The sequence below is a fragment of the Flavobacterium suaedae genome (assembly GCF_014642915.1).
In the GTDB taxonomy this organism is placed as follows: Bacteria; Bacteroidota; Bacteroidia; order Flavobacteriales; family Flavobacteriaceae; genus Flavobacterium; species Flavobacterium suaedae.
Map to the genome: position 1 here is coordinate 288,358 of NZ_BMJE01000002.1, position 57,671 is coordinate 346,028.

General features: G+C 35.5%; 55 protein-coding genes (2 of these 55 only partly in view). 30 read left to right on the forward strand and 25 right to left on the reverse strand.

Features of this window, described 5'->3' with window-relative positions; all coding sequences use genetic code 11:
- Positions 1-1,326: the 3' portion of a sodium-translocating pyrophosphatase gene (locus IEW45_RS04270; protein WP_188619992.1), read on the forward strand. The gene continues 1,101 nt to the left of window position 1, outside the view; 1,326 of the gene's 2,427 nt are visible here — the last part of the coding sequence; the start codon falls outside the window, past its left edge; it ends in the stop codon at positions 1,324-1,326.
- Positions 1,327-1,468: 142 nt separating this feature from the next.
- Complete coding sequence (locus tag IEW45_RS04275; RefSeq protein ID WP_188619993.1) at positions 1,469-1,921, forward strand: hypothetical protein; 453 nt, start codon at positions 1,469-1,471, stop codon at positions 1,919-1,921.
- A gap of 74 nt (positions 1,922-1,995) precedes the next feature.
- Here IEW45_RS04275 and IEW45_RS04280 read toward each other — a convergent pair whose 3' ends face one another.
- From IEW45_RS04280 to metK, 3 genes are all read right to left on the reverse strand, one after another.
- Positions 1,996-2,610, reverse strand: a complete 615-nt coding sequence (locus IEW45_RS04280) for a deoxynucleoside kinase (protein WP_188619994.1) — start codon at positions 2,608-2,610, stop codon at positions 1,996-1,998.
- Positions 2,610-3,404, reverse strand: a complete 795-nt coding sequence (locus IEW45_RS04285; RefSeq protein ID WP_188619995.1) for a hypothetical protein — start codon at positions 3,402-3,404, stop codon at positions 2,610-2,612. Before IEW45_RS04285 ends, IEW45_RS04280 begins: the two co-directional genes overlap by 1 nt.
- Before the next feature lie 105 nt (positions 3,405-3,509).
- Complete coding sequence (metK, locus tag IEW45_RS04290) at positions 3,510-4,760, reverse strand: methionine adenosyltransferase (RefSeq protein ID WP_188619996.1); 1,251 nt, start codon at positions 4,758-4,760, stop codon at positions 3,510-3,512.
- Between the two features lie 365 nt (positions 4,761-5,125).
- Between metK and IEW45_RS04295 the strand changes: the two genes are divergently transcribed.
- From IEW45_RS04295 to IEW45_RS04305, 3 genes are all read left to right on the forward strand, one after another.
- Positions 5,126-6,355 carry a tail fiber domain-containing protein gene (locus tag IEW45_RS04295; protein ID WP_188619997.1) on the forward strand — a complete coding sequence of 410 codons (1,230 nt, stop codon included), beginning with the start codon at positions 5,126-5,128 and terminating at the stop codon, positions 6,353-6,355.
- Between the two features lie 562 nt (positions 6,356-6,917).
- Positions 6,918-7,361 (forward strand): OsmC family protein, encoded by a 444-nt coding sequence (locus IEW45_RS04300; protein ID WP_188619998.1) that lies wholly within the window; start codon positions 6,918-6,920, stop codon positions 7,359-7,361.
- A gap of 99 nt (positions 7,362-7,460) precedes the next feature.
- Positions 7,461-7,988 carry a hypothetical protein gene (locus IEW45_RS04305; RefSeq protein WP_188619999.1) on the forward strand — a complete coding sequence of 176 codons (528 nt, stop codon included), beginning with the start codon at positions 7,461-7,463 and terminating at the stop codon, positions 7,986-7,988.
- On the opposite strand, the gene IEW45_RS04310 is transcribed toward IEW45_RS04305, so the two are convergent.
- Positions 7,983-8,435: a hypothetical protein gene (locus IEW45_RS04310; RefSeq protein WP_188620000.1), complete on the reverse strand. Its 453-nt coding sequence runs from the start codon at positions 8,433-8,435 to the stop codon at positions 7,983-7,985. The genes IEW45_RS04305 and IEW45_RS04310 overlap by 6 nt on opposite strands.
- 217 nt (positions 8,436-8,652) lie before the next feature.
- On the opposite strand from IEW45_RS04310, the gene IEW45_RS04315 reads away from it, so the two are divergent.
- Positions 8,653-9,750 carry an acyloxyacyl hydrolase gene (locus tag IEW45_RS04315; RefSeq protein ID WP_188620001.1) on the forward strand — a complete coding sequence of 366 codons (1,098 nt, stop codon included), beginning with the start codon at positions 8,653-8,655 and terminating at the stop codon, positions 9,748-9,750.
- Complete coding sequence (locus IEW45_RS04320) at positions 9,747-10,502, forward strand: head GIN domain-containing protein (protein WP_188620002.1); 756 nt, start codon at positions 9,747-9,749, stop codon at positions 10,500-10,502. Before IEW45_RS04315 ends, IEW45_RS04320 begins: the two co-directional genes overlap by 4 nt.
- A gap of 11 nt (positions 10,503-10,513) precedes the next feature.
- On the opposite strand, the gene gldA is transcribed toward IEW45_RS04320, so the two are convergent.
- On the reverse strand, positions 10,514-11,422 hold the full coding sequence (gldA, locus tag IEW45_RS04325; protein WP_188620003.1) for a gliding motility-associated ABC transporter ATP-binding subunit GldA: 909 nt from the start codon (positions 11,420-11,422) through the stop codon (positions 10,514-10,516).
- A 61-nt stretch (positions 11,423-11,483) separates the two neighbouring features.
- Between gldA and IEW45_RS04330 the strand changes: the two genes are divergently transcribed.
- The 8 genes from IEW45_RS04330 (at position 11,484) to queA (ending at position 20,888) form a co-directional block, all read left to right on the forward strand.
- On the forward strand, positions 11,484-12,575 hold the full coding sequence (locus IEW45_RS04330) for a bifunctional 3-deoxy-7-phosphoheptulonate synthase/chorismate mutase type II (RefSeq protein WP_188620004.1): 1,092 nt from the start codon (positions 11,484-11,486) through the stop codon (positions 12,573-12,575).
- A 126-nt stretch (positions 12,576-12,701) separates the two neighbouring features.
- On the forward strand, positions 12,702-13,658 hold the full coding sequence (gene rsgA, locus IEW45_RS04335) for a ribosome small subunit-dependent GTPase A (RefSeq protein ID WP_188620005.1): 957 nt from the start codon (positions 12,702-12,704) through the stop codon (positions 13,656-13,658).
- Positions 13,658-14,110 (forward strand): D-aminoacyl-tRNA deacylase, encoded by a 453-nt coding sequence (dtd, locus tag IEW45_RS04340; protein ID WP_188620006.1) that lies wholly within the window; start codon positions 13,658-13,660, stop codon positions 14,108-14,110. Before rsgA ends, dtd begins: the two co-directional genes overlap by 1 nt.
- Positions 14,111-14,159: 49 nt before the next feature.
- Positions 14,160-16,061 carry a DUF3858 domain-containing protein gene (locus IEW45_RS04345; RefSeq protein ID WP_188620007.1) on the forward strand — a complete coding sequence of 634 codons (1,902 nt, stop codon included), beginning with the start codon at positions 14,160-14,162 and terminating at the stop codon, positions 16,059-16,061.
- Positions 16,062-16,097: 36 nt separating this feature from the next.
- Complete coding sequence (locus tag IEW45_RS04350) at positions 16,098-18,125, forward strand: transglutaminase family protein (RefSeq protein ID WP_188620008.1); 2,028 nt, start codon at positions 16,098-16,100, stop codon at positions 18,123-18,125.
- Positions 18,126-18,127: 2 nt separating this feature from the next.
- A complete protein-coding gene (locus IEW45_RS04355; protein WP_188620009.1) occupies positions 18,128-18,454 on the forward strand; it encodes a nucleotide pyrophosphohydrolase in 327 nt (108 codons plus the stop codon).
- A 13-nt stretch (positions 18,455-18,467) separates the two neighbouring features.
- Positions 18,468-19,700 (forward strand): 3-phosphoshikimate 1-carboxyvinyltransferase, encoded by a 1,233-nt coding sequence (aroA, locus tag IEW45_RS04360; protein WP_188620010.1) that lies wholly within the window; start codon positions 18,468-18,470, stop codon positions 19,698-19,700.
- Between the two features lie 138 nt (positions 19,701-19,838).
- Positions 19,839-20,888 carry a tRNA preQ1(34) S-adenosylmethionine ribosyltransferase-isomerase QueA gene (gene queA / locus IEW45_RS04365; RefSeq protein ID WP_188620011.1) on the forward strand — a complete coding sequence of 350 codons (1,050 nt, stop codon included), beginning with the start codon at positions 19,839-19,841 and terminating at the stop codon, positions 20,886-20,888.
- 55 nt (positions 20,889-20,943) lie between these two features.
- Here queA and IEW45_RS04370 read toward each other — a convergent pair whose 3' ends face one another.
- Positions 20,944-21,804 (reverse strand): hypothetical protein, encoded by an 861-nt coding sequence (locus IEW45_RS04370; protein ID WP_188620012.1) that lies wholly within the window; start codon positions 21,802-21,804, stop codon positions 20,944-20,946.
- 136 nt (positions 21,805-21,940) lie between these two features.
- Here IEW45_RS04370 and kynU point away from each other — a divergent pair, with 136 nt between their 5' ends.
- Genes kynU through IEW45_RS04385 form a run of 3 tightly spaced genes read left to right on the forward strand, consistent with a single transcriptional unit; the run spans position 21,941 to position 24,568 of the window.
- On the forward strand, positions 21,941-23,221 hold the full coding sequence (gene kynU, locus IEW45_RS04375) for a kynureninase (protein WP_188620013.1): 1,281 nt from the start codon (positions 21,941-21,943) through the stop codon (positions 23,219-23,221).
- Positions 23,222-23,262: 41 nt separating this feature from the next.
- Entirely contained in the window at positions 23,263-23,685 is a 423-nt protein-coding gene (locus IEW45_RS04380) for a hypothetical protein (RefSeq protein ID WP_188620014.1), read from the forward strand.
- 58 nt (positions 23,686-23,743) lie between these two features.
- Positions 23,744-24,568: a zinc-dependent peptidase gene (locus tag IEW45_RS04385; protein WP_188620015.1), complete on the forward strand. Its 825-nt coding sequence runs from the start codon at positions 23,744-23,746 to the stop codon at positions 24,566-24,568.
- 12 nt (positions 24,569-24,580) lie between these two features.
- Here IEW45_RS04385 and IEW45_RS04390 read toward each other — a convergent pair whose 3' ends face one another.
- From IEW45_RS04390 to IEW45_RS04410, 5 genes are all read right to left on the reverse strand, one after another.
- Complete coding sequence (locus IEW45_RS04390; protein ID WP_188620016.1) at positions 24,581-25,087, reverse strand: thioredoxin family protein; 507 nt, start codon at positions 25,085-25,087, stop codon at positions 24,581-24,583.
- 20 nt (positions 25,088-25,107) lie between these two features.
- Positions 25,108-27,345 (reverse strand): TonB-dependent receptor, encoded by a 2,238-nt coding sequence (locus IEW45_RS04395; RefSeq protein WP_188620017.1) that lies wholly within the window; start codon positions 27,343-27,345, stop codon positions 25,108-25,110.
- A gap of 173 nt (positions 27,346-27,518) precedes the next feature.
- The gene (gene rpe / locus IEW45_RS04400; protein ID WP_188620018.1) at positions 27,519-28,181 is read right to left on the reverse strand and encodes a ribulose-phosphate 3-epimerase; all 663 of its coding nucleotides are present in this window, start codon (positions 28,179-28,181) and stop codon (positions 27,519-27,521) included.
- 315 nt (positions 28,182-28,496) lie between these two features.
- Positions 28,497-29,360, reverse strand: coding sequence for a sigma-70 family RNA polymerase sigma factor (locus IEW45_RS04405; RefSeq protein WP_114677033.1), 864 nt, complete (start codon positions 29,358-29,360; stop codon positions 28,497-28,499).
- Between the two features lie 112 nt (positions 29,361-29,472).
- Entirely contained in the window at positions 29,473-30,450 is a 978-nt protein-coding gene (locus tag IEW45_RS04410; RefSeq protein WP_229665890.1) for a hypothetical protein, read from the reverse strand.
- 84 nt (positions 30,451-30,534) lie between these two features.
- Here IEW45_RS04410 and IEW45_RS04415 point away from each other — a divergent pair, with 84 nt between their 5' ends.
- The gene (locus tag IEW45_RS04415) at positions 30,535-31,236 is read left to right on the forward strand and encodes an LA_2272 family surface repeat-containing protein (protein WP_188620019.1); all 702 of its coding nucleotides are present in this window, start codon (positions 30,535-30,537) and stop codon (positions 31,234-31,236) included.
- A 12-nt stretch (positions 31,237-31,248) separates the two neighbouring features.
- Positions 31,249-31,848 carry a CDP-alcohol phosphatidyltransferase family protein gene (locus IEW45_RS04420; RefSeq protein ID WP_188620020.1) on the forward strand — a complete coding sequence of 200 codons (600 nt, stop codon included), beginning with the start codon at positions 31,249-31,251 and terminating at the stop codon, positions 31,846-31,848.
- A gap of 259 nt (positions 31,849-32,107) precedes the next feature.
- On the opposite strand, the gene IEW45_RS04425 is transcribed toward IEW45_RS04420, so the two are convergent.
- From IEW45_RS04425 to IEW45_RS04440, 4 genes are all read right to left on the reverse strand, one after another.
- The gene (locus IEW45_RS04425) at positions 32,108-32,401 is read right to left on the reverse strand and encodes a Bor family protein (protein WP_188620021.1); all 294 of its coding nucleotides are present in this window, start codon (positions 32,399-32,401) and stop codon (positions 32,108-32,110) included.
- Between the two features lie 154 nt (positions 32,402-32,555).
- Positions 32,556-34,817: a polyribonucleotide nucleotidyltransferase gene (locus IEW45_RS04430; RefSeq protein WP_188620022.1), complete on the reverse strand. Its 2,262-nt coding sequence runs from the start codon at positions 34,815-34,817 to the stop codon at positions 32,556-32,558.
- 149 nt (positions 34,818-34,966) lie between these two features.
- Entirely contained in the window at positions 34,967-35,236 is a 270-nt protein-coding gene (gene rpsO / locus IEW45_RS04435) for a 30S ribosomal protein S15 (RefSeq protein WP_188620023.1), read from the reverse strand.
- A gap of 138 nt (positions 35,237-35,374) precedes the next feature.
- Complete coding sequence (locus IEW45_RS04440) at positions 35,375-35,830, reverse strand: XrtF-associated fRMsr-like GAF protein (protein WP_188620024.1); 456 nt, start codon at positions 35,828-35,830, stop codon at positions 35,375-35,377.
- Positions 35,831-35,907: 77 nt separating this feature from the next.
- Here IEW45_RS04440 and xrtF point away from each other — a divergent pair, with 77 nt between their 5' ends.
- The 6 genes from xrtF (at position 35,908) to IEW45_RS04470 (ending at position 41,475) form a co-directional block, all read left to right on the forward strand.
- Positions 35,908-36,459: an exosortase family protein XrtF gene (gene xrtF, locus IEW45_RS04445; RefSeq protein WP_188620025.1), complete on the forward strand. Its 552-nt coding sequence runs from the start codon at positions 35,908-35,910 to the stop codon at positions 36,457-36,459.
- Complete coding sequence (locus tag IEW45_RS04450) at positions 36,437-36,874, forward strand: exosortase F system-associated membrane protein (protein WP_188620026.1); 438 nt, start codon at positions 36,437-36,439, stop codon at positions 36,872-36,874. The genes xrtF and IEW45_RS04450 overlap by 23 nt, the downstream gene beginning before the upstream one ends.
- A gap of 47 nt (positions 36,875-36,921) precedes the next feature.
- On the forward strand, positions 36,922-37,347 hold the full coding sequence (locus IEW45_RS04455; protein WP_188620027.1) for an HYC_CC_PP family protein: 426 nt from the start codon (positions 36,922-36,924) through the stop codon (positions 37,345-37,347).
- A gap of 80 nt (positions 37,348-37,427) precedes the next feature.
- Entirely contained in the window at positions 37,428-39,665 is a 2,238-nt protein-coding gene (locus IEW45_RS04460) for a TonB-dependent receptor (RefSeq protein WP_188620028.1), read from the forward strand.
- Between the two features lie 37 nt (positions 39,666-39,702).
- Positions 39,703-40,044, forward strand: a complete 342-nt coding sequence (locus IEW45_RS04465; protein WP_188620029.1) for a heavy-metal-associated domain-containing protein — start codon at positions 39,703-39,705, stop codon at positions 40,042-40,044.
- A 117-nt stretch (positions 40,045-40,161) separates the two neighbouring features.
- Positions 40,162-41,475 carry a hypothetical protein gene (locus IEW45_RS04470; protein WP_188620030.1) on the forward strand — a complete coding sequence of 438 codons (1,314 nt, stop codon included), beginning with the start codon at positions 40,162-40,164 and terminating at the stop codon, positions 41,473-41,475.
- A 41-nt stretch (positions 41,476-41,516) separates the two neighbouring features.
- Here the strand turns inward: IEW45_RS04470 and IEW45_RS04475 are convergent, their stop codons facing one another.
- The 10 genes from IEW45_RS04475 to IEW45_RS04520 all read right to left on the reverse strand — a co-directional run bounded on the left by IEW45_RS04475 (position 41,517) and on the right by IEW45_RS04520 (position 51,939).
- A complete protein-coding gene (locus tag IEW45_RS04475; protein WP_188620031.1) occupies positions 41,517-43,886 on the reverse strand; it encodes a hypothetical protein in 2,370 nt (789 codons plus the stop codon).
- A gap of 134 nt (positions 43,887-44,020) precedes the next feature.
- Positions 44,021-45,655 (reverse strand): chaperonin GroEL, encoded by a 1,635-nt coding sequence (gene groL / locus IEW45_RS04480; RefSeq protein WP_188620032.1) that lies wholly within the window; start codon positions 45,653-45,655, stop codon positions 44,021-44,023.
- A 38-nt stretch (positions 45,656-45,693) separates the two neighbouring features.
- A complete protein-coding gene (locus IEW45_RS04485) occupies positions 45,694-45,969 on the reverse strand; it encodes a co-chaperone GroES (RefSeq protein WP_188620033.1) in 276 nt (91 codons plus the stop codon).
- A 143-nt stretch (positions 45,970-46,112) separates the two neighbouring features.
- The gene (gene secG, locus IEW45_RS04490; RefSeq protein ID WP_373283160.1) at positions 46,113-46,472 is read right to left on the reverse strand and encodes a preprotein translocase subunit SecG; all 360 of its coding nucleotides are present in this window, start codon (positions 46,470-46,472) and stop codon (positions 46,113-46,115) included.
- 5 nt (positions 46,473-46,477) lie between these two features.
- Complete coding sequence (locus IEW45_RS04495) at positions 46,478-47,398, reverse strand: tetratricopeptide repeat protein (RefSeq protein WP_188620034.1); 921 nt, start codon at positions 47,396-47,398, stop codon at positions 46,478-46,480.
- Positions 47,399-47,425: 27 nt separating this feature from the next.
- Positions 47,426-47,929, reverse strand: coding sequence for an LptE family protein (locus tag IEW45_RS04500; RefSeq protein WP_188620035.1), 504 nt, complete (start codon positions 47,927-47,929; stop codon positions 47,426-47,428).
- Between the two features lie 15 nt (positions 47,930-47,944).
- A complete protein-coding gene (locus IEW45_RS04505; RefSeq protein ID WP_188620036.1) occupies positions 47,945-49,237 on the reverse strand; it encodes a sigma-54 interaction domain-containing protein in 1,293 nt (430 codons plus the stop codon).
- 62 nt (positions 49,238-49,299) lie between these two features.
- Entirely contained in the window at positions 49,300-49,671 is a 372-nt protein-coding gene (locus tag IEW45_RS04510) for a GxxExxY protein (RefSeq protein ID WP_188620037.1), read from the reverse strand.
- A gap of 44 nt (positions 49,672-49,715) precedes the next feature.
- On the reverse strand, positions 49,716-51,161 hold the full coding sequence (miaB, locus tag IEW45_RS04515) for a tRNA (N6-isopentenyl adenosine(37)-C2)-methylthiotransferase MiaB (protein ID WP_188620038.1): 1,446 nt from the start codon (positions 51,159-51,161) through the stop codon (positions 49,716-49,718).
- Between the two features lie 82 nt (positions 51,162-51,243).
- A complete protein-coding gene (locus tag IEW45_RS04520; protein WP_188620039.1) occupies positions 51,244-51,939 on the reverse strand; it encodes a hypothetical protein in 696 nt (231 codons plus the stop codon).
- 187 nt (positions 51,940-52,126) lie between these two features.
- Here IEW45_RS04520 and topA point away from each other — a divergent pair, with 187 nt between their 5' ends.
- From topA to porL, 4 genes are all read left to right on the forward strand, one after another.
- Positions 52,127-54,643: a type I DNA topoisomerase gene (gene topA / locus IEW45_RS04525; protein WP_188620040.1), complete on the forward strand. Its 2,517-nt coding sequence runs from the start codon at positions 52,127-52,129 to the stop codon at positions 54,641-54,643.
- Positions 54,644-54,646: 3 nt separating this feature from the next.
- Complete coding sequence (locus tag IEW45_RS04530; protein WP_188620041.1) at positions 54,647-55,801, forward strand: formimidoylglutamase; 1,155 nt, start codon at positions 54,647-54,649, stop codon at positions 55,799-55,801.
- Between the two features lie 149 nt (positions 55,802-55,950).
- A complete protein-coding gene (gene porK / locus IEW45_RS04535; RefSeq protein WP_188620042.1) occupies positions 55,951-57,336 on the forward strand; it encodes a T9SS ring complex lipoprotein PorK/GldK in 1,386 nt (461 codons plus the stop codon).
- Positions 57,337-57,403: 67 nt separating this feature from the next.
- A protein-coding gene (porL, locus tag IEW45_RS04540) for a type IX secretion system motor protein PorL/GldL (protein ID WP_373283161.1) crosses the window boundary here: on the forward strand, positions 57,404-57,671 show its 5' portion. It continues 362 nt past the right edge of the window; only the first 268 of its 630 coding nucleotides appear in the window; its start codon is at positions 57,404-57,406; the stop codon falls past the right edge of the window.

Consider the following 57,671-nt stretch of genomic DNA (forward strand, 5'->3'; position numbering starts at 1 on the left):
GCTATAGTGGGGCTTGTAGTTGGTGGTGTAATATCATCCGTTACCGAATATTATACAGGGCTTGGCAAAAAACCGATTTTAGCTATTGTACAAAAATCAAGTACAGGAGCAGGAACTAATATTATTGCCGGACTGGCAACGGGTATGATTTCTACTTTCCCTACTATATTACTTTTTGCAGGTGCTATTTGGGCATCGTATGCTTTTGCAGGTTTTTACGGGGTAGCACTGGCTGCCTCGGCTATGATGGCAACTACTGCAATGCAGTTAGCTATTGATGCTTTCGGACCTATTGCCGATAATGCAGGTGGTATTGCTGAGATGAGCGAATTACCTAATGAAGTACGTACCCGTACTGATATATTAGACTCTGTAGGGAATACAACTGCAGCAACAGGTAAAGGTTTTGCCATTGCATCTGCTGCGCTTACCTCACTGGCGCTGTTCGCTGCCTATGTAACCTTTACAGGTATTGACGGTATTAATATTTTCCGTGCCCCGGTATTAGCTATGCTTTTTGTAGGGGGAATGGTTCCTGTGGTATTCTCGGCACTTGCCATGAATTCGGTGGGTAAAGCTGCTATGGATATGGTTTATGAAGTGCGCAGGCAGTTTAAAGAAATACCGGGCATTATGGAAGGTACAGGCAAGCCGGAATATGGTAAATGTGTACAGATATCTACTAAAGCAGCACTTCGTGAAATGATGCTTCCGGGATTACTTACTATAGGTTTCCCTATTGCAATAGTATTATTGGGAATGCTTATTTATCCTGATAATAACGAGTTGGTAGCAGAAATGCTCGGAGGTTATATGGCAGGTGTAACGGTATCTGGTGTGTTATGGGCAGTGTTTCAAAATAATGCAGGTGGTGCTTGGGATAACGCTAAAAAATCATTTGAAGCAGGGGTTATGATTAACGGAGAAATGACCTACAAAGGCTCTGATGCACATAAAGCTGCGGTAACGGGAGATACGGTAGGGGATCCATTTAAAGATACTTCAGGACCATCTATGAATATTTTAATTAAGCTTACCTGCCTTATCGGTTTAGTAATTGCTCCGATATTAGGCGAACATGAGGCTTCAGAGCATGGCTTAGCTACACCAAGTGCTACAGTTATAGAGCAACCTGCAGTAACAGGTTTAGAACAGCGAGAGGAAGTAACTATAGACCGACAGATTGATGCTGATGGGAATGTTATAGCTACCGTAACGGTTTCTACTATAACAGAAAAAGAGACAATAAAAACAACAGAAGAAATATTTGAAGGAACACCTGAAGAGGTTAATCAAAAAATTGCAGAATTTAAAGAGAACAGGTAATAGTTTGTAATCAATAAAAAGCCCTGCAATTTATTTTGCAGGGCTTTTTTGTTAATATATAATAATTAATTATTTTTCCGGCTATGTTTTAATTTAAAATAAAAAAGTAGATTTGCGCAAATCTTTTAAAAAAATTTAACCAATGAAAAAAATTTATCTATTTGTTGCTGTTGCCTGTGCAACAGTTTTTAGTTCTTGCTCTAGTGATGACGATTCTAACGATTCAGCTAACTCTAATGCACCGGTAGTAGTTACTATTGATGGTCAGAAGAAATATTTTGAAGAAGTAGATGTAGAAGTAAACGGGTCAAGAATTTATGTTACTGCTTTAACTAAAGACCATGCTGATGTTTTATCATTTGAAGCTCAAGTCCCTTATACAGGAGAGGAATCAATATACGATTTAGAGTATAAAAAAGGTAACAATACTTATTATGAGTCGTATGAAAATAATGATGAAGGTATTATAGATAATGTAGAGATATGTACTGAGCACAAACTTAAAGGAACATTTCATGGTAATGTAGTGTCTTACCAAGGAGAAACTCTAGATTTCATTACAATGACTAATGGTTCTTTCGATTTAGTATATTAGTATAAAGTTTACAAATTGATATAAAAAAGCCCTGCATTTATTTTGCAGGGCTTTTTTTATTTAGACAGACTGTTTTAAAATAGTCCGTTTAACTCCGCGTTAATTTTATCTACTATAATTCCTAAGTCCTCTGGTTTATCTACAAAGTCCAGTTTGTCCACATCCAGTACTAAAAGTTTTCCTTTGTCGTACCCTTGTATCCATGCCTCGTAACGCTCGTTAAGTCGGTTCAGGTAATCTATAGAAATAGAGTTTTCATAATCACGTCCGCGCTTTTGTATTTGCTTTACCAAATTAGGCACAGAACTGCGTAGGTAAATAAGCAAATCAGGAGCAGCTACAAAGCTCTCCATCATTTCAAAAAGCGACAGGTAGTTATTAAAATCCCTGTTTGTCATTAGCCCCATAGCATGGAGGTTGGGTGCGAATATGTGGGAATCCTCGTATATCGTCCTGTCCTGTATTATTTTTTTACCACTTTCACGTATTTGCAGTATCTGTTTAAAACGGCTGTTTAAAAAGTATATCTGCAAGTTGAAAGACCATCGTTCCATTTGGTGGTAAAAATCATCTAAATATGGGTTGTCCACTACATCTTCATAGTGAGGTTCCCATTTAAATTGTTTTGCCAAAAGTCCGGTAAGTGTGGTTTTTCCGGCTCCTATATTTCCAGCTACGGCTATATGCATTACTTAGGGAGTATTATATTGTATTGAATAATTTTATTGTTTGTAAAAATAGATAAAATTTGTGCGGTATAGTGAAAGCTTAAAAAGCTTTTTTCTGCAATTTCTATCTTGTTATATGTTGCTTCCTGTAGGTTATACAGGTAGAGGACGTTATCTTTTTTCAGTAAAACTTTTTTAGCAGAAATCAATTCCAGTTGGTCATAAGCAGGTAACGTTCCTAGAAACGATACTTTACCAAACAGGTTAACTGCATAAAGGTTATTTGTTTCGTCTGCCCAATAGAAATAGTTGTAGTCAGACTGGTAGTATTTCAATTTTTTGTTGAAAGGCGGTGTTAACGTTTTAAAAGTATTAGGTGTTAGTGAGTATAAACCAACCTGTTGCGTGTTAGTATCGTATACCCAAAGACGGTTTTGCGAAGCCAGTCCTACACCTTCGGCTACTACAGGCTGGTTTAATTGTGAGAAATTAATACGGATAGTTTCGTTCAGTTGATTATCTAATAGCACTACAGTATTAAAATCTTTATAAAACAGCACTATTTGTAATGGGTTTTGCAAATCAACACTATACAAGTCGCCCAAGGCTACTGCTTTAAAGTGTATTGTATTGCCATCTTTATATTTACGAAATTCATTATTGCCAATAGTGTACTTATACCCGAAATTATCTGTACCTACATATCGGTCAGTTCCGGCATTAAAGCTATGTAATAACTCCGCAGGTAAACTGGTTTCCTGTGCTTGAGTAATAATTACGCTTGCTGTAAATAAAAGATACAGAATAAATTTCATACTCTGTAAAAATAATAATTTATAAGGTGATATGTGTGTAATGCTTATTTAAAATAAAAAAGCCCCTGAATATTCAAGGGCTTAGTGTTGTATGTACATTTTGCTTTATAGGCTAAATGCTTCTTTTACTTTATCCACATAATCCAGTTTCTCCCAAGTGAAAAGCTCCACTTCAAGCTCTTTTTGTTCACCATTAGGAGCGGTAAATTTTTTAGTTACCGTTTGTGGCTTACGCCCCATGTGCCCATAAGCAGCAGTTTCGCTGTAAATAGGGTTTCTTAGTTTTAAACGTTGCTCTATAAAGTAAGGACGCATATCAAATAATTGCTCTACTTTTTTAGCGATTTCGCCATCGGTAAGATTTACATTATTTGTACCATAGGTATGTATGTATATCCCCATTGGTTTTGCTACCCCAATAGCGTATGACACCTGTACCAGTATTTCATCGGCTACGCCTGCGGCTACTAGGTTTTTAGCAATATGGCGTGTGGCATAGGCAGCACTACGGTCTACCTTACTAGGGTCTTTCCCGGAGAATGCACCACCACCGTGAGCACCTTTACCACCGTAAGTATCTACTATAATTTTACGACCTGTAAGCCCTGCATCGCCATGAGGACCACCAATAACAAACTTACCGGTTGGGTTAATGTGGTAGTTTATTTTGTCGTTAAACAAATGCGCATATTGCGGATTGTTTTTTATAACACGCGGAATTAAAATTTCTTTAATATCCTTTTCAATTTTTGCCAGCATAGTAGGCTCGTCAGCAAACTCATCATGCTGTGTAGAAATTACTATAGCATCAATTCTTACAGGCTTATTGTCATTATCATATTCCAGTGTTACCTGGCTTTTTGCATCAGGGCGTAAATAAGTAATTTCTTTACTCTCTCTTCTTAATGCAGCTAGTTCCTGTAGTAATTTGTGCGACAGGTTTAATGCTAACGGCATGTAGTCCTCCGTTTCATTAGTAGCATAACCAAACATCATACCCTGGTCACCCGCTCCCTGATCTTCTTTACTTTGGCGGTCTACCCCTTGGTTTATATCCTGAGATTGTTCGTGTATTGCCGAAAGTACCCCACAAGAGTTTGCATCAAACATATATTCGCCCTTAGTGTAGCCTATTTTCTTTATAACGTCACGTGCTATTTGTTGTACATCTAAATATATTTTAGATTTTACTTCGCCTGCCAGTACTACCTGTCCTGTAGTAACTAAAGTTTCGCAAGCTACTTTTGATTCCGGATCGAAAGCCAGAAAATTATCTATTAATGCATCAGATATTTGGTCAGCAATCTTGTCAGGGTGCCCCTCACTTACTGATTCTGAAGTGAATAAATATGCCATTTTTTAAACCTTTATTTTTAAGTAGAGAAGAGTGTAAAGTGCAACAAAAGCGCGCTAAAGATGTGGAGAGATACCCTGCTTTAGCATTTTTTATTGAGGTTGCAATCAGTACAAATCTTTCCTCGAAATTAATAGTGCAAATGTATAAAACCTATTTTAAATAGAGAAATTTTAATACTTATTATGTCATGAGATAAAAAATGAGATGCCCTACTGTAAATAGTTAAAATTTAAATATAAGATACTGATTAACAGTGGTTTTACTTTCCTAAACATCAGTTATTTTTTTGTTAAATTTTATTCTGTAAAAATTTTTGTGACGCTAAGCTAATTAATTTTAACATAACCTTAAATAATTATATATCATGAAAAAAATTATCATTCCGGCTTTCCTACTAATTAGTATGGTAAGCTTTTCACAAAACAGTTCTCAAGGAGCAGTGTCAACAACAATTCCAACTTCAAGCCTGGGAACACAGGAAATTTTTAGATTTAAGCCAGGGATTATTACACAATTACAAAACGGTACAGATTTCTCATTTGATGCCACAGCTCGTTGGCTGTCATTAGGCGAGTTAGTAACACCTCCATCAGGTCAACGCTTGCATGGACTTAGAATTCAGGATGAAGGAAAAGCTTTGGTAATGGGTTATAGCTCGGCTGAGACAAACGCGTTTATACAATATATAAGTCCCAATGCAGTTGGGAGGGGTTTGGATATAAAATTTGCTGATAGCTTTACCTCCACACAGTCCACTCTTGCAGCATCATTTAGGTCAAACGGTTCTACAGATTTTGGGTTTGCTGACAGTTTTTCTATAAGAAAGGAACTTTATCAAGTAGGTATCAGGTCAAGATTTTATAAAGGATTACTCATAACAAAGGGAGATAGTCAAATATCTCCGGCTAACTTTACAGCAGCCGATTTTAAAGGGCCAATTATCGCTACAAGTGCAACCTTTACCTCTGATGAGCAATTTAAACAGGATATAGAGGCGGAGGGTTCGGTTTTAGAGCTTATAAAAGCTCTTAATCCGGTAACCTATACCTTCAAAACAGATAATAAATTTGATATTTCATTTCCGGATGCGGTACAGCATGGCTTTATAGCCCAAGAGTTAGAGAAGTTGCTGCCCGAACTTGTTGTTAATCATAATGAAGAGGGTGTAGGTACATACAAAAGCGTAAATTACAATGGTATCATATCTGTTTTAACTAAAGGTATACAGGAATTATCAGAAGAGGTCGAATATCTTAAAAAGCAATTAGCCGATGCTAAAACATATGTAGTTTCTAAAGATAACTTTACTGCTACCGAAATGGACAAAATTGCTGAAAGTGGTTTTTATTTAGGACAAAACACACCAAATCCGTTTGATAACAGTACAGAAATTGCCTATTCTTTTCCTAAAGGTGCACAGAATGTAGTGCTTATGGTGTTTAATTTAAGCGGAGAGAGTTTAAAAGAATTTACTTTAAAAGAAGAAAAAGGTACAGTTACACTTGATGCCAGTGAATTTAAACCGGGTCTGTATTTATACAGCCTGATTAGTAATAACAGCGAGATTATAACTAAAAAGATGTTAATTAAATAATCTGATTAGCTATACTGCTTGTCTAAAAACTAATAGTATTCTAAAACGTTTGAGTGTTAAATTTTAATTTTTATTTGTTTTATTGAAAAATACTGTAGAAGTTTGTTGAGCAATAATCAAGCAAATAAAATGAATTTTATAACCTGTCAATATCGCAATCATACTATGTGGAATATGTCCGCCAGGGTTGCTGTTGATTTTGTTATAGAAAATATTTAAAGATATAACATACATAAAATATAAACAGCAGCCCTTGCCCAACAAAGCAAGGGCTTTTTTATTATAACAATTTTAAATTTCGGTATAGCATTTAGTAACTAACAGTAATAAGAAAATGAAAACGTTTTTCGCACATACAACATCCGATTACAATCATTCAACCTGTATTTATAACAATACTACATGGATGTGGATGCGCTATATGTATATGCGACTACCAAAGCGAAAGACTTAAAGATTTATTATACAATAATCAAGTTTCAGCCCTTTTGGTAACCGCTCCAAAAGGGCTTTTTGTTTAAACACAATTTTTATAAAACTACAATACATAAAAAATAAAACCATGAATGCTAATTTAATAAATGTACTGGGCTATACCGGAAACAACAAACAGTTTGTTGTTAAAACACTAAATACTGATTTAAGAGTAAGTGAAAACTCAAAATACCCTGAGCTGGAAGGTCCAAACCCTTACGAGTACTTACTGGCAGGCTTTGCAGGCTGTATTAATGCCCTTGGGCAAAGCATTGCAAAGGAACAGGGCATAGTGTTACGCTCATTACAAATAGAAATAACGGGCGATTTAACCGCATTATCAGCGGAAGCGAAAGAAGCAAAACCGGGCTTTAGTAGTATTGAAATTAAGCTGAAGCCTGCTACTACAGTATCCAGAGAAGTGCTGGAAAAGTGGATGAATGAGGTGCAATTAAGGAGTCCTGCTTACAATATGTTGGTAAACAACATTCCCGTTTCATTAGTCCTGAATAAGGACTATTTATATAATTAATACAATGATTAAAGTTGTGATATAAGTTGTTTTTTGTTTGTTTCATGAAGTGGCTGCCTTCGGCATCCCGAAGGCAGTTCTCTTCTTTAATTAAAAATTATGATCAGTAGAATAAACATAGTACTTTTTGGTATAGGTAATGCCGGGAGTGCCTTAATAGATAAAGTAGTAAAGAATAATAAAACCCTTGTTTTAGAGCGCAAGCTGGATATAAGATTCCCAATAATAACTAACTCAACTGTGGCATTTTATGAAAAAGAAGGTGTCAATTACTCATGGGAAGCTAATTTTATACAATTCGGAATACCTTTTAAAATGGAAGACGTACTAAACTTTGTGCGTGCCTATGGTATGGAGAACCTTATAGCAATAGATGCTACCGCAAGCAACAGCCTGCCCGGTGACTATTTAGAGCTCGTAAAACAAGGGTTTACTATTATAAGTATAAATAAGGAAGTAGAGAAACTACCCGATAGTTTTGGTAAGGGAGTAAAGTTTTTAGCTGAAAGCAGAGACCTGGAATATGAGTTTGTAAAAACTGAACCAAATGATAAAGTAAAAATAGCTGAAAAGCTATATGAAACTGTATTGAAAGTAGCGGAGAGGCAAAAGTCTCTTACGTTATAAAACTTTAAAGTACTCAAGTAATTTTATTATAGATAGTATTATAGCAAGTGTACTACCTAATTTTATAATATACCCCCATGTTTTCTCTCTAATGATTTTTCTTCTATAATATTTTTGCCAGTAATTAAAATATGCCCAATTTTCACCAACAGCTTCAAAATCTATAAATCTGTGGCTTCTAGTTTCATCAAGTCCGAATAATGCTGGTAAAAGACCACCAGTAAACATTTTTCTGACCTTTCCTTCCATAAGGTAGTAATATTGTTTCTTTTTCTTTTTGTTTAGTTTTAATTCATTTTTATAGGAGTTGTAGCTATTATGTATTTGATTAATTTCCTGTTCATTATAGTTTTCATCTTTGATGTTTTGTTTCAAAAAAAATTCAAAGTCAAGTTCAGAAAGTAATTTTTTAGTATCTAGGTTTTCAAAATTTAAACTTGTTCTCATAATAAAAAGTAAGTAATTATTCTAGTATATGTGTTATAAAAATAGAGGAAAAACAACATTTGCAATATAAAATTTTTTCTATTACAGATATATAAATAATTGGTTTTGAAATTTATAGTGGTGCTTTATTACTGCTCTATATAAAAAGAAGGTAATATTAAGGAAGTGGCAAAAGCTGTTTTCTAAATTCTTTTATATTTGCCTCTCAATCTGTAAGATGAAGCACGTATTACTTCTTTTGCTATTATTTCCCGTTTTACTTTTTGCTCAAAACAAAGCAGAAGGTAACTATACAGTTGATGCCAGTTACTTTTATGGTAATATAATTCCGCACCGTAAGTCGATACAACACCTTATTACAGGACATCCTGAGGGAGTAATCATAAGTTTTAACCGAAAAACTTTTGGTAAAAAAGAATGGGAACGGGTATATAACTATCCTGATTGGGGCTTTTCATTTCAGTATGAGGATATGAAAAACCAGTCTTTAGGAGAAATGTATGGTTTGTACGGTCATTATAACTTTTATTTTTTTAAAAGGCATTTATTATTTCGAATAGGGCAGGGGGTAGCGTATAACACCAACCCTTATGACAAAGAAACTAATTTCAGGAACTACGCTTATGGTGCCAGTGTAATGCCTTCTACTTACTTTATGCTTAATTATAACCATGCTGATATATGGCAAGGAATAGGGATTCAGGCAGGACTTTCGTTTATTCATCATAGTAATGCCAGCATGAAAGCACCAAATACCAGCACCAATACTTTTGCGGTGAATGTAGGTTTGAATTATACATTCAGCAGAGATGAAAGTATAGCATACATCCCCTTACAAAAAGATACTGTTGATTATAAAGAGCCTGTTAGGTATAACATAGCCTTTAGAGGAGGAGTCAACGAAAGTGATGTTATAGGCAGCGGTCAATACCCATACTATGCACTTTCGGTATATGCTGATAAACGTTTTACCAGAAAAAGTGCTTTTCAGTTAGGGGTTGATTTTTTCTGGCCGAAATATTTAGAGGAATATATAAAGTATAAAGCTGTAGCGTACCCCGAAGAAAATGTTGATGGTACTACCGATTATAGAAAAATAGGGGCTTTTGTGGGCTATGAATTATTTATAAATAAACTGTCGGTAGAGGCTCAGGCAGGTGTTTATGTGTACGAACCTTTTAAATATACAGGTAGTCTATATCAGCGTGTAGGCATGAAATATTACATAAGCAAACCTATATTTACAGGTGTTGCACTTAAAACACACGGAGCAAAAGCAGAAGTACTTGAGTTTACTATAGGAGCAAGGTTATGAGTTTTAAAAAGGTATATTTACCCATAGTAGTTATTGTATTATTGCAGCTTTTTACGGGCTGTAATAGTGAATCGTCGCCGGAATGTTATAGGAAAGCCGGCGATACTCTACTATATGATGTTGAGGTAGCATCGTTTAATAAAATTCATATATCTCCCGGTATAGAACTGATTATAGCACAAGGCGAGGAGCAAAAAGTAACCGTACAAACAGGTGAAAATCTAAAAGAATATATTACTGCTGAGGTTAGAGAAGACGGTGAGTTATTTATCACAAACAGTAATAATTGTAACTGGACTAGAGATTACAATAGTACTACTGTAACGGTAACAACACCTGTTTTAGAACGCATATATTCGGCTTCGCAGTTTGCTGTAAAATCAAATAGAATTTTGAGTTTTCCGTCTCTCACATTGGAATCAGGTTTACATAGTGAAACAGCTTCAGGTATATTTGATTTACAATTAAATGCAGAGAGCTTACTGGTACAGGATAACCAGTCGTGCTATTACAAAATATCAGGGCAGGTAACTAATTTGAATGTGAGTTTTTATTCAGGCGATGCTCGTTTTGATGGAGCTAACCTTGTTGCTGAAAGTGTATATGTATTCCACCGAAGTTCTAATGATATTATAGTAAACCCGCAACAGCAAGTGTCAGGAACTATATATTCTACCGGTAATTTAGTACTTAAAAACGAACCTCCTGTTGTAGATGTAGAACAGTTATACACCGGTCATATAGTTTACTAATAATAGTTAGATTATTCTTCTTTTTGCTTATTTGTCATTTCTCTGAAAATAGCTTCCAGATTTTTATTCTTTTGGTTTAATCGAAGTGTTTTTAAACCATTGTCATGTGCAAAATCAAATATAGTTGGGCGCATATCCTCTTTAGTGTCAAAAGTCAGTTCCCATGTAAAATCAAATACATTTACGTAGTTTTTAAGGTGTGGAATGCTCTGTAGTAATTGCTCTTCTACTCTGTAATCAAACTCAACCTCTATAATTTGCTCACTGTCACCGGAAAGACTGTTTAATTTTTTATCAGTAACAATTTCTCCTTTATTGATGATGATCACCCTGTCGCATATTGCTTCTACTTCCTGCATAATATGGGTTGACAGAAACACCGTTTTATCCTTGCCAATATTCTTTATTAGCTCTCTTATTTCAACAAGTTGGTTAGGGTCTAGTCCCGTTGTAGGTTCATCAAGAATTAATACTTCAGGATCATGCAGTAATGCTGTTGCAAGCCCCACACGCTGGCGATATCCTTTAGAAAGTTGTCCTATCTTTTTATTAGCCTCAGGGGTAAGCCCTGTAAGTTGTATAACCTCATCAATTCGGCTCTTGTCTACTTTATAAACATCAGCATTAAAAGCAAGATATTCCCTAACGTATAAATCAAGGTAAAGCGGGTTGTGTTCAGGCAGGTAGCCTATAGATTGTTGTACCGCTTTTTGCTGTGCTGCTACATCACTGCCGTTTACTAAAGCTGTTCCGCTATCAGCACTCAGGTAGGTGGTAAGTATTTTCATAAGGGTTGATTTTCCTGCACCGTTAGGACCAAGAAAACCTACAACTTCGCCTTTGTTTACCGAGAAAGAAACATTGTTAAGTGCTTTTTGGGCACCATACATTTTAGAAATAGCTTTAACTTCTATAGACATAGCATGTTTGTTTTAAACAAAAGTAGTAAGAATTCCATAATTTTGTGTCATAATAAAGAAGATGGAAAATAATAGTGAAATGCACCAATGGTTAAATGATTTAAAAGTATCGCATCCATTGGTTATAGCCGGGCCTTGCAGTGCAGAGACAGAAGAACAGGTTTTAGATATAGCAAGGCAGTTAAAAGATTCTGATGTTACAATATATCGTGCAGGCGTATGGAAGCCGCGCACAAGACCCGGAGGATTTGAAGGTGTAGGAGCAATAGGTTTAGAGTGGTTGCAAAAAGCAAAAGCCGAAACAGGTTTACTTATGGCTGTTGAGGTGGCTAATGCCAACCATGTAAAACTGGCACTGGAACATGATATTGATGTACTTTGGATAGGGGCGCGTACTACAGTGAACCCTTTTGCTGTTCAGGAAATTGCCGATGCTTTACAAGGGACTGATAAAATAGTACTGGTTAAAAACCCTGTAAACCCTGATTTAGCTTTATGGCTGGGCGGACTTGAGCGTATATATAATGCAGGTATCAGAAAACTAGGTGTTGTACATCGAGGGTTTTCGACTTACGAAAAAACTAAATATAGAAATATACCGGAGTGGCAAATTCCTATTGAACTACAAGACAGGTTCCCTGATTTACCTATTATTTGTGACCCTTCGCATATTACGGGTAAACGTGATATGATTCAGCAGGTTTCACAGCAGGCACTCGATCTTAATTTTGACGGCTTAATGATTGAAACACATTGCAACCCTGACAAGGCTTGGAGTGATGCAGCACAGCAGGTAACTCCTGAAAGACTAAAGCAAATTCTGGGTAACTTGGTTATTCGTAAACAAACCAATGAAACAGAAAGTTTTAAATGCTTACTGGAAAAGTACAGGATGCAAATTAATGAGCTTGATGATAAAATGATTGATGCTTTAGGTAAACGTATGCAAATTGCTCAGGAAATAGGCGGGCTTAAAAAAGAAAACAATGTAGTAGTACTACAAAACAAACGCTGGAAAGAGGTTTTAGAGCGCATGATGGCATTAGGTAAAGAGCAGGGACTAAGTGAAGATTTTATTAATAATATGTTCAGAGCAATTCATCAGGAAAGTATAAACCATCAGGAAAAAGTTTTAAATAAAGACGTACCCTAGTTTTTAGTTTGCACTTTAAATAGCCAAGGTAGAATATGCAAAAGCTGTTTCATAAAAAGAAGCAGCTTTTTTAATGTGTTATATTTTAATAGCGTTGTAGCATAGGTATTTATTATCTTTGCCATTATGACAGGACTTGTTTATAAATCTACAGGAAGCTGGTATACCGTAAAAGCCGAAGACGGAACTTTTTATGAGTGCCGTATAAAAGGAAAATTCAGGATTAAAGGTATTAAAAGTACTAACCCTGTTGCGGTGGGCGATGTTGTAGATTTTAAACTTGAAGAAAGTGGCAACGGAGTTATTAATAAAATACACGAGCGTAAAAACTACATAATACGCAAATCCGTAAACCTGTCTAAACAAGTGCACATAATAGCATCTAATGTAGATAAGCTGTTTCTTTTAGTTACTATAAATAACCCAACCACTACTACCAGTTTTATAGACCGTTTTTTAGTTACTGCCGAAGCCTATGGCATTGAAGCGGTAATAGTTTTTAATAAAATAGATACTCTTGACCGAGAAGCTGAAGATGAACAACTTTATCTGCAATACATATACAGTAAAATAGGTTATAAATGCCTTAGAGTTTCTGCAACGGAAAATAAAGGTATTGAAAAGCTTAAAGAAGAAATGAAAGATAGTATTAGTATCTTTTCAGGACATTCAGGGGTAGGAAAGTCTACTTTGGTGAATGCACTGCAACCTTCTTTAAACCTTAAAACCAAAGAAATCTCCGAACAGCACAGCCAGGGGCAGCACACCACAACATTTGCAGAAATGTTCGACCTTGATTTCGGTGCTAAAATTATAGATACCCCCGGTATTCGCGGTTTTGGTGTGGTAGATATGGAGCCTGATGAGGTAGGTGATTATTTTCCTGAATTTTTTGCTTTAAAAGAAGAATGTAAGTTTAATAACTGCCTGCATAAAGAAGAGCCTTATTGTGCTGTAAAAGATGCTTTGGATGCCGATGAAGTAGCATGGTCGCGCTACCGTAGTTATATTCAGATACTGGAAGGAGATGATGAAGCCTACAGGACAGATATTTATGGTGAAGGAAAAAATAATGAGGAGTAATGAGAGTAGTATTACAAAGGGTTAGTGAAGCCTCGGTAACAATAGAAGGAGAAAAAGTTTCAGCAATAAATAAAGGTTTACTTGTATTGCTGGGTATAGAAGACGCCGATTCTACAGAAGATATAGAATGGTTAACAGGTAAAATAACAAAGCTCAGAATATTTGGTGATGAAGAAGGTGTTATGAACCTTTCCATACAAGATGTTTCGGGCGATGTTATTGTAGTAAGCCAGTTTACCCTGCATGCAGCTACTAAAAAAGGTAATCGTCCATCATATATTAAAGCAGCAAAACCAGATGTAGCTATACCGTTATATGAAAGTTTTATAAATAGTATGGAAACCGTTTTAGGTAAGAAAATACAAACAGGTCGTTTTGGTGCAGATATGAAAGTCACTTTGGTTAATGACGGACCTGTTACAATATTAATAGATAGTAAAAACAGAGAATAAAATTTTCATTTGGGGTAAATTATCCTATTTTTGACGAAATTTTTTTAACATGTTTTTAAGAATTTCCATCCTTTACCTATTATTACTCATACCTCAAGCTATTTTTTCACAAAAAGAATACTCTATAACTGCTATTCCGGATGACTTACTGGATAATGCCAATGCGGTAGTAAGGTATAATGAAACTGATGTAACAATCAACTCCCGAAAATCTATGAAGATTAAAAAGAAAAGGGTTGTTACGGTTTTAAATGAGAGCGGCAGCAAATTTATAAAAGCCCGAGAGTTCTTTACTAAATCATCTAAAGTTAAAGATATAGAAGCCTATATTTATGATGCATCGGGTAAGGAAATAAAAAGAATAAAAGAGAAAGACTTCAGAGAAGCATCTGTTTCCGAAGGTTCTGTTATAAGTGATGACAGAGTACTTTATTTAGATTATTTACCATCTCAATATCCTTTTACCGTAGTATATACCAGCGAAACAGAAACACCTAATACTGCTTTTATACCGGGGTGGGCACCAATGGAGGGCACTTCTGTAAGTGTAGAAAAAAATATCTTTACTATATCATGTAAAGACGATTTAGGCTTTAAGTATAAGACCTACAACTTTGATGATACTATAGAAATTACTAAAGAAAGTAATACTAAACTTGGCTTAAAGGTAGAGCGTATGCCTGCTTTAGAAAGAGAGGATTATGCTCCTTCTTTTGAAAAAATAGTACCTGTTGTACTTTTTGGTCTGGATAAGTTTAGTTTAGAAGGTGTAGAAGGAGAAGCTACAAGTTGGGAAGTATTTGGAGCCTGGATGTATAATAACCTTTTAACAGGTACAGATGAATTACCTAAAAGTACCATTGAAGAAATACAACAACGCACAAAAGGTATAGAAGACCCTTTACAGAAAGCAAAAATAGTATATAAGTACATGCAGGATAAAACCCGCTATATAAGTATACAGCTTGGTATAGGTGGCTGGAAACCTATGCAAGCTGAGGATGTAGATCGTTTAGGTTATGGTGATTGTAAAGCACTTACCAACTACACCAGAGCTTTACTGGAAGCTGTAGGGGTAGAATCTTATTACACAGTTATAAATGCAGGCTCTGAGCAGGAAAGCCTTCATGAAGATATGGTTTCTACTCAGGGAAATCATGTAATATTAGCAATTCCTCATAACGATGATTATGTTTGGCTGGAATGTACCAGTCAGAATGCGCCCTTTGGTTTTCAGGGTAACTTTACTGATAACAGATTAGCACTTGTAGTAAAACCGGAGGGAAGTGAGCTGGTACGTACACACCAGTATAAAGTTGAAGAAAATACACAACATTCAAAAGGGCAATATACCCTTAACGGAAGTGGTGGTATTTCAGGAAATGTAAATTTCGTTTCTAAAGGACTTCAATATGACTATAAATATAGAATAGAAGGATATTCTGATGATGAATTGGAGGAGCGATATAAAAATATGTTTGACAACATAGGCAACCTTACCCTGAAAGAAACAAAAATTAAAAATGACTCTGATAAAACAGAACTTATTGAAAATATTACTCTTGAAGGGAAAAGATACGGTACTGTAAGCGGTAATCGTGTAATATTTGCCGTAAATGCATTCAATCCATATAACGGTATTCCTAAAAGATACCGAAACAGGAAAACAGATTTTGAAAGAACGTTTGGTTTTTATGATACTGATGAAATTGAAATTAGTATGCCGGAAGGGTACAGTATTGAAGCAAAACCTGACGATATAGTAATAACAAGTAAGTTTGGAGAATATGAAGCAAAATTTACTGTTACTGAAACAGGAAAACTAAAATATGAACGTTCTTTAATAGTAAATGAAGGCTATTATAAAAAAGAGGAGTACAATGACTTCAGACAGTTTTTTAAAGAAGTTTCTCAGGCAGATAATGCGAAAGCTGTAATTATAAAACAATAATAACCCCTATACCTAAATTATTAAACCAGAATCAGAATGAAAAAAAGTTTATTACTACTCTTAGTATTTGTTTCAACTACAATTACAGCCATTGCTCAGGAATTTGAGTTGGGAGAGGTAACAATAGAAGAGTTAAAAGAAGAGTCAAATGAAATTGACCCCTCGGCTTCAGCTGCAATTTTATATAAAACAGGTACTACTTATTTTGATATAGATAAAAACGGAAATTGGCTTATTGTAACAGATGTTTCTGTAAGGCTCAAGATATATAATAAAGATGGGTATGACTATGCAACTGTTGAAGTGCCTTTTTATACAGGAAGCAGCCGTAGCCAAAGAGAAAGCGTTATTTTTAAAGAAGCCTGGACCTATAATTTAGAGAATGGTAAAGCAGAAAAGTCAAAACTTAAAAAAGAAGGTAAATTTACAGAAGAAATTAACGATATATGGAGCGTTGAAAAGATTACATTACCGGCAGTAAAAGAGGGTTCTGTAATTGAATACAGATACATAAAAACATCTCCATATATACGCACCATTCCTACATGGTATTTTCAGGAGGAAATCCCTATAAACAGTATACAGTATACATTAGAAATTCCGCAGTACTTTGTATACAATAGGATACTTAGTCCCTATATGCCTGTTGAAGAAGATGTAAATACCGAAAGAATAACTAAGGAATATAGCAGTAATGGGCGTAAAGCCGGTTACGGACAGGTTAATACCACTATTCGCAGCCAAATGGGTAGTGTAAGTTATTATATACACAGAAAAACATATACGGTACGAAATGTATCACCCCTTAAAGATGAAAGCTTTGTAGATAATATAGATAACTACCGTTCGTATGTAAAGCATGAGTTAGCAAAGACAAGTTTTCCTAACGAATTTGAAAAAAATTATGCAACCGATTGGACTACCGTTGTTAAGTCAATATACAATGATGAAAATTTTGGTAGGGAGTTAAATAAGTCAGACTATTTTGAAGATGACATTAAAAACGTATTAAAAAATAATAAGTCCGGAGATGATGCAGTTACTGCAATATATAATTATGTAAGGGACAGAATGACTTATAACGATAAATACGGTTATGAGTGTAGAAAAGGAGTTGAAGAAGCTTACGAAGATAAAACAGGTAATGCAGCTGAAATTAACCTGATGCTGGTAGCAATGCTTCGTTATGCAGGCTTTAATGCAAACCCTGTATTGTTAAGTACTCGTGATAACGGGCATGTAGCTTTTGTAAACAGAAATGAGTTTAACTATGTAGTAGCAGGATTAGAATCTCAGGATAATGTATTATTTCTTGATGCTACTACAAAGCAGGGAGCACCGGGACTTTTACCTGTAAGAGCACTAAATATAATTGGTAGGGTAATAAGAGATAATCTTTCATCAGAACAAGTTAGCCTTATACCTTCTATAATTTCTATAAAAAATAATACCATACTGGCTACTATAGATGAACAAGGTAATATTGAAGGACAGGTAAGAAGGCAGTATTTTGATTATAATGCTTTTATGTTTAGAATGGCATATGGAAATATTGACGAAGAAGAATATTTAATTAAGCAGGAAAAAAGATTAGATGATATAGAAATATCTGATTATACAGTTGAAAACCGTAAAGAAAATTACAACGAGCCTGTTGTAGAGAAGTTTTCATTTGTAGGAGATGGTCTGGCAGATGTTGTGGCAGATAAAATATATATATCGCCAATGCTGTTTTTCTCTATGACAGAAAACCCTTTTAAACTAGAAGAGCGTAATTATCCTGTTGATTTTGTTTTCCCTTCTCAGGATAAACATACTATAAACTTAAACATACCTGAAGGGTATGTAATAGAATCAATACCCAGCCCAATGGATGTTATGATAGAAGGAAATGTTTGTACCTTTACGTTTAAAATTGGTTCGAGAGGTAATATGATTCAGGTTTTAGTAAGCGAAAATGTAAATGTTAGCCGTATAAATCCTGAATATTACAGTCAGTTAAAAGACTTTTACTCTACCATAGTTAAGAAGCAGGGAGAAAAAATTGTATTGAAGAAAGCATAATTATGGATATTAAAAATGCCCAACTGGCAGTAGATAACTGGATAAAAGAGCATGGGGTTCGTTATTTTAACGAACTTACAAACATGGCACAACTTACAGAAGAAGTTGGTGAAGTGGCTCGTATAATAGCGCGTCGTTATGGTGAGCAAAGTGAAAAAGAAAGCGATAAAAATAAAGATTTAGGCGAAGAACTTGCCGATGTAGTTTTTGTTGTACTTTGCCTGGCTAACCAAACAGGTATAAACTTACAGGAATCCTTTGATAAAAAAATGGATTTAAAAAGTAAGCGCGACCATGACAGGCACCATAATAACGAAAAATTAAAGTAATAACTTTATTATAATGAATATACGGTTAGATCAGATTAATACTATTACCGAAACTCATATTGAACTTTCAGGTAGTAAGTCTGAAACTAACCGTATATTACTTTTACAGACATTATTTCCTGCTGTATCGTTACATAATATATCGAATGCGGATGATACCCAAATCATGCAGCAGGCACTTCAAAGCAAAGAAAGTATTATAAATATACACCACGCCGGTACTGCTATGCGTTTTCTTACCGCGTATTTTGCAATGCAAGATGGTAGAGAGGTTGTACTCACAGGTTCGGAGAGGATGAAGGAACGACCTGTAAAAATACTGGTAGATGCACTTAGAAAACTGGGAGCTACTATCGAATATACAGAAAATGAAGGCTACCCACCACTATGTATAAAAGGGAAAAGTCTTAAAGAAAGCAATGTTACCATTAAAGCAGATGTTAGCAGCCAGTATATTACTGCTTTGTTATTGATAGGTGCTAAATTGCCCAAAGGCATCACTATAACATTGGCAGGAGGAATAACATCATTACCCTACATTGAAATGACGCTGGGTTTACTTAATAGTGTGGGTATACAGGCTTCTCTAAACAATAATATACTTACAGTAGCGCCTGTAAAAGAACTAAAACCAATAACACTTACAGCCGAAAGCGATTGGAGTTCGGCATCATACTATTATGCTGTAATAGCACTTTCGCCAGTAGATAGTAAGATTAGTTTGTCTTCTTTTAAACAAAGTAGCTTACAGGGAGACTCTGCACTTGTAGCTATCTATAAAAACTTTGGAGTAGAAACAGCGTTTAGAAATGGTACTATAATACTTACTAAAGTTCACCAAGATTATTCTAATACTTTAGAGCTGGACTTAAAAAATACTCCTGATATAGCGCAAACTATAGCAGTTACTTGTTTCGGTTTAAATATAAAATGTAAATTAACAGGTTTACATACACTAAAAATAAAGGAAACAGACAGACTTGAGGCGTTGAAAACAGAACTGGAAAAATTTGGAGCTACAGTTACTATAACAGAAGACAGCTTGTCAGTAAACGGGCAAAAAGCTAATCATACTTCTCAGGAAGTCGCTATAGATACTTATAATGACCACCGTATGGCTATGGCATTTGCACCTTTAGCATTAAAATATTCGTTTACTGTAAATGATGCTGAAGTAGTTAGCAAATCGTACCCAGACTTTTGGGAAGACCTAAAAAAGGCAGGTTTTTCAGTTGCCAAGGTTTAAAATCACTGTTTTAACCCATTTAAAATTGCGTATTCCTGTAAATAGTTGTCAAAACACTTGACAACGCCTGTTTCATGATAGTATATTTGCAGTCTGTAAAAATAGCGCCTCTATTGCGCTGAAATTAAAGAGAAAAAAATGAAATTATCAAACTTCAATTTCAACCTGCCGGAAGAATTACTTGCTGAGTTCCCTGCTGAAAACCGTGATGAGTCACGCTTAATGGTGGTAGACAGAAAAACCGGAACTATAGAACACAAACTTTTTAAAGATGTGTTGGATTATTTTGATGAAGGTGACGTAATGGTGCTTAATAACACTAAGGTTTTCCCTGCAAGATTATATGGTAATAAAGAAAAAACCGGAGCGAGAATAGAAGTTTTCCTTTTAAGAGAACTTAATTCAGAACAACGCCTTTGGGATGTGCTGGTAGACCCTGCAAGAAAAATAAGGATAGGTAATAAACTTTATTTTGGTGATGATGATTCATTAGTAGCAGAAGTTATAGATAATACAACTTCTCGCGGAAGAACACTACGTTTTTTATATGATGGTTCTTATGAAGAGTTTAGAAGAAAACTTACAGAACTTGGTGAAACACCAATACCAAAATACATAAACCGTGATGTAACTCCTGAAGATGCAGACCGTTACCAAACAATATATGCAAAAGAAGAAGGAGCTGTAGCAGCACCAACTGCCGGTCTTCACTTCTCTAAGCATCTGTTAAAAAGACTGGAAATAAAAGGAATTGACTTTGCTGAAATTACACTTCACGTTGGTTTAGGTACATTTAACCCTGTTGAGGTAGAAGATCTTTCTAAACACAAAATGGACTCTGAGGAATTAATGATTACTCAGGAGGCTTGTGATATTGTAAACAAAGCAAAAGCACAGAAAAGAAAAGTTTGTGCAGTAGGTACAACCAGTATGAGAGCTATGGAAAGTTCTGTTTCATCGCAGCAAACACTTAACCCATATGTAGGGTGGACAAATAAATTTATTTTCCCTCCTTATGATTTTAGTGTTGCCGATTGTATGATAACAAACTTCCACACACCAAAGTCTACACTGCTTATGATGATATCTGCCTTTATGGGGCACGATCTAATGCGTAAGGCTTATGACGAAGCGGTTAAAGAAAAATATCGTTTCTACACGTATGGTGATGCAATGCTGATTTTATAATCCGAATAAGCATAATTCAAAATAAAAAAGCAGAGATATATCTCTGCTTTTTTATTTATTTTTTCATCAGTATAAAAGTAGGTTTTTCTTCAATAATATACCCAGTTTCAGGTATAAACTCATCCTCTGTTTTTTCATCAGGATAACTTCTGTTACTATAAAGCATAATTTTATCGTCTTTTATTTCATAATGGTATAAATCAGAATAAGGTTCATCTGAAGATGATAGAAAAATCATGTCAATAGGTTTAAGTTCTACAACAAAATTATACTGTAGTTCATAATTGGTTATGCTGTCAAAACCTTTAACTGTACCATTTCTTTGAAATATAAATTCCTTTTGAGTTATACTATCTACATAAGTTCCTTCAAATAGAATATGGTTAAGTTCATAATCTAGTTCATCAATATTTTTTGAGTGGCTTATTCTTGTATATAATATTTTTTTCCTTTTAGGAATAGTATACATTATTTCCAATTTGTCTTTTTTGAGATACATTGAAAAATCCATTTCTTCAGGATATTCATTCTTTCTGGAAACATCGAATATAAAATTATTGGTATCTGTATTATATTTTATAGGATATGTATATCCTCCTTCATTTTCTGTGAACCCCCAAATACTACTTTTTTCGCTTAATAAATTTTCTTCGTAAAGATAAAACCCTAAGATGTCTGAATAATAATTCCTGCTTTTAGATATTGATTTACTGACTTTAATACTATCTAAATAAGAACTGTTTATCCATAATCCGCTTAGCTGTTTAGCAAGTTTATTTAGTTTACTATTAGTAGCCTCTTTTTTAATTGTAGTATCAGTTACGTTATCTGGGTCGATACTTGATTTAACCGGAGTGTCTTTTTTACAGCTTATAAAAAGAAAACTACTTAAAATAATTAGTCTTATTATTTGCATTAGATTGATTTTAAAGTAAAAGTAAAAAAATATAAGTTATGAGGTAAATTCAAGTATAGAAAGCTTTTTAAATTAAGAAATTGGCAATAAATTATATTTCATTATTTTTACGCCCACACAAACACACTACTACAAAATGGAATTTCAAAATACACGCGAATTTGCACAACAACTTGATGCAAAAGACAAGCTGTCTAAATATAGAGACGAGTTTATTTTCCCGCATGTAAACGGGAAACAGGTTATATATTTTACAGGAAACTCACTTGGATTACAGCCTAAGCGAACTAAAGCGTATGTAGATGAGGTAATGGATGATTGGGCTAAACTTGCGGTAGAGGGACACTTTTATGCTGATAAGCCTTGGTGGGACTACCACGAGCGTTTTGCAGAACCTTTAAGTAAAATAGTTGGAGCTTTCCCAAGTGAAATAACGGTAATGAATACCTTAACGGTAAACTTGCATTTACTTATGGTTACTTTTTACAGGCCAACACCTAAAAAGTACAAAATAATATGCGAGGAAAAAGCCTTTCCCAGTGACCAGTACATGATAAAAAGTCAGGTACGTTTTCACGGTTACGAACCGGAAGATGCTATTATTGAGATTAAACGAAGACCGGGAGAACACAACATCCGTAAAGAAGATATTTTAAATACTATTAAAGAAGCAGGTGATGAACTGGCACTTGTTTTAATAGGTGGTGTAAACTACTACACAGGACAGGTTTTTGATATGGAAACCATTACAGCAGCAGGACAGGAAGCAGGTGCTTATGTAGGTTGGGATTTAGCCCATGCTGCGGGGAATATTCACTTAGACCTGCACAACTGGAATGTAGACTTTGCTGCATGGTGCAGTTACAAGTATATGAACTCAGGACCGGGTAATGCATCCGGTGCTTTTGTACACGAAATGCACCATAATGATATGGATTTACCACGCTTTGCAGGATGGTGGGGACATAATAAAGACCGTCGTTTTTTAATGGAGCCTGAATTTGATCCTGTTCGCGGGGCTGATGGATGGCAGATAAGTAATTTGCCTATACTATCACTTGCACCATACTTGGCATCTGTAGAAATGTTTGATGAAGTGGGTATGCCTGCTTTAATACAGAAAAGAGATTGTATAACCTCTTATCTTGAATATATACTTCATGAAATAGATAAAGAAGTAGATAGTACTTTTGAAATAATTACACCAACTAATCCTAAAGAAAGAGCTTGCCAGTTATCCGTTTTCTTACATGGAGAAGGGAGGGCTTTATTTGATTATTTAATGGAGAATGGGGTAATAACTGATTGGAGAGAGCCAAATGTTATACGCCTTGCACCTGTACCGTTCTACTGTTCTTATGAGGATATGTATGAGTTTGGGCAGATATTAAAAAAGGGAATTTTATCTCATAAATAGTAACAATTATAAATTATCATAAACAAAATCTAATTAAAAAAATGACAACAACATTTAAAAGAAGTTCTTTCTTATTTCTGGTATTATCATTAGTTTTTTTTACTACCTCATGTAGTAGTGACGATAACGGCGATGCTGTAAACAATGATGACAATAGCAATACTCACGAGGTAGAGTATAAAATAACTGTTGAAGATCCTGTTATAGATATTATTGAATATAAAGATGCAACAGGTGCTATGGTAGAGGTTTCAGAGTCGCTTGAAGGTGTAACTACTTGGTCTAAAACTGTAGAATTAGAAGAAGGTGCTGCAATTGATACAAAAGTTACAATGGATTTAGGCGAACTGACAAGTGGGGCGTGCCCTTATGTAATGCAAATTTTTGTTGATGGAGAACTTAAAAATACCGTATCTGATACAGCATTTATGAGTATGTACATTGAGTTAGCATATACAGAATAGTAAAAAAATTATATAAATAAATAAAAGCCGGGTTTATCCCGGCTTTTTCTTACGAAAAATGGCAGATATAATAAGTTTAATAGTAATCCTGCTGGTTGTTGCTTTAGTAGGGGTGGGCACACTAATATTTATTTTTTCGGCATTAATAGAACCTACTTATATTTTACTTTTTAATAAACCTTTATATGTACACCTATATCCTGTAACTAAAAAGCTAATCTCATCTCAGGAGTTTATTTTAAAACAAAACTTTCCTTTTTATAACAGGCTGTCGCATAGGCGTAAAAAATATTTTCGTCACCGTGTGGCAAGCTTTATAAATAATTATGGTTTTGTAGGCAGAGACGGGCTTACCGTAACCGAAGAAATGAAAGTAAAAATAGCTGGTACTGCTGTTATGCTAACTTTTGGTATGCGTGGGTATTTGCCCAATATATTCTCAGTTATAATAGTATACCCTGATGTATTTATGTCAGTTAGCGGAGACTACCATAAAGGAGAGTTTAATGCCCTTGCAGGTGCCGTTGTTTTTTCATGGAAGCATTTTGAAGAAGGTTTACGGTATAGTAATGATAACCTGAATTTAGGCTTACACGAGTTTGCCCATGTATTGCATACTGATGCTATGCGAAGGAGAAGAGTAGGGACATCATCGGTTATTTTTCATGATGCTTTTACGAAAGTAGTAGACTATGCAAACGATTCAAGAAATAAACAAAAACTTATTGATGCGGGTTATTTCCGTGAGTATGCCTTTACCAATAAATATGAGTTTATAGCCGTTTTACTGGAACACTTTTTTGAAACGCCTCAAGAGTTTTCCAGAAAGTTTCCTACACTATATAAACACGTAAAAGTGATGATTAATTTTAAAGAAGGATAGCTCTAAGTAACTTTACTTAATACTGCTAAGTACTTTTTTTAACTGTTCTTCATTAAGTAGTCCGCTATAGCTCCCCATTTCTTTATAATCGGGTGAAAGCAGTACCCAATAAGGATATTCCGAACTGCCGTAAGTTAATAATGTAGCCAATTCGTGATGACCACTTTTAGTTCCGTTAGGTTTGTAACTATAACTTTTACTATTAAAAACTATTGTTTCTTTACTTTCTGCATTTAGGGTGAGGTAATAAACTTTTTCCGAAAGCAGTTTTTGAATTGCTGTGTCTTTCTCAATTTTTTTATCCTGAATTTTACAAACTGCACACCAGTCAGCATATATTTTGATGAGTATGGGCTTAGGGTTTAAGTTAATACTGTCACTGAGGGATTCAAAACTCGTAGTATAACTTTTTTGTGTTTTATCAGTTTGTGCTATACCAATAACAGGAAATAACAATAAAAAGCACAAGCAGATAATTCTCTTTATAGAGGTGGTTTTATTTGCTTGTGCTTTCTTCATAATATCAGGTTTTTTAATTTTTAAAACAGGTTATAACGCATACCTATAAAAACTCTTCTGCCTTGTAAAGATGCATAATTATAACTAGGATCAAAAGTATAACCGTTAGGGTTGTTTACATCAGTATACTTATCAAATGGGTCAAAAGGTCTTATTATTGGGTCTTTTGGCACAAAATCAAATATGTTTTTCATACCCGTATATATTTCAAGCCCGTAATCAAACTTTTTGGTGAACTGTATATTTGTAATACAAAACCAAGGCGAATATTCAGGTCTGTAATCATTTGGTAATATAGGCAAGCGCATAGGGCCGTACCAGTTACCTGTTACATCAACAGAGTAGTTATTAGGTAGCTTATAGGTACCTATAAAGTTACCCGACCATTTTGGAGCATGTAACTGCTGTATCCTTTCTAACCTCCCTGTTTCGTTTTCTTCTTTCTGGAAAACATCCATATATGATATTCCTGCCATTATTTTTAACGGGAACGTAAAGGTAGCATCAACATTAAGCGATACACCTTGCGATATAGCATGCCCTCTCAGGTTATCATAAATAATTTTATTAGGGTCAGAATCAAAATCACCAACAATTTTATTCGTAAAGTAAGTGTAGAACCCTGTAATATCAAAGTTTAAAAAGAAACTGTCCGTAGGTACTTTTAAAACATAGTTCAGGTTAGCATTATACGAACGTTCAGGGTCAAGTTCTTCTGCAATAATTACTTCTCTGGCTCCTGTAAGTGCAGCGTGGTCTTCGGTAAATAAATTAACTACCCTAAATCCTGTACCAAAACTTGCTCTTATTGTATTGTTGGTATTCGGAGCAAACTTATACGCTACTCTTGGGGAGTGTACCCCGCCATGGTTTTTATCATAATCAAATCGGTAGCCACCTAATAATTTATGTTTTTCATTTAGTTTCCACTCATCCTGAATAAAAAGTCCCGGTAGGGGAGTTTCGTTAGGTTTGTTATCAGTGCCATCTGCTGATGCTGTAGCAGGAGTATTATCATCATATACTGTGTAGCGCATAGAAGCACCTAATAGTAAGGTGTGGTTATCACCAATTGGTTTATCCCAATAGGTTTGTAAGAACCCTACATGCTGATCTGCCATGTAGGGCGTGTTACCATACCATGAGTTTTGGTTGTGGTAGTTATAGGAAAACTGAGTGAATATACTTTCTGAGAACGGTAATTGGTATAACCCTATTACCTCTAAGCGTTTTGTATAGATACTTTCGCCATAAATACTGTCGCTACCGCGCCATTGCTTGCCCCAGTTCATTTCGCCACCCCAACGGTCTTCATAAACGTATCTCGCACCAAGACTGGCAACCCTGTTGTTCTTTCTTTCAAAGTTCCATTTATTGAATATCGATACGCGGTTTTGGAGTGTCATATCGGTAAAGTTATCCCCGTTGTTATCAATTCTACTGTTGTAGTTAAAGTAATTAACCCCGATTAATGATGTTGCTTTTCCTGCAGTAAATTTTCCTCCTACGTCAACACTAAGCTCTCCCCAACTGGTAAGGAAACTATCCGCACTTATCACAGGTGCCCTGTCAGGGTTCTTAGTAATAACGTTTATAATGCCCCCCATAGCTTCAGAACCGTATAGGGAAGATGCAGGGCCTTTTACTACTTCAATACGTTCTACAAGGCTGTTTGGGATACCGTTAAGACCATATACAGTAGATAATGCACTAACTATAGGCATACCATCAATTAATATAAGGGTATAAGGCCCTTCCATACCGTTGATATGTATATCACCGGTGTTACACACATTACAGTTTAATTGTGGCTGTACGCCGTTAACCATACCAACCGCTTCAAAAAGGCTGGTTGTAGGGTTCTTTTTAAATAGCTTAGGTGTTATAATCTCTACAGGTACGGGGCTGTCTGCTCGCCTTACTTCTCGCATTGTACCTGTAATAACCACTTCATCAAGTGCTGTATTACTTTCCTTAAGCTGAATATTTAATACAGTAGCAGGTTTATTAATCGTAACTTTTTTCTTTTGAGTTTCAAACCCAATAAAGCTAAACGTTACTTTATACGTTCCATAAGGGATGTTATTAATTTGATAGTTACCATTTTCGTCTGCAGCTATTAAAATGCTTAGCTCCGGTACTGATACTGTAACTGCTGGTATAGGAGCTCCTGAACCCGAAACTTGTCCTGATAGCTTGCCTTTTTGAGCAAATGCTATTGCACTAATAAAGAATAATAAATAGTATATTTTTCTCATACCCTATTTTAAGTTAGTTGCACAAAAGTATATGTTTAGATTTGCCTAAAAAAATAATTTATAAAGTATTTTATTTTTATTTAAGGTTGAGTAATTTTTGATAAACGAGAATAAAAAAAGGGAATGCCAAGTGGCATTCCCTTTTTGGAACAGTATATTATGTGCTTGCAGTTTTATTTTGCTGTTATTTCTTTTAGTTTAGCAATTGTTTCAGTTGGGTTATCTGACTTAAATACAAAGTTACCGGCTACTAATACATCAGCTCCTGCTGCTAATAGTTTGCCTGCATTTTTGTCGTTTACACCACCATCAATCTCAATCAAGGTAGAAGCGCCGTTTTTAGTAATAATATCTTTTAGCTTTTTAACTTTATTGTAAGTGTTCTCAATAAACGACTGTCCGCCAAAACCAGGGTTAACGCTCATCATACAAACAACATCAATATCGTTTATTACATCTTCTAACAAGCTAACATTAGTATGTGGGTTTAAGGCAACACCTGCTTTCATACCTTCAGCTTTTATAGCTTGTAGTGTGCGGTGTAGGTGTGTACATGCTTCGTAGTGTACGGTTAAGTTGGTAGCACCCAGTTCAGCAAATGTTTTAATATACTGGTCAGGGTTTACAATCATTAAGTGTACATCAATTGTTTTTTTGGCATGTTTGGTTATGGCTTGTAATACCGGCATACCAAATGATATGTTAGGTACAAAAACGCCATCCATAATATCAATATGAAACCAATCAGCCTCACTGTTATTAATCATTTCAACATCACGCTGAAGATTACCAAAATCAGCCGAAAGAACTGATGGTGCAATTAGTGCTTTTTTCATTGAAGTAGTTATAAAAAAGTTGTGTTTTTATTTTGCAAAGATACTCTTTATAGTCGTAAAGTCATAAAGTGGAAAGTTGTACAGTATAAGCGAGGAAAAACGATATTTAAGAAAACTAAACCAGTTACGTTAGTTATATAAAATGAAAAACTCCGGTAATCAGCCGGAGTTCAATCATCAATCAAAAAACGAACAGTTATTAAACTGTAAGTGCTTTTTATATTTTTAGTATTTTATTTTCGCATTTAGCGATGCCAAAATACAAATTTTAAATAAAATATGAAATAAGACTATACTTTTTGTAACTCTAAAAACCTATCCTAAATAAGTTTTTAATATCTTACTTCTTGAAGTATGTTTTAACCTTCTGATAGCCTTTTCTTTAATTTGACGTACACGCTCACGTGTAAGATCAAAAGTTTCACCTATTTCTTCAAGTGTCATAGGGTGTTGGTCGCCTAAACCAAAGTAAAGTCTTACAACATCAGCTTCACGAGGTGTAAGTGTTTCTAAAGCTCTCTCTATTTCAGTACGAAGCGACTCATGTATAAGCTCACGGTCTGGGTTTGGAGACTCACCTGAACGAAGTACATCGTATAGGTTCGAATCTTCACCTTCTACAAGCGGAGCATCCATTGATAAGTGACGCCCTGAGTTTTTCATACTCTCTTTAACATCATTAACAGTCATGTCCAGCTCTTTCGCAATTTCTTCTGCCGAAGGAGCACGCTCACTACTTTGTTCAAGTAATGCATACATTTTGTTAATCTTGTTAATAGAACCAATTTTATTTAGCGGAAGCCTAACAATACGAGACTGTTCTGCTAATGCCTGTAGTATAGACTGACGAATCCACCAAACAGCGTAGGATATAAATTTAAATCCACGTGTTTCATCAAAACGTTGTGCTGCTTTAATCAGTCCTAAATTACCCTCATTAATAAGGTCAGGAAGCGTTAATCCCTGGTTTTGGTACTGTTTAGCTACCGATACTACGAAACGAAGGTTGGCTTTGGTAAGTTTTTCAAGAGCTCTCTGGTCTCCGGCTTTAATGCGTTGTGCTAATTCTACCTCCTCATCTGCTGTAATTAAGTCTACTTTTCCTATTTCCTGAAGGTACTTGTCTAAAGATGCAGTTTCCCTGTTGGTTACCTGCTTCGTGATTTTAAGTTGTCTCATGCAAAAATCCTAAAAAACTTATTTATAAAGTGTGTAATAAGTTATACGTAACGAAGCCTGAAAAAGTTACACAGAAGTAACAATTTTTTTAAATAAATAATTTAAAAATTACTTATAGACTTAAATCTAATTCATTATCAATGCGTTGCGAGTATAAATTTATTTTTTGTAATGCCCTGTTAAAAAATATTTTTCTGTCACGAGTTCCTGATTGATTGAGTGATTTTGAATTTTTTATCTGATTTTCAAAAAACGTTTTGGTATTACTGCATGTGTCTTTATCATTGGTAATAAAATAACCAAGCATAGTATAGGGAACAAACAAGGATTGTTTTTCAGGCGCAGTTACCAGTACATTGTTATTTAAAATCAATAGCTCATTATAGTATAAATAAAACCTTGAGTTTTTGTTGCAGCAGCGTTCTTCTACTTTTTGTATTATTTCTTTTAAGTCTTCACAAAGCAGGCGGGCGTTAGTAGCAGAAAGTAGCCCTGCCTGATAGTAGTAATATATTTGTTGCAGGCTACTGTTTATAGTAGTGTCGTTCCAAATTTCATGCACTTCTATATTTTCGTATACTGTTTTTAACTTCATACTGTCCTCCATAAGAGATCGGTTGGGGGTAAAGTTTTCGAAAGTATCTTCCTGTTGTGTTCCTGCCAGCAAATTTAACCATACATATAATTTAAATTTAGAAAGCAATGTACCGCCTATGGTGTGGAATAACGGTATGTCTTTAGCGGAATAATACATTTTAGCATTAGAAGTGTTTTTAAAATATTCCAGTTTGGCAGCCGACTCTTTAAAGTATTTATCCATATCGGTTAAAGAATGGATTTCGCTCGTTTTCTCAACAATTACTTTACTGTTGTCAGTAAAAAGTAAATCCATAGAAAGTGAAAAATGCTTGCATAGCAAAATAGTTTCTTCTATAGAAAATTTACTTTTTTGCGATACTCTGCGATGTGAAGCATCATAGCTTATGTTTAGTACAGTAGCTATTTCTTCTATAACAGAGGCTGTTTTGGGTAACTGTGTTCTAATGGCTTTTAAAAGTTTTTCCTGATTATCCATAATTGCGAAAAACACAAATGTAGTTTTTATTTTAATTAGTTACCACAAATTAATTTGCTGTAATCACAATAGTTTTGGTCCATCAAAAAACCAATAATTATGAAAGTAATCACGTCATTTTTAATTGCTATGTTCTTTATGGGGACTATGTACTCTCAGGTAGCAGATACTCTAAAAACAAAAGTTTTCAGTTTTACACCTGTTTCAAAATATACAGGTAAAGTAAATGGTTTAACTTTTGGGGTAGGACATGAACTGAATAGAGGTAGCCAGTCTGTAACAGTTAATGGACTTAACCTTGAAGTAAATCCATTGACTCCTTTTATTGTTCTCATGGTTGAGCCAAGAAAAAGTATGATAAAGTATTCAGTACCAACAACTGTAAATGGTGTGCATATTGCTGTTGGAGGTTTTTTAGGAGGGGGGATAATAAATGGATTAAACCTTTCTGTTTTTAATGCCGGAAGAATCACAAATGGTTTAAGTATAACAGCTTTTTATAATTATACATACGAAATGAATGGTTTGCATATAGCAGGTATTAGTAATACTACTGATAAAGCAAGTGGTGTTTTACTGTCTTTTGGTAATAGTGCAGATGATTTTAAAGGACTGCAGGTTGGTGCTATTAATATGGCGCGTAATAGTATGGTGGGTTTACAACTTGGAGGCTATAATGAAGCAGGTAATATGACAGGAATCCAAATTGGAATTTTTAATAAGGCTAAAAAAGTAAAGGGTTTTCAGTTAGGGCTTTGGAATGTAAACGAGAAACGCTCACTACCCATTATTAACTTTTAAATTACTATAAGCATGAAAAAACTACCTGTATTATTTATTTTATTTCGCCTTATTTTGGGGCCTTTTATGATATCGCTGACCTACACTTATACCGATACTATAAGACTGGTATTGGTTATCCTTTTACTGTTAGGGATACTATCTGATATTTTTGATGGTATAATTGCCCGTAGCATGGGAGTTGCATCAGAAAAATTACGCCGAATGGATAGCCAAACCGATTTAATTTTTTGGCTTTGTGCAGGCTGGTGTGCCTGGCTATTGAATCCTGAGATTATTGTTGCACACAAATACGCTATAATTACAATTTTTGTAATGGAGGGATTGACCTATGTATTAAGCATTGCCAAGTTTGGTAAAGAAACCTGTACACATGCTTTACTTTCTAAACTGTGGGGAATAACATTGTTTATAGCTTTTGTTTCGATACTCGGCTTTGGGTATGCAGGTTTACCGCTGACTTTAGCCATAATTTTTGGTATTATATCTCATATAGATGTTTATCTTATTATTCTGCTATTACCACGATGGACACATGATGTGCCTAGTTGTTATCATGCTTGGCTGATACGCAAAGGAGAGTCAATAAAAAAGCATAAGTGGTTTAACTAACAGGTGGGTTAGTTAGATTTTTTTCGAAACACTTTTGTATATAGGATGAGGAAAGTGATAAGTGATACTGCAAATAAAATTAATTTACCTGTAATATACCCCCAACCGTAATTAGTTAATCGATCCATATCATTTATAAGTTTTGATATTATATCAATTAATAATATGAATGTTATTAAACCAACTGTGTAAAATAGAATTTTTTTCAACTTAAAAATAGGTAATTTGCGGGAAGTATATACTTCCCGCAATAAGTTAATTATTTAGTAACTGTAGTTGTTGTAGGTGAATACAAACCGAATGTTAAAGCAGAAACTAAGCCATTAACAAAACTTTGTTCTGTAGTTACAGTATAATCAGTTGCTCCGCCTGCCATTTCTTTAGCATCAGATACTCCTACAGGAGCAAGACCATACACTACATAATGATTCCATTTTTTTACAGTTTGATTACCTTGCGCTCCTTTTCCTACTACAGTAGTATATGTGTAACAGGAAGTTAGAAGTAGAGAGGCTGTAAAAGCCAGAGCGAAAAATTTAGCTGTTCTTTTCATTTTAATAATTGAATTAAGGTTTTATTGGCGAAAGTTATCTTTTTTTCATTAAATAGCAATAAAAATCATTAAAATTCTTATATAACTAAATGTTGTTAAAATAAAAAAGCCTGCTAAACAAGCAGGCTTTTATTATCTTGAAATTACAGATTAATTACGATTCTTGATTATCGTTATCTTCTCTGCGCTCTCTTTTATTATCTCTGTTACGAGAGTTTCTGTCATCTCTACCGCGATTGTCTCTCCCTCTGTTATTATCTCTTGGGCGATCTTCTCTCGGAGGTCTGTTCTCATCTCTCGGTGGGCGTGGTAATAACGCTTTTCTTGAAACTTTTTCTTTACGTGTTTTAGGGTCTGTACCAAAATACTTAACATCAAATACATCGCCTAAATTAACAACGTCAGAAACATTTTCAGTACGTTCCCAAGCTAATTCACTTACGTGTAAAAGCACTTCGTTACCGGGAGCTTGTACATACTCTACTACAGCACCAAAGTCAAGCATTTTAATTACTTTAACGGAGTACGTTTCTCCTACAGTTGGTTTAAAAGTAATTGATTTGATTTTATCAAGTACTGCCTGAATTCCTTCCGGACTTGTACCTAATATTTCAACTTCACCAACACCTTCACCTTCTGTAATAACTATAGTAGTTTCAGTAGCTTTTTGCAGCTCTTGTATAACTTTACCACCAGGACCAATAAGTGCACCAATGTACTCTTCTGGAATAGTAGTTTTAATTATTTTAGGAGCATGACGTTTAACGTCTTCTCTAGGAGTGTCAATAACTTCAGTTAGTTTGCCAAGTATATGTAAACGACCTTCACGTGCCTGCTCAAGTGCCTGCTCCATGATTTCATATTTAAGACCGTCTATTTTTATATCCATTTGGCAAGCCGTAATACCATCTTTAGTACCTGTTACCTTAAAGTCCATATCACCTAAGTGATCTTCATCCCCAAGTATGTCAGAAAGTACAGCCCAACGTCCTGTTTTATCATCAGATATAAGACCCATAGCAATACCTGAAACCGGTTTTTTCATTTTTATACCGGCATCCATAAGTGCAAGCGTACCCGCACATACTGTTGCCATAGATGATGAACCGTTTGATTCAAGTACTTCTGATACTATACGTACTGTGTATGGTGTTTCAGCAGGAATCATACCTTTTAACGCACGTTGTGCAAGGTTACCGTGACCAACTTCACGTCTTGAAGTACCTCTTAAAGGTCTTGCTTCTCCTGTAGAGAAAGGAGGGAAGTTGTAGTGCAGGTAGAATTTTTCTTCTCCCTGTTCACTAGGTAAGTCAATTACATTTGCTTCGCGAGAAGTACCTAAAGTTACTGTTGCCAGTGCCTGAGTTTCCCCTCTGCTGAATATTGCAGAACCGTGTACTGATGGTAAGTAGTCAACTTCACACCATATTGGGCGTATTTCGTCAGTTTTTCTACCATCAAGGCGAATGCCTTCATCAAGTATTACATTTCTAACCGCTTCTTTTTGCGTTTTAGAAAGGTACTTGTTTATCAGTTCTTCTTTTTCAAGTAATTCTTCTTCAGTAAAAGTTGCTTTTACTTCTTCGGCTACTAAACCGTATTTTTCTCCGCGTTCGTGCTTAGCCGATTTTGTTTTGGCTATTTCGGTATACTTGTCATAAGTAAGTTCGCGTACTTTACTGTATAGCTCCTCGTCGTTAACTTCCTCTTCGTAAGTTCTTACTTCCTTAGCTATGGCAGCTTTAAGTTTTTCTTGTGCTGCAACCTGGTCTTTAATGGCTTCGTGAGCAAACTTGATAGCTTCAATCATCTCAGCTTCTGAGATTTCTTTCATCTCACCTTCCACCATTGCAATAGTATCCTTAGAAGCTCCAATCATCATGTCTATGTCAGACTGTTCTAACTCTGCTTTACTAGGATTTATTACAAACTTTCCATCTACTCTTGCTACACGCACCTCTGAAATCAGTGTGCTGAAAGGAACGTCTGATACTGCCAGTGCAGCAGAGGCTGCTAAACCTGCCAGTGCATCAGGCATTACATTTTCGTCATGCGACATTAACTGTATCATTACCTGTGTTTCGGCATGATAATCATCTGGGAATAGTGGGCGTAAAACACGATCCACAATTCTCATAGTTAATACTTCGCTGTCACTTGGTCTTGCTTCACGTTTGAAGAAGCCTCCCGGAAAACGACCCGCGGCCGCAAATTTTTCACGGTAATCTACAGTTAATGGTAAGAAATCGATACCCGGGTTTGCAGTCTTGGCTGAAACTACTGTAGCAAGTAGCATGGCATCGCCCATACGTACCACTACAGCACCATCAGCCTGTTTTGCAAGTTTACCAGTCTCAATCGAAATACTTCTTCCATCTCCCAGATCAATGATTTCTCTTGTTACATTTGGAATCATAAACTCTAATACTTTGATTAAACAATGGGTTTAGTTGTGTTGTTGTTGCTGTTGTTGTAGTTATTTGTAACCCAATGAAAAACCAAAACTTTTTCTATGTAATATCTAAAAATTAAAAAGAGGCGCGCAGGCACCTCTTTTCATCTCGATTATTTTCTGATGTTTAATTCTTTTATAATCTCACGATACCTATTGATATCTTTTTTCTTTAAGTAGTCAAGAAGACTTCTTCTCTTACCAACCAGCTTAACCAGTGAGCGCTCTGTATTAAAATCGTGACGATTTTGCTTAAGGTGCCCTGTTAGGTGATTAATTCTGAAAGTGAATAATGCAATTTGTCCTTCTGCAGAACCTGTATCGGTTGCAGATTTCCCGTGCTTCGAGAAAATTTCTTCTTTTACTTCTTTAGTCAAGTACATGCCAATATTATTTAAATAATTTTTATGTATAATCAGGTCTATCCTGATTGGCTGCAAAGGTAACTATAAATTCTATATTGGCAATAGGTAAGTGCTGAATTGCTATTTTATAACAAAAATGATATAAAAGATGCAAGTTTAAAACAATTTAGCCACTTCTGTGTTAACAAATTCTAAAAAATGCTCGTCTAAATCGCTAAAAGCATCTTTTATATTGGAGTCAATATCTATTTGCCCTACATTTTCTCCATCAACAAAAAGCGGGACAACAATCTCTGATTTCACATTAATATTGCATGATATGTAGTTGTCCTGTGTTGCTACATCAGGTACAACAAAGTTTTTATTAGAGACAGCTACCTGTCCGCAAATTCCTTTACCAAATGGTATTACTGTATGGTCTGTAGGTTCTCCTGCAAATGGTCCCAGTATCAGTTCTTCTTTGTCACCGTTTTTAAAGTAAAAGCCTACCCAGTCATAATAGTCTATATTATCTTTTAGTAAGTGGCATACCTGTTTAAGCTTTTCATCGCGTAAAGTATCTGTATTTGTTAGTATATCGGTTACTTTTGGCTTTAATTCTTCAAATGTCATCTTTCATATTTATTTAATAACAAATGTATTTATTATGCCTTATTTTGTTTTAGTTATTTTTGTTAAAAATTGTATTAATGAGTGTGTGGCAAAAAAACCGTCCTTTTTTTATGTTCCTCATAAAATTTGGGCTTTCTTATTTAGTACTTTCCGTAGTATATTGGTTTTACCTCAGTCAGTTTGATGTTGATAAAAATGAGGCGGATAGTATGACTGTTATGGTTGCAAAGCAGAGTAAAGGTGTTGCAGAGTTGTTTGGGGCTAATGCTGCTATAAAACCACATTCAAAAGAAGCATCGTTTGTTTTTTATATAAATAATGATAGTGTACTTAGGGTGGTAGAAGGTTGTAATGCTATTAGTGTAATGATTTTATTTACTGCTTTTATAGTAGCTTTTTCTACAACATTTAAAAGAACTTCTTTATATATATTGGCAGGTATAGTAATAATTCATGTACTTAATATAACCCGTATAGCATTGTTAGGACTTGGTTTTTATCACTATCCTGAATATGAAGAATTTTTACACGATATTGTTTTTCCTTTATTTATATATGGGGTAGTATTTGTATTGTGGGTAGTATGGGTAATGAAACTTTCAGGTAATGCAAAAAAAGATAAAGCTTAAGCCGATTGATGTTATAGGTATACTAGTGCTGTTGGTACTATTAGTTTCTGTTCGTGTTTTTCAGGAGCAGTTATTTTATGACCCGTTGCTTGTATTTTTTAAAACTGAATCGGAAACGTTAGCGAAGTACAACTCCTTTAAACTGTTTTTGGGTTTGCTATTTCGTTACACGCTTAATACCCTGCTATCTTTAGGTATTATATACATACTATTTAAGGATAAAGCCATACTTAAACTTTGCACCTATTTATATATAGCCTTTTTTATAATTTTTACATTGGCACTGTTTGTGATTATAAATGCCGACGATGTAAACCTTTTATTATTGTTTTATGTAAGACGGTTTATAATACAGCCATTATTCTTAATACTCTTTATTCCTGCATTTTACTATCAGAAAAAGCTAAGAGAATAACGGATATTCTTTAATAATTGAAATGAAATAACTACTTTTGCTACACTATGCAATTTAAAAAGCACATAAGTTTACTACTATCGTCGCTCATATTACTGGCTAATATGGGGCTGGCGCTTAATGTGCATTATTGTCATGGAGAGATATCTCAGGTTTCCTTAGCATACAAAGTAAGTGAGCCTTGCAATACGCATCATCTTGAAGCAGAAAGTTCATGTTGTGCTGAAAAGGATGCCACTCACAAAAGTTGTTGTAAGAATGATTTAGTAAAACTAAAAGACAGAGCGGATAATGTTATTATCGAAAAGTCATTACATGTTGACTTGGCGAGCTTTTGTGCTTTTAATGAATACAAACCACTACTAAACTTTGGCGAAAAAGTAACCGTAAAAAGCCAAATACCTGCTTTTTACTGTGAAGCTAATGCGCCGCCACTCTACAAGCTCTATTGCCGATACACACTATACGCCTAATGTAATTTTATAAATACAGTTAGCCCTGTTATTGTAATGGGGTACTATTTAATTTATTTATAAACATTACATTTATTTTTATGCGTAATATATTTTTATTCATTTTATGTATTGTGGCTGTAAATGTACAGGCACAGGAAACAATAAGCGGTAAGGTACTGGATGACCAAAACCTGCCGTTACCCGGTGCAAGTGTGCATTGGGCAGATACTTCAATTTCAGTATCAACAGTAGATGATGGTACTTTTAAAATCCCCTATTCAAAAGAATACACAAAACTTATTATTAGTTATATAGGTTTTGAAACGGATACAATTACAGTAAATTCACCGAAATATATAACTCACGTTTTAAAACCTTCAGGCGGAAGTGAGCTTGATGAAGTTACTGTAGAGAAAACAAGAAAAAGCCTTGAAAGATCTCGTCTTGAAACAGCCAATGTTTCTAAAATGAGCAGTAAAGAACTTTTAAAAGCAGCTTGCTGTAACATTGCCGAAAGCTTTGAGACCAACCCTTCTATTGATGTTAACTTCTCTGACGCGCTTACAGGAACACGACAAATAAAAATGCTGGGACTTACCAGCCCATACCTGTTAATAGCAGAAGAAAATATACCGGCAGTGCGTGGGGCATCGCAAGCATACGGGCTTTCGTTTGTGCCGGGTACATGGGTTGAGAGTATACAAATTACAAAAGGGGCAGGACCTGTAATTAATGGTTATGAGAGTATATCAGGGCAAATAAACTACGAGCTTTTAAAGCCGGTTGATGATATTCCTTTCTTTTTAAATGCTTACGGTTCTACAGGAGGACGCTTTGAGTTGAATACTCATATTAATCAAAAAGTTTCAGATAAGTGGAGCAGTACATTATTTGTACATGGTAATACTCGTGTAACAAAGAATGACATGAACGATGATGGTTTTCTTGATAACCCACTGGCGAAACAGATTAACGTAATGAACCGCTGGCAGTATAATGATGCCGAGAAAGGCTGGGTAAGTTTCCTTAATGCACGTTACATGCGTGATGAAAAACAAACAGGAGAACTTGACTTTGACCCGGACAGAGATAAACTAACTACAAACTACTGGGGTTCGGAAATTATTACTGATAAGTTAGATCTTTCAGGTAAACTAGGCTATGTTTTCCCTGATATGCCTTTCCAAAGTGTAGGATTGCAAGCGGCATATAACTGGCATAAGCAAGATTCTTATTTTGGGCTTAACCAGTATGATATAGATCAAAAAAGTTTTTACTCTAACCTTATTTTCAGTTCTATTATAACTAATACTTTAAATAAGTTTTCTACAGGATTAAACTTTACATACGATAAATATGATGAATTTGTAAATACTGCTGACGTAGGCAGGATAGATAATTCAGTAGGAGCTTTCTTTGAATATACGTATGATAATAACTATGATTTTAGTGCAATATTAGGAGGTAGGGTAGATGTACATAACCGATTAGGTACTTTCTTTACGCCAAGACTACACCTGCGTTACAACCCTTGGACCAAAACTGTACTACGCGCTTCGGCAGGTAGAGGTAAAAGAGCAGCTAATATATTTGCCGAAAATCAGCAATACTTTGGTAGCTCACGCCAGTTTCAAGTTTTAAATAACGGTGGTAAAGTTTATGGGCTTGACCCTGAAATTGCATGGAATTACGGAATAAGCTTTAGTCAGGGTTTTAAACTGTTTAATAGAAATACAGATTTTATAGTAGATTTCTATAGAACCGATTTTGAAAACCGTGCAGTAGTTGATGTGTATGGATCGCCACAGCAAGTATCTTTCTATAATTTAGAAAACGGTTCTTCTGCTAATAGTTTACAGGTTGAGTTGAATTATGAAATAACACACCACTTTAATATACGTACTGCTTATAAGTACTATGACGTTAAAACAGATTACCTTTCGGGTACTGAAGAAATGCCGCTACAGGCAAAAAACAGATTTTTTGCTAATGTAGGTTATGAAACACATATAGGTGAAGGCGGTAAACAATGGAAGTTTGATTTCACTTATAACTGGTTAGATAAACAACGCTTGCCAAATACAGCATCAAACCCTGCGCAGTACCGCATGGGTGAGTATTCACCATCATTCTCTTTAATGAATGCGCAAATAACCCGTACCTTCTCAAGTGTGTTTGAAGTATATGTGGGAGGTGAGAATATAGGTAACTATCGTCAGGACAGAGCAATTATAGGCGCAGATGACCCTTTTGGTACTTATTTTGATACATCTATAGTATATGCACCTGTATTTGGGCAAATGTACTATGCAGGTTTACGATTTAAGATTAAATAAAAATATTATATTTAAAAACTTAACTAAGAATCATACTATGAAAAAACTGTTTTTATTATTATTTGTTATGTTGTTTAGCGTAACAATACAAGCTCAGGAAAAGAAGAAGAAAAATGCCAAATACGAAATCGAGGTTAAAGGAAACTGCGATATGTGTAAAAAGCGAATTGAAAAGGCAGCCTTTGGTGTGTCTGGTGTAAAGTTCGCAGAATGGCATGATCATCATCAGGATTTACACTTAATTATAGATGAAAATAAGTGTAGTATTGACGATGTACGAAAAGCGGTGGCAAAATCAGGACATGATACTGATAAAGTAAAGGCTAAAGATGAAGATTACAAAGGCTTGCATGATTGTTGCCAATACGATAGAGAATAACAAAACTAGAGTACCATAAAAAAACTCCCGAATATGTTCGGGAGTTTTTTTATGGTAAGTGTAATTTTAAATTTATATTTAGGAGTTTATATATAAGTTTTTTAAATCAATCAACAAATGAATACTACCAACTTGGCTTTTACTTTTGTGTTTCTTTTTGGGGGCTTTTTATTGCAAAGCCTAACAGCACAAGAGCTGTTTAAAGATAAAAAACTATACCTGAATGAAGATGGAAGTAATTATGTCAAATTTACTTTTCTTACTCAGGCATGGCTAAGAAATATGGAATACAACCCCGGGACTACTATAAATAACGTAGAGCGTACTAATGGAACTGATATTGGAATACGTCGCTACCGAATACAAATGTATGGTCAGTTAACTGACAGGGTTTTTGCTTACAGTCAGTTTGGAGAAAATAATTTTAATGCTGTATCAAGCAGAAAGCTGGGCTTTTTTGTACATGATGCTTACGGTGAGTATGCTGTTGATAAAGAAAAGCTTTCAATAGGTATGGGGCTTTCTGCATGGAGTGGTCTTTCCCGCTTTTCTTCTCCCTCTGTAGGTTCTATTTTGGGAATTGATGCGCCTTTGTTTCTGCAAAGTACTAATGATGTTACCGATCAGTTTTTAAGAAAATTATCAGTATTTGCTAAAGGTAAATTAGGTAAATTAGATTATAGGATAGCTTTAGCACAACCTATGTCAATTACAGAATCTTCAAATTACGATCCTACTATAAATGAAGATGTAGCAAGCTTTTCATCTAATCCACCCGAAATGCAATGGAATGCCTATTTTCAGTATCAATTTAAAGATAAAGAGTCTAACCTTACATCATATAACACAGGAACTTATTTAGGTAATAAAAAAGTATTAAATATTGGAGCAGGCTTAGTATATCAAGAAGATGCTATGTGGCACAGAAATGCTGTAAATGATACTATAATGAGCAATATGTTCCATCTGGCAGCTGATGTTTATTATGATGCTCCTGTGGGTAATAAGGGGCAAGCCATAAGTGTGTATGCTAACGTTACAAACTATGATTTTGGCAAGAATTACTTGCGTAACTCAGCAGTAATGAACCCTGCTACCGGAAGTAATAACCCTGATATATTAAACGGGAGTGGGAATGGTTTCCCTATGTATGGTACGGGTACAGTATTTTATGCTCAGGCAGGATATAAGTTTAAAGATAATTTAATTGGCAATACTACATTACTGCCTTATGCTTCTATTCAGCATGCAGATTATGAAGCATTGGAAGACCCTATGAGCTTTTTTGATGTCGGGATTAACTGGATATTGGCAGGGCATACTTCAAAGTTTACAATAGCATATCAAAGCAGGCCTGTATATAACACTACGGGAGAAAAAATTGAAAGGCGAGGAGCTGTAGTAGCACAATATCAAGTGTACTTTAATTAAATAAAAAATAGTATTAAAAAAAGCTCCTGAAGGAGCCTTTTTTAATTTAAGTAAATAGTTTTTGTTTCCGATATTATATTGCCCTCGGGGCTCATACCTTCAATTAAAATCCTTACTGCGTCTTGTCCTGTATAAGGTATTTCAAAACTAAATTCACCTTTCTCATCACTTGTAATTAAAGGCTCCCAGTCTATAACCCCGAAGTTTTCGAACCCTTTACTGTATGTAGTAAAATATTCGGTGTTTTTAAACGGTTCTACCTGCTGGAACCCATCAGTTATTATAAAGTCAGTTGATGTTTTCTTATTCTTTTTACCGGTAAAATCAGTTCTCATGTAAATTTTTATAATCCCCATTTTATTATCTACCGAAGGTACTATTGCATGCTGGTTTACATAAAACTCATCAACATCTGCTGTTTGCATACCGCGAAGAAAATCAAAAGTTAATTGCCTTACATTATTTACATATAACATTGGCGAAGATCTTTGCCCATTTATAGTATTAACAGTTCGCCCGTATACATTAATATTCATACCATCATCTTCAACATCAAAACCATGATAGCGTATTAAATCAAGAATATAAAAAAAGTTTACAGTTTCGTCTTCAGATATTTTATAACCTCTTAATTGAGCATTCCCAAATGAGGTTTCGTATTTTAACTCACCTCTTGTTTGCCCTGTTAGCTCAACTTCATCAAGAATAATAGCATCCATATCTACAATACCCGGAAATACAACTTCCGGTAATGTAGAGTCCGTTTCACTTGGTTTACAACTAACAGTTTCGGGTATATAGGGTTTATTGTATCTCCTTATGTTATTAAATACTTGCGGGTATAGTTTTATAGCTTCTCTTTTATCACCATTAATTAAAGAAAAATCTATTTTGGTAGAATCTGCCAGTACCATGTGGTCAAGTATAAATTCATTTTTATCATTAATACCAACAGTTTCATCTAAAATACCTCCTATAGAAGTTGCATTAATGCGGTATTTGTCGGTATTGCGTATTTTTTGATTTAAGGTTCCTTTTATAGTGATTCCCATATCAAAAGTATAATTACTTTCGGGAGGAGAACTTTTAATGTTTCTCCATGCATATTTACTTTTATTAGTTAACAGGAATAAGTCAAGCTCATAAAGTGTTTTTCGGTTTACTTCTTTAAAATACTTTTTAGCATCAATACGCCTGTTGTTTTCTATGTATGGAGCTAAAAGTAAAGACCCATACATGTCATTATGTTCTTTTAGTGCCATAGTATTGTCAGGAAGTATTGTTACGCTTAGTTTAGCATTTTTTAAAGGAGATTTCCCGGTTAATTCAGCGATTTCCTTATCAAACTTTTTCTTTTGTATGTCAAGTGGTAAGGTTTTGTCAGGCTGAATATATGCCAAGCGATAAGCTAGTTCATCGAGGTTACTGTCTAACAGGCGGAAGGTATTTAATCCTGTGCTAAAATCGCTAATATTTAAAATCATATTTACTTCTGTCTCTTCTGAAAGATTAAATTTAAAAACAGAAGATTTTTCATCTTTATGAGCGACTAAATATACCGCATCGGTACCAATTTCTTTTTTAAGAACATCTGAAGCTCTTACTTTTACAATAACTTTTTCGGCTAAAACGTAAGAGTTTACTTCTAAAGATGCGCCTTTTAGTTGTGCACGTTCAAGTTGTTGTTCATGTGGTGTGTTTTTAATATTTGCTACTACTTTATACGTTTCTGTAGCTTCAGGAATTATGGTAAACCTTCCGTAACCAGATTCGTTAACGCTTACAGATTTTATTTTTTCTCCTGAGCTGTTAGTAAGGTATACTTCGGTAGCAGATACAGGAGTGTTATTACAGTCTGCAATAGTTACTCCTACTACATTATTAACCCCTGCTACTAATGTGCCACCCTCAGGAAACAGATTGATGTTTATATCGGAGTAGTTTATACCCCTTGAAAATGAAGGTGAAATGGTTGGATTAATGACTGTTATTTCCCTGATAAACGATTCATCTTCTTTAAAGTTGTTCATCCAGTTAGTATAAAACTGTAAGTAGTATTTACCTGACTTTAATTCATCACCTAAATCAAGTTTCCCTGAAAAACTACCAATATCACCATATAACAAATCATTTTGAAGAATTTTTCCTTCTTCATCAATAAGCGATACAAAAATGTTTACACAGGAGTAAAAAGGTTTACCTGTTTTTCGGTGATATACATACCCTTTAAACCATACGGCTTCATTTGTCATAAAAACATCTTTATCCAGTTGTACGTGAATGTTTTCACGTTCCAGAAAGAAGTAATCACTAAGTAGTTTTGAAATATGCTCTTTTTTATCCTGAGCGTTAACAGTGGTTGAAAATAAAACCGCCAAAAGCAGGCAAATGCTGTAAAAAGCTGACTTCATAAATTTCAATTAGTTGGTATGTGTTTTTATAACGCGAAAATATAAATGTTGTTTTAATTTCAGTTATTTTTTAATAAAAAAAGAGGAGCACAATACGTTGTACTCCTCTTTTAGGTTATTTGTATAGGGTGATATTACATCATTCCCGGCATTCCGCCACCCATAGGAGGCATTCCGCCACCTCCGTTTTCTTCTTTAATATCAATTAAAGCACACTCGGTTGTAAGTATCATACCTGAAACCGAAGCAGCATTTTCAAGTGCTACACGAGTTACTTTCTTAGGATCTATAATACCTGCGCTAAGCATATCTACATACTCATCAGTTTTAGCATTATAACCAAAGTCAGCATCTCCTTCTGCAACTTTTGCTACTATTACCGAACCTTCAAGACCTGCGTTTTCAACAATAGTTCTTAAAGGTGCCTCAATAGCACGTGCTACAATTTGTATACCTGTAGTTTCATCTGCATTTTCAGCTTTAATATCAGTAAGTGATTTTTTAGCTCGTAGTAAAGCTACACCACCACCGGCAACAATACCTTCTTCAACGGCTGCTCTAGTAGCATGAAGTGCGTCATCTACACGGTCTTTTTTCTCTTTCATTTCTACTTCCGAGGCAGCACCTACATAAAGTACCGCTACACCACCTGCTAATTTAGCAAGACGTTCTTGTAACTTTTCTTTATCATAGTCAGATGTTGTAGTCTCCATCTGTGCTTTAATCTGGTTAACACGTCCTTTTATTGATTCAGCCTCACCCGAACCGTTCACTATTGTAGTGTTATCCTTATCAATAGTTACTTTCTCGCAAGTACCCAGCATGTCTAAAGTAGCGTTTTCAAGAGTGAAACCTCTTTCTTCCGATACTACTGTACCACCTGTAAGTATTGCTATATCTTCAAGAAGTGCTTTTCTTCTGTCACCAAAGCCAGGAGCCTTAACAGCAGCTATTTTAAGCGAACCTCTTAGTTTGTTTAGTACGAGTGTAGCAAGCGCTTCACCATCAACATCTTCTGCAATAATTAAAAGCGGTCTTCCTGATTGTGCTACCGGCTCAAGTACAGGTAGTAAATCTTTCATAGAAGAAACTTTCTTGTCATACAGTAAAATGTATGGATTTTCAAGTTCAGCTTCCATTTTCTCAGAGTTTGTTACAAAGTATGCAGAAAGATAACCTCTGTCAAACTGCATACCTTCAACTACGTCTACGTAAGTATCAGTACCTTTAGCTTCTTCAACAGTAATTACACCTTCTTTACCTACTTTTTCAAACGCCTGTGCAATAAGGTCGCCTATAGCGTCATCATTATTAGCAGAGATAGAAGCTACCTGCTTTATTTTTTCTGTAGCACTACCTACTTCTTTACTTTGTGCTGCAAGGTCTGCAACAATAGCTTCAACAGCTTTGTCTATACCCCTTTTTAAATCCATTGGATTAGCACCCGCAGCTACGTTTTTAAGCCCTTCTTTTACAATAGCCTGAGCTAATACTGTAGCAGTTGTAGTACCGTCACCGGCAAGGTCGTTAGTTTTGCTGGCTACTTCTTTAACCATTTGTGCTCCCATGTTTTCAAGCGTATCTTCCAGCTCTACTTCTTTAGCTACAGATACACCATCTTTTGTTACAGTTGGTGCGCCAAATGATTTACTGATTGTAACGTTACGCCCCTTAGGACCTAAAGTTACTTTTACAGCATTTGCTAATGCATCTACACCCCGTTTTAAACCGTCGCGTGCTTCAATATCAAATTTTATTTCCTTTGCCATGTTATTTTCTGTATTATAGTTTTAATAATTAAACTCGATTATATTACTGCGAAAATTTCTTCTTCTTTCATTATCAGGTAATCTTTACCCTCAAACTTAAGCTCTGTACCTGCATATTTACCATATAAAACAGTATCACCTTCTTTTACTGTCATGTCATGGTCTTTAGTACCGTTACCAACGGCTACTACAATACCTTTTTGTGGTTTTTCTTTTGCAGTGTCAGGAATGAAAAGACCTGATGCAGTCTTAGTTTCTGCAGCAACCGGTTCTACCAGAACACGGTCTGAAAGCGGTTTAATGTTTAAAGCCATATGTTTTTATTTTTATTGTTAATGTTATGCTCTCTATTTTTCAGAAATTGTGCCAATACTGTAAACTGACATATATGACAAAAAAAAATGCCAGCATGTCAGTATGCGGGCATTTCTATATTTAGTTTGTTTTGATGTATTGCTTACTCAGCAGCTTCTTCTGTAGTAGCAGCCTCTCCTTCAGCAGGAGTTGCAGCAGCGTCAGTAGCCGGTGCGTCGGTAGTAGTTTCTGTCTGTACTGCAGATTCGTCAATGTACTTATCTTCTGCCATACTACCGTTAGAGAAGCTAAGCGTAGAAAGTAAAATTAAAGATACTAAAACTATAGCCAGTGTCCATGTACCCTTGTCTAAGAAATTATTAGTGTTTTGTACACCACCAACAACCTGAGAACCACCCAAGCTAGATGATAAACCACCACCTTTAGGGTTTTGTACCATGATTATCACAACAAGGAAAAAGCTTACCAGCGTTATTAGTATTAAAAAGATTGAAAACTCCATTATCGTTAATTGTTATTTTGTTGTAAAATTTTAATATCTGCAATACGGTCTGCAAAGAAAACACTTTTTTCCGGATATTTCAAAATTAAAATTTCATAAGCTTGTATTGCCTTACTATATTTTTTTTGTTCCAGGTAAACTTTAGCTAAAGTCTCTGTCATCAGGCTGTTATTATCTTCGTTTCTGCTCCCTAAATTGGTAGTTGGAGCAGGTGCCGTTTTAGAAGGGGTTATTTTAGGGTTGGATTCTATAAAGCGATCTATTATTTCCAGCTTTTTATCCAGTGCTGATGACGATGTAGAGGTGCTGTCTGTTTTTTCAGATTCATCAACTTCTTCCTCTTTGTTTTCTTCCCTGTTTATAGGTGTTATTTTAGAAAGCTGCAGCCACTCTGAAAAAGAATGGGTTTCACTTCTGTTAAAAGTCAACGGTTTACCTATTTCCAGTTTTTCTTCAGCAGATTTTTCAGTGCTTTCAACTTCTTTTTCAGTTGTTTCTGCCTGAGGGGAGGCTTGAGGAATTTCTTGCGGTGATTCTATTTCAACTTCGGATTCTGATTCTTTAATCGTGCGCTTTATAGACTCTTCAACCTTATCTTTTGGGGCAACAGTTATTTCTTCGCTTTCGTTAACAGGAAGCAATTCAATAGTTTTTTGAGTATTGTCAAAATGCTCCTTATCAATACTGGCAAACTGTTCTGATGTTATAAAATCAAAAAGCACTGAGCGGTCAGTAGTATGTGCTGCTGTCTTTTTTAGCTCTGTATTATATCTGAAACTATCCTGATTGTATAACCCTTTTAACTGTATAGCGCGGGCACTTTGCAGGTAAGGGAACTCAGCTAAAACCTGTTCCAGTTCTGCAGTTTGCCTTTCGCTTAATGAGTAAGGCTTATTTAGTAATGTTATGTAATCTTTAGTATTCAATAGTGTTTGTATACTTTTTTCGGATTATTACCACTTGTTAAGTGATTCATTAAAAATGTCTTGTGTTATACGTTCAAAAATCTCATCAAGTGCAGTATTTAATACACTACCGGATAGTAATGATGCGGCGGGATAATCATAAAAGAAACTGAAAGGTTTTTCAAAATTATCTTCCTCATTAAGCGTGTTTATATAGCGTACGTTTACTGTTATGGTTAGTCTGTTTTGTGCTGCACGCTGGTCAGCGGTAGCTGTCATGGGGGTAACGCGAAACTGTGTTATTTCTCCCTCATATATTAACTCTCCTCCGCTATTGGTTAAGGTCAGGTTAGTTTGGTTTTGTATTAAGTCTTGTAATCTTCGGGTGAAAGTTAGTTCTACACCAGGTTCAACAATATCAGCATTATTTTGGAAATAATTTACCTGAAAGGTTTTGGCTTTAATATCGCCCACCCCCGTAAAGTTATATATGCCACAACTGCTTAGTGTAAGCAATAATGTTGATGCTAAAAGTATTTTTATTTTCCTCATTACAAGCCTTTTTTATTAAAGGTTATATTGTTTAATTTTTCTGTATAGTGTCCTTTCGGATATACCAAGCTCATCGGCAGCAGCTTTTCTTTTTCCGTTGTTGCGTTCCAGTGCCTTTTTTATTAACTCGATTTCTTTTTCATCAAGGCGTAAAGTTTCTTCTTCTTCAACGGTTTCTGCAAATAAATAATTGCCTTCATCCTCATCTTCTTCTTGGTGATGATGGTTTATAACAGGTTCCGGTGGTGTACTGCGTTGTGCAGGTACTATTCCTGCTGAGCCTGCCATTTCATCAAAATCTCTACTGGCTTCTTCCTGCCCGCCGTATATGCGCTGAATTAAATTTTTGTTAGACTCTTGCACCTTGTTGGTGTTGCCGTTTTGCATTAAATCAAGTGTGAGCTTTTTTAAATCGTTAAGGTCACTTTTCATGTCAAAAAGTACTTTGTACAATATTTCGCGCTCATTACTGAAATCACCTTCAGATTTTTTATCACCAATTACAGCCGGTAAGTTGCTGGATGTAGCGTCCGGTAAGTAACTGCGTAATGTAGCCAAAGAAATCGTTCGGTTAGTTTCCAGTACCGAAATCTGCTCTGCTACGTTGCGTAACTGACGTATGTTACCTGACCAACGGTATTGTAATAATAAATGTACAGCACCTTCGTCTAGCTTGATAGGCGGCATTTTGTATTTCTGTGCAAAATCAGAAGAAAACTTACGGAAAAGTAAGTGTATATCATCTTTCCTGTCGCGTAGCGGAGGTAAGGATATTTCCACAGTACTTAACCTGTAATAAAGGTCTTCCCTGAATTTCTCTTTTTTAATAGCCTCCATCATTTGTACGTTGGTGGCAGCTACAATACGCACATTGGTTTTTTGTACTTTAGAAGAGCCTACTTTTATAAACTCTCCGTTTTCCAGTACACGTAAAAGTCTTACCTGTGTGGTAAGGGGTAATTCGCCTACTTCATCAAGAAAAATAGTACCGCCATCAGCTACCTCAAAATATCCTTCTCGGGTAGAGGTTGCACCTGTAAAAGCGCCTTTTTCGTGTCCGAAAAGTTCACTGTCAATAGTCCCTTCGGGTATTGCACCACAGTTTACAGCTATATATTTACCATGCTTACGGTGCGATAGTGCGTGTATAATTTTCGGGATACTTTCCTTACCTACACCACTTTCTCCGGTAACCAGTACCGAAATGTCGGTAGGGGCTACCTGCATAGCTTTTTCTATGGCGCGGTTTAGTTTGGGATCGTTCCCTATAATTTCAAATCGTTGTTTTATGGCTTGTATGCTATCCATATTTTTTCTTCTGCCACGAATTGCACGAATTATACAAATTCATGCCATGTTCGTTTAAATTATTATCTAACAATTCTTTTATGTTCCAGTGACTTGTTATGAAAGTTTGCAATAATACCAAGTCTGCTGTAGGCAAGTTTTATATAATTTAATGTCTGTGCCATATGATTGTCATTTATTTTACTTACAGCTTTTACTTCTAATATAATATCTTCATAGACAACAAAATCTGCATAGAATTTATGAGGCAGGATAATGTTTTTATACTGTATTGTATATTCTTTTTCTCTTTTGAAAGGGATGTTATTCTTTCTAAACTCATATTCCAGTGCATCTTTATATACAACTTCTAACAAACCTCCTCCCAAATGTCTATGTACTTCCATACAAATCCCCACTATTTTATAATACTCTTCTTTGTAAATTAAATCCATTTTAGGAAAAAAAATAGTGAAATTTGTATAATTAGTGGCTAGTGTTAATTCATATCGCTGTACCCAACTGCTTCGCCCATTAGCGTGGCAGAGGTACAGTCTGTTATTTTTACATTTACAAACTCACCCGGTTTGTAATTTTCTTTCGGGAATACTACCATAGTGTTTTGTGAGTTACGCCCGCTCCAGTGTTCATCAGAACGCTTAGAAGATTTTTCAATTAACACTTCTACTGTTTGTCCTACAAAACGCTGTGTACGTTCCCATGCCATTTTTTGTTGCAGATTGATTATTTCGGTAAGCCTGCGTTTTTTAACTTCTTCAGGAATATCATCTTCCAATTTCCTTGCTGCCAATGTTCCTGGACGCTCAGAGTAGGCGAACATAAACCCGAAGTCATACTTACAGTACTCCATAAGGGTAAGCGTGTCCTTGTGGTCCTCTTCGGTTTCGGTAGGGAAACCTGCAATCATATCCTGAGAAAGTGAAATATCAGGAATTATACGGTAAATGTTATCTACCAGTTCCATATACTCCTCACGAGTGTGTTGGCGATTCATAGCTTGCAGTACACGTGTGCTACCGCTTTGTACCGGTAAATGTATGTATTTACATATATTATGGTGTTTTGCCATTACTTCAATAACCTCCAAGTGCATATCTTGCGGGTTTGAAGTACTGAAACGGAAACGCATTTTTGGGAATGCTGTTGCAGCCATATCCAGTAATTGAGCAAAATCTACAGCAGTAGCTTTTTGCATTTCACTGGCTTTTTCAAAATCTTTTTTAAGTCCGCCGCCATACCAAAGGTAACTGTCAACGTTTTGCCCTAGTAAAGTAACTTCTTTAAAGCCTTTGTCCCATAGTTCTTTTATTTCTTCAAGAATACTTTGCGGGTCACGGCTACGCTCACGCCCACGTGTAAATGGTACTACGCAGAAGGTACACATGTTATCACACCCTCTGGTAATAGAAACAAATGCGGTAACACCATTAGTATTTAAACGCACCGGCGAGATATCGCCATACGTTTCTTCTTTAGATAGGATTACGTTTATAGCATCGCGACCTTCTTCAACTTCTTTTAAAAGGTTTGGTATGTCTTTATAGGCATCAGGTCCTACTACCAGGTCTACTATTTTTTCTTCTTCAAGAAACTGTTTTTTAAGGCGTTCTGCCATACAGCCCAGTACGCCAACCTTCATAGAAGGGTTTATTTTCTTGATGTTATTATATTGGTCTAATCTCTTTCGTACAGTTTGCTCTGCTTTGTCACGAATAGAGCAGGTGTTAACCAAAACAAGGTCGGCCTCCTCAATTTGCTGAGTAGTATTATAGCCTTGTTCTGCTAATATAGAAGCAACAATTTCACTGTCAGAAAAATTCATCTGGCAGCCATAGCTTTCAATAAAAAGCCTCTTAGTATTTCCCTCTTTCTGCTCTAAAACAAGGCTGTTTCCTTGTTTGTTTTCTTCAATTATCTTTTCCATAAAGTTTGCTTCTGTGATGCATTTACTGAATTGGCAAAGATACTATATTAATTTGAAATGTATGACAAGTTGGCAGATTTGTTTAGGCGCTGTTAAGGGTTTTAAGATTTGTTATAAGGCGTAGTATAAAAGTGCTTATGAATACTGCAAATAACATGCTTACAGCAAATGAAGGCAATAAGAAGAAAAATGCTAAAACAAAAGCAAGTGCTGTGGCTATAAGCCGGCTTTTGTAATCGTAAAGTTGTATTTTTTGTTTTTCAGCTCTTACTAATAATAAGGAGATAAAACTTGCTACCCCTATGAAGAATAATAAGTCCTGAAAAGGATTTTTTTGCTGTACTACAGATGTAATGATTAAACCTGAAGCAATAATAAATCCTAAAGCCAACGATGCATTATCAAATTTTTTCGCAGGCAGGTATTCAATAGCGTTAGCGTAAAAATCAAGATTGAAGTTTTCAAACTCTTCTTTGCTCATAAATTTACCTGTAATGCATTTACGTTTTACAGAGTCTATATATTTGTAAGGGAAACGGTCTCTGAAATTCATATAAACACTTAAAAACAATTTGTCGCTGTTTTGTGGTACTTCAATTACTGATTTTATATAATCAATACGTATAGTTATATGTTTGCACTCTTGGTCTATTTGCACTGAAAGTTCTTCACCGTGCGCTATTTTTGCCAAAAGTGCGCCTTTGTCGTCAAATATTTTTATTCGCCTTGCATGATACCAGTTGTAGGGTAATAATAATTTTACGTCCAAATCCTTCATAATCGTAATGTTTTCAAGTGGCTATAATGCAATATAATTAAAAAAATATAATTTTTGTAAGGTGCTTATAAAGGTTTTTTCGGTATGTTTTTAAGGTTAATTTTTTCCAAAATTTGCCTGTTTTCAAGCGTTATGAAACTAATATTTAAAAAAATCGTATACTTTTGCGAGATATAAGGAAAATGTAATGGCAAAGAATTTAGTGATTGTTGAGTCGCCTGCGAAGGCGAAAACCATAGAGAAATTTTTAGGAAAAGACTATCAGGTAGAGTCAAGTTACGGGCATATTGCCGACTTGCCTTCTAAAGAAATGGGGGTGGATGTAGAAAAAGGTTTTAAGCCTAAATATGAAGTTTCTGCGGATAAAAGAACGCTGGTTAAAAAACTCAGGGATCTGTCTAAAAAAGCCGAAACCGTTTGGTTAGCAAGTGATGAAGACCGCGAAGGGGAAGCTATAGCATGGCACTTAGCGGAAGAACTTAAACTTGATAAAAACAAAACAAAACGAATTGTTTTCCACGAGATAACAAAGTCAGCAATACAAAAAGCCATTGAAAACCCAAGGGATATAAACTATCACTTAGTAAATGCACAGCAAGCACGCCGTGTGTTAGACAGGTTGGTGGGGTATGAGCTTTCTCCGGTTTTATGGAAAAAAGTAAAAGGAGGACTTTCAGCAGGAAGGGTACAGTCGGTATCGGTTCGTCTTATAGTAGAGCGCGAGCGTGATATTCAAAACTTTAATGCGGAAGCCTCTTATAATATTACTGCTGAGTTTGCCAATGAACAAGGAAAAACGTTTAAAGCAAAACTGCCTAAAAGTTTTGCTACAAAACAAGAAGCTCAGGATTTTTTAAATAAAAATATAGGCTCTATATATAAGGTGTCTAACCTGGAAACAAAACCGGGTAAAAAGTCACCTGCTGCGCCATTTACAACTTCTACATTACAACAGGAGGCGGCAAGAAAATTATATTTACCGGTTGGAGTAACTATGATGCTTGCACAACGTTTGTATGAAGCGGGACTTATTACTTATATGAGAACGGATAGCGTGAACCTGTCTAACGAAGCGATGAGTGCTGCTGAAGCGGAGATTATAAAATCATACGGTAAGGAATACAGTAAGCCACGTAACTACGCTACTAAAAGTAAAGGAGCACAGGAAGCGCATGAGGCAATACGTCCTACCGATATGACAAGACACTCGGTTAATATAGATCGCGACCAAGCAAGGTTATACGATTTAATATGGAAGCGTACAGTGGCATCGCAAATGAGCGATGCGCAACTGGAACGCACCAATGTTAAGATAGAAGCGAATAATCATAATGAGGTATTCGCAGCATCTGGAGAAGTGTTGAAGTTTGAAGGTTTTCTTAAAGTGTATCTTGAAGGAAGTGATGATGAGGATGTAGAACAAGAGGGTATGTTGCCTGCACTGCGTGTTGAGGAAAAACTAGTGCGTAATATTATTACAGCTACCGAACGCTTTAGCAGACCACCGGCACGATACACAGAAGCATCTTTAGTGAAGAAACTGGAAGAACTTGGTATTGGTCGCCCGTCAACGTATGCGCCAACTATCTCTACTATTATAAGTAGAAATTATGTTGAAAAAGGAACTTTTGAAGGTCAGGAAAGAAATTACCACCAGTTAACATTGGTAGGTGATAAATTAACCGACCAAGAATTGACTGAACAAGCAGGTTCTAATAAAGGTAAATTAGTTCCTACTGATATAGGTATGATTGTAAATGACTTTTTAGTAAATCATTTCGATACCATTTTAGATTATAACTTTACTGCTAAGGTAGAGCAGGATTTTGATGAAATTGCATCGGGTAATGAGGATTGGACAAAAATGATGGAAGATTTTTACGGTCATTTCCATCCTACAGTTCAGGATGTAGAAAAGAATGCAGACCGTGAATCAGGAGAAAGAATTTTAGGAACAGATCCTAAAACAGGCAAACCGGTAAGCGTACGTTTAGGTAAGTTTGGTCCTATGGCACAAATAGGCGATGCGGAAGATGAAGAAAAACAATTTGCCAGTTTATTGCCGGAACAAAATATAGGTAGTGTTACTTTAGAAGAAGCGCTGGAGCTTTTCATGTTACCAAAAACATTAGGTACCTATAAAGGAGAAGCTGTAGAAGTGAATAACGGTAGGTTTGGTCCTTATGTACGTTTTGGTAAAAAGTTTATTTCGTTACCGAAAGGCGAAGATCCTTTAGATGTTACTTTTGAAAGAGCTGCCGAGCTTATTGCAGAAAAAGAAAAAGCAGATGCTCCTATAGGGATGTATAAAAATGAACCTGTGCAAAAAGGAGTAGGACGTTTTGGTCCATTTATAAAATGGAGCGGAATGTTTATTAATGTGAATAAAAAATACGACTTCGATAATCTTACAGATGCTGATATTAAAGAGCTTATTGAAGACAAGCTTAAAAAAGAACGTGAAAAAGTAATTCACAATTGGGAAGATGAAGGGATAAGAGTCGAAAAAGCTCGTTGGGGGCGTTCGGTTATTCTGAAAGGAAAAACTAAAATAGAGCTTACTAAAGATGTCGATGCTGCTAAATTAACCTTAGATGAGGTTAAAGAGATGATAGCGCAAAAAGCACCTGCTAAAAAAACAGCAGCTAAAAAGACAACAGCAAAGAAAACTACGACTAAAAAGAAAACCGTTAAAAAGAAGTAATTAATGGCTTTTGAGTTTTTAAAACCGCTTGATGATGCGTTGATTGATTATGTTGAAAATCTTTCACCGCAATCGTTAGGAAAAAAAATTCGTTTACATACTGATAATAGTTTCCCTGATACTGAAGGTGTTTCTATAGCTATAATAGGTGTTTTGGAAAATAGAGGTCAAGTGAAAGAAGATTTCAATCAATTACACCTTAATTATATACGTAAACAGTTATATGCTTTATATCCGGGTAACTGGGACAGGTCTGTTGCTGATTTAGGCAATATAGTAGCGGGAAATGAATTGCAGGACACCTATTATGTAGTTAAAACACTGGTTGAAGAACTGGTTAAAAATAAAATTATACCCATTATAATAGGAGGCTCTCAGGATATAACCTATGCTATGTACAGAGGTTATGATAAACTTGAGCAAATGGTAAACCTGGTATCTGTTGACAGTAAGTTTGATTTCGGAACTCAAAATGATGCCATATCTGCCAATTCATATGTTACTCATATGATAGTTAACGAACCTAACAATTTATTTAACTATAGTAATATAGGGTATCAAACCTATTTTAACTCTCAGGAAGAAATAGATCTTATAGAAAAGCTTTATTTTGATGCTTACAGATTGGGAGATGTTGCAGCTTCGCCCGCTATAGCAGAGCCTATATTTAGGGATGCAGATGTAGTAAGTTTAGATATGGGAGCTATAAAATCAGCAGATTCAGGAAATACTGTTAATTTTTTGCCAAATGGTTTTAATGGCAAAGAAATTTGTACATTAGCGCGCTACGCAGGCATAAGTGATAAAGTAACCTCTTTTGGAGTGTTTAATCATTATGACAGCGAAAGTGAAGCAGTACTAATAGCTCAAATCTTATGGTATTTTATAGAGGGAGTAAATTATCGTTCTAATGAATACCCTTTCAATACAAAAGAAGATTACCTTAAATATATAGTAGCTGCGGAAGAGGAAGAAGTAGTGTTTTATAAGAGTGATAAAACAGACCGTTGGTGGATAGAAGTTCCTTTTATATCCGGTGGGAATAATAAATTAAAAAGGAATACGTTATTACCATGTACTTATGATGATTATTTGAGTGCTTGTAACAACAATTTTCCGGAAAGATTATGGAAAGCTCAGAGAAAAAACATAATTTAATATTTTTGTTACAAAACGAAAGTGTTTTTCATTAAGTTTCGAATTCTTTGCTTTTACTTAAGGTTTTTTTAATAAAAAAATTGTTTTTTTAAAAATAAATAAATAGGTTTACGCCCTTAAAAACAGAATTACATTAATAACCCAAATTTATGAAGAAGTTCATTGCATTAACAGCAACTTTATCATTACTAATCAGCTGTGGTTCCAGCGACCGTGGAGAACTGGTAGGTGTTAGAGGAAAGAAATGGAGGCCTGAAAAACCATACGGTATGACTTTAGTTCCGGGTGGCGCATATATCATGGGTAAATCTGATGACGATTTGGCTAATGTGCAGGATGCTCCTACCAAGACTGTAACCGTACGTTCTTTCTATATGGATGAAACGGAAATTACTAACAGTGAATATCGTCAATTCGTAGAGTGGGTTAAAGATTCCACTATGAGGACCAGATTGGCCATTCTTGCTGATGAAATGGGTATGAAGCCCGGAGGAGATGAAGGTGGTATAGGAGAATATGCTTTCCTTGATCAGGTAGAAGAAGGAGAGGAACAATCTCCATATGACAAGTATATGTATGAAAACTACTATAGTATAGGGGATCCTGATGATCCTTATGTAGGTAGAAAATTAAATCATAAGCCGAAACTTATTGAAGACCCTCAAAAATATCCTGATGAGTATTATGTTGAAGTGATGGATTCAATGTACTTACCGGCTTCAGAGTCATATAATGGATTAAGAACTATGGATGTTTCTAAGCTTAAGTTCAGATATTCGTGGATGGATATTCAGGCTGCTGCTAAAGATAAGTCTAAAAATACAAGAGAAAAAAGAAGTAAATATATGATTCATGAGCAAGTGGAGGTTTATCCTGATACCACTGTATGGATTAAAGACTTTGCTTATTCTTATAATGAACCAATGCATAATGATTATTTTTGGCATGATGCATACGGCGAATATCCTGTAGTGGGTGTTACTTGGGGGCAGGCTAAAGCTTTTTGTGCTTGGAGAACATTATACAAAAATGCTTACCAAAAAGAGAAGGGTAGACAGTATGTAAACTCTTTCCGTTTGCCTACAGAAGCTGAGTGGGAATACGCTGCAAGAGGAGGTCTGCAATCTGCAACTTATCCTTGGGGTGGTCCTTATGCTAAAAACGACAGAGGTTGTTTCTTAGCGAACTTTAAGCCTAACAGAGGAGATTATGCTGCAGATGGAGCTTTATATACAGTAGAAGCTAACTCTTTCGACCCTAATGAGTATAATCTTTATAATATGTCAGGTAACGTAGCAGAGTGGACAGATTCTTCATACGACGCTGCATCTTACGAATATGTTTCTACAATGAACCCGAATGCTCCGGACCCTTCTAACAGAAGAAAAGTAACCAGAGGTGGTTCTTGGAAAGATGTTGCTTACTTCCTTCAGGTAAGTACAAGAGACTGGGAGTACGCTGATTCTGCAAGAAGCTATATAGGTTTCAGAACAGTTCAGGATTACATGGGTACTCAAAACACAGCTAATCAATAGTATTGCACCAATTCAAATTTTAAACATAAATTTATTTAACTTAACTAAAAACTTAAATTATTTTATTATGGCACTACCACAAAGAGTTATGAACATGGCATATGGCCTTGGAGCGGCGGTTGTAATTATCGGAGCACTATTTAAATTGATGCACTGGCCTGGAGCAAGTGCGATGCTTATTGCTGGTCTGGGAACTGAGGCGTTCATATTTTTCCTTTCTGCCTTCGAACCTGTTCATAAAGAACTAGACTGGTCTTTAGTATATCCTGAATTAGCGGGTGGTGATCCGAAGAAAAAGGAAGCTAAAAAAGAAAGTTCTGACGCACAAGGAATGC

Excerpts from the sequence above, each read along its gene's own strand:
- aroA (WP_188620010.1), top strand. The coding sequence starts at position 18,468 with ATGAATATACGGTTAGATCAGATTAATACTATTACCGAAACTCATATT.
- IEW45_RS04460 (WP_188620028.1), top strand. The coding sequence starts at position 37,428 with ATGCGTAATATATTTTTATTCATTTTATGTATTGTGGCTGTAAATGTA.
- gldA (WP_188620003.1), bottom strand. The coding sequence starts at position 11,422 with ATGTCTATAGAAGTTAAAGCTATTTCTAAAATGTATGGTGCCCAAAAA.
- IEW45_RS04475 (WP_188620031.1), bottom strand. The coding sequence starts at position 43,886 with ATGAAGTCAGCTTTTTACAGCATTTGCCTGCTTTTGGCGGTTTTATTT.
- kynU (WP_188620013.1), top strand. The coding sequence starts at position 21,941 with ATGGAATTTCAAAATACACGCGAATTTGCACAACAACTTGATGCAAAA.
- miaB (WP_188620038.1), bottom strand. The coding sequence starts at position 51,161 with ATGGAAAAGATAATTGAAGAAAACAAACAAGGAAACAGCCTTGTTTTA.
- IEW45_RS04355 (WP_188620009.1), top strand. The coding sequence starts at position 18,128 with ATGGATATTAAAAATGCCCAACTGGCAGTAGATAACTGGATAAAAGAG.
- IEW45_RS04520 (WP_188620039.1), bottom strand. The coding sequence starts at position 51,939 with ATGAAGGATTTGGACGTAAAATTATTATTACCCTACAACTGGTATCAT.
- IEW45_RS04420 (WP_188620020.1), top strand. The coding sequence starts at position 31,249 with ATGAAAAAACTACCTGTATTATTTATTTTATTTCGCCTTATTTTGGGG.
- groL (WP_188620032.1), bottom strand. The coding sequence starts at position 45,655 with ATGGCAAAGGAAATAAAATTTGATATTGAAGCACGCGACGGTTTAAAA.
- IEW45_RS04530 (WP_188620041.1), top strand. The coding sequence starts at position 54,647 with ATGGCTTTTGAGTTTTTAAAACCGCTTGATGATGCGTTGATTGATTAT.
- IEW45_RS04285 (WP_188619995.1), bottom strand. The coding sequence starts at position 3,404 with ATGAAATTTATTCTGTATCTTTTATTTACAGCAAGCGTAATTATTACT.
- IEW45_RS04465 (WP_188620029.1), top strand. The coding sequence starts at position 39,703 with ATGAAAAAACTGTTTTTATTATTATTTGTTATGTTGTTTAGCGTAACA.
- IEW45_RS04405 (WP_114677033.1), bottom strand. The coding sequence starts at position 29,360 with ATGAGACAACTTAAAATCACGAAGCAGGTAACCAACAGGGAAACTGCA.
- rpsO (WP_188620023.1), bottom strand. The coding sequence starts at position 35,236 with ATGTACTTGACTAAAGAAGTAAAAGAAGAAATTTTCTCGAAGCACGGG.
- IEW45_RS04440 (WP_188620024.1), bottom strand. The coding sequence starts at position 35,830 with ATGACATTTGAAGAATTAAAGCCAAAAGTAACCGATATACTAACAAAT.
- topA (WP_188620040.1), top strand. The coding sequence starts at position 52,127 with ATGGCAAAGAATTTAGTGATTGTTGAGTCGCCTGCGAAGGCGAAAACC.
- IEW45_RS04315 (WP_188620001.1), top strand. The coding sequence starts at position 8,653 with ATGAAGCACGTATTACTTCTTTTGCTATTATTTCCCGTTTTACTTTTT.
- IEW45_RS04510 (WP_188620037.1), bottom strand. The coding sequence starts at position 49,671 with ATGGATTTAATTTACAAAGAAGAGTATTATAAAATAGTGGGGATTTGT.
- IEW45_RS04390 (WP_188620016.1), bottom strand. The coding sequence starts at position 25,087 with ATGAAGAAAGCACAAGCAAATAAAACCACCTCTATAAAGAGAATTATC.
- IEW45_RS04370 (WP_188620012.1), bottom strand. The coding sequence starts at position 21,804 with ATGCAAATAATAAGACTAATTATTTTAAGTAGTTTTCTTTTTATAAGC.
- xrtF (WP_188620025.1), top strand. The coding sequence starts at position 35,908 with ATGAGTGTGTGGCAAAAAAACCGTCCTTTTTTTATGTTCCTCATAAAA.
- IEW45_RS04505 (WP_188620036.1), bottom strand. The coding sequence starts at position 49,237 with ATGGATAGCATACAAGCCATAAAACAACGATTTGAAATTATAGGGAAC.
- IEW45_RS04280 (WP_188619994.1), bottom strand. The coding sequence starts at position 2,610 with ATGCATATAGCCGTAGCTGGAAATATAGGAGCCGGAAAAACCACACTT.
- rsgA (WP_188620005.1), top strand. The coding sequence starts at position 12,702 with ATGACAGGACTTGTTTATAAATCTACAGGAAGCTGGTATACCGTAAAA.
- IEW45_RS04425 (WP_188620021.1), bottom strand. The coding sequence starts at position 32,401 with ATGAAAAGAACAGCTAAATTTTTCGCTCTGGCTTTTACAGCCTCTCTA.
- IEW45_RS04330 (WP_188620004.1), top strand. The coding sequence starts at position 11,484 with ATGGAAAATAATAGTGAAATGCACCAATGGTTAAATGATTTAAAAGTA.
- IEW45_RS04305 (WP_188619999.1), top strand. The coding sequence starts at position 7,461 with ATGATCAGTAGAATAAACATAGTACTTTTTGGTATAGGTAATGCCGGG.
- IEW45_RS04345 (WP_188620007.1), top strand. The coding sequence starts at position 14,160 with ATGTTTTTAAGAATTTCCATCCTTTACCTATTATTACTCATACCTCAA.
- IEW45_RS04470 (WP_188620030.1), top strand. The coding sequence starts at position 40,162 with ATGAATACTACCAACTTGGCTTTTACTTTTGTGTTTCTTTTTGGGGGC.
- IEW45_RS04380 (WP_188620014.1), top strand. The coding sequence starts at position 23,263 with ATGACAACAACATTTAAAAGAAGTTCTTTCTTATTTCTGGTATTATCA.
- IEW45_RS04300 (WP_188619998.1), top strand. The coding sequence starts at position 6,918 with ATGAATGCTAATTTAATAAATGTACTGGGCTATACCGGAAACAACAAA.
- IEW45_RS04450 (WP_188620026.1), top strand. The coding sequence starts at position 36,437 with ATGCAAAAAAAGATAAAGCTTAAGCCGATTGATGTTATAGGTATACTA.
- queA (WP_188620011.1), top strand. The coding sequence starts at position 19,839 with ATGAAATTATCAAACTTCAATTTCAACCTGCCGGAAGAATTACTTGCT.
- dtd (WP_188620006.1), top strand. The coding sequence starts at position 13,658 with ATGAGAGTAGTATTACAAAGGGTTAGTGAAGCCTCGGTAACAATAGAA.
- IEW45_RS04350 (WP_188620008.1), top strand. The coding sequence starts at position 16,098 with ATGAAAAAAAGTTTATTACTACTCTTAGTATTTGTTTCAACTACAATT.
- secG (WP_373283160.1), bottom strand. The coding sequence starts at position 46,472 with ATGGAGTTTTCAATCTTTTTAATACTAATAACGCTGGTAAGCTTTTTC.
- IEW45_RS04485 (WP_188620033.1), bottom strand. The coding sequence starts at position 45,969 with ATGGCTTTAAACATTAAACCGCTTTCAGACCGTGTTCTGGTAGAACCG.
- IEW45_RS04275 (WP_188619993.1), top strand. The coding sequence starts at position 1,469 with ATGAAAAAAATTTATCTATTTGTTGCTGTTGCCTGTGCAACAGTTTTT.
- IEW45_RS04295 (WP_188619997.1), top strand. The coding sequence starts at position 5,126 with ATGAAAAAAATTATCATTCCGGCTTTCCTACTAATTAGTATGGTAAGC.
- metK (WP_188619996.1), bottom strand. The coding sequence starts at position 4,760 with ATGGCATATTTATTCACTTCAGAATCAGTAAGTGAGGGGCACCCTGAC.
- IEW45_RS04385 (WP_188620015.1), top strand. The coding sequence starts at position 23,744 with ATGGCAGATATAATAAGTTTAATAGTAATCCTGCTGGTTGTTGCTTTA.
- IEW45_RS04320 (WP_188620002.1), top strand. The coding sequence starts at position 9,747 with ATGAGTTTTAAAAAGGTATATTTACCCATAGTAGTTATTGTATTATTG.
- IEW45_RS04310 (WP_188620000.1), bottom strand. The coding sequence starts at position 8,435 with ATGAGAACAAGTTTAAATTTTGAAAACCTAGATACTAAAAAATTACTT.
- IEW45_RS04500 (WP_188620035.1), bottom strand. The coding sequence starts at position 47,929 with ATGAGGAAAATAAAAATACTTTTAGCATCAACATTATTGCTTACACTA.
- IEW45_RS04455 (WP_188620027.1), top strand. The coding sequence starts at position 36,922 with ATGCAATTTAAAAAGCACATAAGTTTACTACTATCGTCGCTCATATTA.
- porK (WP_188620042.1), top strand. The coding sequence starts at position 55,951 with ATGAAGAAGTTCATTGCATTAACAGCAACTTTATCATTACTAATCAGC.
- IEW45_RS04415 (WP_188620019.1), top strand. The coding sequence starts at position 30,535 with ATGAAAGTAATCACGTCATTTTTAATTGCTATGTTCTTTATGGGGACT.
- rpe (WP_188620018.1), bottom strand. The coding sequence starts at position 28,181 with ATGAAAAAAGCACTAATTGCACCATCAGTTCTTTCGGCTGATTTTGGT.
- IEW45_RS04395 (WP_188620017.1), bottom strand. The coding sequence starts at position 27,345 with ATGAGAAAAATATACTATTTATTATTCTTTATTAGTGCAATAGCATTT.
- IEW45_RS04430 (WP_188620022.1), bottom strand. The coding sequence starts at position 34,817 with ATGATTCCAAATGTAACAAGAGAAATCATTGATCTGGGAGATGGAAGA.